We start from the raw sequence: 57,671 nt of genomic DNA, 5'->3' as shown, positions 1-57,671 counted from the left end.
GTGAACTCTTCAAAAATAGTCTTTTCAACAGACCTTGTCACTTCGAGGAACAAGAAATCTCAAGTGATATAAGAAGTGATAAGAGATAAGAGATTGCTCCTATCGTTCGGAATGACAGTTTAACTGAAGATTGATTTCTGTTTACAAAATCACGTTATTTAACGGGATTAGCCTGCCTGCCGACAGGCAGGTTCGATTACGAAATTTGTGCCAAATTTCTATCTCACTAATAATTATCCACATTTAAAATCACACGAATAGGCCTAAAATCTTTCACACTCAAAAAGCTAGTATTAATCTTCATAATCGCTTCTTTAGTACGACCTAAAGATTGTTTTTGCGGAATCTTCACCAAAATATGTTTCAAATACTGATTTCTAATTCTTGCCACAGGCGGAAACTCAGGTCCTAAAACATGCTTATCAAAAACGGTACGTAATGATCTTGCATACCAGTCTGCTCCTACATCAACTTTTTGATAATCTTTATGTTTCAAGGTGATTTTTATCATCCTATATACTGGTGGATATTTAAAAGCATTTCGTTCTGCTAATTGCTCCTCAAACATCTCGAAATAACTATTTGTAGAGACTTGTTGCAATATTTTATGATACGGATTATAAGTCTGGATCAATACCTTACCACGTGCTTCTGTACGTCCTGCTCTACCAGAAACCTGAGCCATCAATTGGTAACTACGTTCATGTGCTCTAAAATCTGGAAAGTTGAGCATATTATCTGCATTCATGATACCAACGAGCTTTACATTTCTAAAATCTAAACCTTTGGTCAACATTTGCGTACCTACCAAAATATCAATTTCACCTTGCTCTAAAGCAGTGATAATCTTTTCATAACCATATTTTCCTCGTGTGGTATCCAAATCCATTCGACCTACTTTATGATCTGGAAATAACAACTTTGCCTCCTGCTCTACTTGTTCAGTTCCAAAACCTTTACTATCGAGTTCTACGCTACCACAAGCATCACAGGCTTTTGGCATGACCGAGTTATAACCACAATAATGACATCGCAATTGGTTTCTATATTGATGAAACGTCAAACTCACATCACAATTAGGACATTGAGGTGCGTGACCACAAGAATTACATTCTATAATTGGAGAAAATCCTCTTCTATTTTGAAATAGGATGACTTGAAAACCTTGCTCCAACGTGTCTTTAATTTCTTCTATCAATCGGTCACTAAAATGACCTTGCATGCGCTTTCGCTTTTGCTTGTCTTTTATATCCACCAACTCAATATCTGGCATCATCACATTATTGTAACGATGGTTAAGTTCTACCAAACCATATTTGCCTTGCTGTACATTATAGTAACTTTCTAAACTTGGTGTCGCAGATCCTAAAAGCGTTTTACTTCGGAAAATATTTGCCAACACAATAGCTGTATCACGAGCATGATATCTAGGTGCTGGATCAAACTGCTTGTAAGACGACTCGTGCTCTTCATCAACGATAATGAGTCCTAGGTTTTTAAAAGGTAATAATACTGAAGAACGTGCTCCCAAAACAATTTGCGCTTTAGGTAAATTATTGAGTACATTATTCCAAACCTCAACACGCTCATGAGCCGAATATTTACTATGAAAAACAGCGACTTGCTCGCCAAAATAATTTTGTAAACGCTCTACTAATTGCGTGGTTAATGCAATTTCTGGAAGCAAATACAACACTTGCTTTTTAGCTTTTAATTGATCTTCTATGAGTTTGACATAAATTTCTGTTTTACCAGACGATGTCACACCATGAAGCAAAGTAATATTCTGATTTTCAAACGTTTTAGACACTTCGCTTAAAGCTTTCTCCTGATGCTCATTGAGTCGCTTTGAGTCTTCATTATCATCACCATCGTATTGAACACGATCCATTTGAATGTGATATTCTTCAAGAATGCCTTTATCTATTAAGGTTTTAATTATTGTAGAAGAAGCATCACTTTCTTCCGATAAATCTGAAACTTTCACAGGTTTCTTTGTTTGAGCAGAAATTGAAAATAACGTCATAATAACGTCTCTTTGTTTTGGTGCTCTGCTTAACTCTTCTAGTAAGTTTTGCAGGCCATTTTCCGAAGAAAACTGCGATGCTATTTTTACGTATCTAACGAGTTTTGGTTTGTACTTTTCATAAATTTCTTCTTGAACAGAAATGGCATTTTTTTCCAATAATCTTTTGATTACTGGCAACACATTTTTCTTATCCAAAATGGACATCATATCCTGAATTTTCAAAGAGGACTGATGATGCAATGCTTCGTAAATTACGAACTCATCATCTTTTAAATCTTCATCATTAATAACAACAGATTCGTTTTTACTCACTACCGTTTCGCTTTCTAAAATAAACGGACTCGGTAAAGCTGCTCGCATGACATCACCAAGCGTGCACATATAATATTTAGAAATCCAATGCCAATGCTGTAATTGTTGCGTCGTTACAATTGGAGTTTCATCTAAAATTTGATGAATGTCTTTAGCTTCATAAACTAGAGGAGCATTATTATGAATTTCTAAGACTAAAGCTGTGTAGATTTTAGACTTTCCGAAGGGAACAGACACACGAATTCCTGGTTGCAGAAACTCAGCTTCTGCCTTTGTTATAGCATAAGTAAAGCTTTTTTCTAGAGGAATTGGCAGTATAACGTTGATGAAATTACCCATTGCTCAAAGGTAATAGGTTTAAATAAAAAAACCATCTTAAATTATAAGATGGTTTTGATTTTAGTTGGTTATAATTTGTTTAATCCTGAATGCTATATTCTAAATTATTAAAAACACCATTGGTAACTGTATAAGTGATACTCACATTATCATCATCTATGGCAATAAAATTAAATTCTCCAGAAATCGTCTGATTCACTTTATCTATTGCTGTTATTTTGACATAAGCATTCCCATCAGACTCTCCTCCATTTTCAAATCCAGCAGTACTTTCACTAAAATATGATCCAGCAACAACTTCATTTTCATTGGTTGCATTGAGTTCATAACCAACAACTACTGAGTCAAAATCTAATCCGCCAAAAACTAAACCAACTGACCTTGGATTCTCTGTACCATTATATTCTGCTCCTGCGAGGCCAATTATGAAATTAAAATCTGTGTTGTACAAATACGCTGATGTTGCACCAGGAATATTGATAGTTGTGAAATTTATTCCGTTCACATTTGCGGTTATATAAGATCCATTTGGATCATTATCATCCAAAATTGAATCATCGCTACCACATGCAAATAATGACGTTAGGACTAGAAGAATTATTAGTTTTTTCATTTTACTTGTCTAAAGATTAGTTATCTATTTTAAATAATTTTTTGAGGGATGAAGTATCAGATTTTTTTTTGGTTTGTTCCTTTTGGGTCGTAGTTTTCTTATTTACAGTTCTTGATGTTCTACCTCTCGTTGTTTGTTGTGCTCTTCTATCTTCTTTTTTAACAGATGTTGCGCTAATTTTACCATCAATCAATTTTGGAATATTAGCAATGGTTCCACCATTATTTTTGTCTGCAATGGCTCGTAAGATTGCGACTTCATAATCCTGAATCCCAAAGTAAGCAAGATCATATAACGCAATGGCTTGCGCATAATTTTTATGCTCTTCATGAATCAAAGCCATTAACAACAATTCATGTCGTCTAGACATTACATTGTCTTTGTTAGGATTAGCTTCATAACAGCTATTAAGATCTGCTTCTGCTTTATCAAAACTACCTAAATTATAATGCAATTGTGCTCGACTAAAATAAGAATATGTGTTTGGAGACATTGCCACAAGCTGATTTTGGGTTTCCAAATCACTGGCTTTTGCTCGTTCTCTCGCAATGAGTTTCTTGCTTAATTTCTCACGTTCTAAATGATCAAAATAGGCTTTGCATGCATAGACTAATTCTGATTGCATGACAACTATCAGATCGCGTCGTGCGACTTGACCTAAAAGGTATTTTTTATTGACATCTTCTTCAACAATTTCAGCATCAATTTGGATGGCATATTTTGGTAAAGTTTCTCTAAAACATGCTTTGTATGCGTTTTCTGTGAGTTTCCGTTTTTGGCTTTCGAGCGTAAGGCAATCACACATATCTGCTCTAAATGCCGACTTGTAGGATTGGCTAGTTGCTACATTTCCGAAGAAAACAATACTAATGACTACTATGGTATTTTTTATATTCATTGTAGAGCTGTTTTAATTTTGATCATCTTCATCATCTTCTTCAGTCCCAGCAAAATACATTTTCACTGTTTTCATACAATATTTCAACGCCTTTTTAGATTTGTTGAGATTAATAGTGGCTTTACCTTTAATCATAATATTATGATTCCCACTTGACATATCATCTGCAACGGTCGGTAACACTTGCCATAAACTATCAATATCTCGTTCTGCACGTTCTAATAATTCGTTTTCAATATCTGCTGGTACCTCAACACCAGCTTGCGTTAAACTATCATACACAAACACTTTATGATACAGCTCAAATGAATTTTTTACAAACTGGTCAACACTTTCAATTTTTGATACTCTTTTGGGTGGTTTTAATCGTTTCTTTTGCGCAAATCCACAAAGAGGAATTAAAAATATTACGACTATTACTACGGAAATATGCTGTTGTAATTTATGTATTGCTTTCATGAGGGTTGGATTAATAACAGTTAATTATGTTATGAATATTGCAGTCTAAACTGCTAATAATTGATGGTTCCGTTCATTGTAAGAATCGTTTCTGTATCGACATTAATTACAGTAGTATCATCAAACACAATTTGCTTTGCTACTTTATCAACACTAAAACCTGTACCACAATCGGTGTTATCTGCTGCAGACGTTGCAGGTGTTGTGCATACATAACTAAACTCTTCTCCATTTTTGAGAATCGTCATAGAAATTGCTTTATTAACTTCTGCATTATCACCAACAGTAAATTGTGCTGCTACAATGACAAAACCATTTAAGAAATCTGTTGGAATTAATTCGCCATTTACAATGGTTGTATTTTCGTCTAGAAGCACAACAGAACTTGATGTACCAGTTGAACTTAATCCATCTGGATCAATATTACCTACTGTTAATGAACTACCAAGACTTGATGTGTCTGGACCAGATAATTGAATAGTGCCAAAATTACCGCTACCTCCAGAATTGGAATCATCGTCACCTGAACAACCCGTTAAAAGCAATGTGATAATTAAGATTTTAAATGCGTTGCGTATCGTTTTCATAGTTTTTTATTTTTACTGAATATTATATTAAGTCATTTGAATATTTAAATAACTCTTTTTTTCTAGTAAAAAACTATAGCAAACTTATTAACGTTGACTTTAAACGTATTAACGTCACTCTTGTAGCCTAATTATGACAAATAATTGCTATTTTTAACCAGCTATTATTTATTAAGCACTTTTATGAAAAGATTACTACCAATCATCTTTTTCATGTTGTCATTTTTTTGTTTTTCTCAAAACAAGGTTATTGATTCTCTTGAAAACGTCATAAACAATTACAAAATAGAAGACACTACGTATGTCAATTTACGTACGTCATTTGTTGCTAAGAAAATGTTCTTAACACCATCAGATACAACTTGGATGGATTACAATCTAAAAACCCTTGAAGTATCTAAACGTCTCAATTATAAAAAAGGGATTGTGTTGGCTAATAATAGTTTAGGGATTATACAACATTATTTTTTATCAGACCCTTTGAATGCTTTAGATTACTATCAAAGTGCCTATAAAGCAATTGAAAATGATCCAAAACTTAAAAAATATGCGGTTGGAGTTCTCACCAATATCGGACTCATTAACTACGAGCAACAAGAATATGACAAAGCATTAAAAACCTTTAAAACATTACTAGATTATCCGCAATACAGAACCAACACTTATTTTAATATTGGAAATATTTATGGACATCAAAAAAAGTTAGATTCATCAATATATTACTACAAAGAAGCCATTGCAGAAGCAAATAAAGATAATAGCGTTTTACACATTGCGAATATTAAAAGTAATCTAGGACTTGTTCAAACAAATGCTGGTTATTTAGAAGACGGATTGGTAAGTACAAACGAAAGTTTAAAGCTAGTAGAAGAACACAAACTTGAAGTCTTGAAAGTTTCTGCTTATGTCAATGCTGCAGAAGTATATTTAGCTAATAACGCTATTGAAAAAGCAGAGTATTATGCAACTAATGCTTTACAGCTCAACGAAGCGCTTAACAATATGGCTACAAAAAACACAGCACTTGCCACTCTAGCTAATGTATATGAGCGAAAAGGCAATTATGAAAAAGCACTAAAAGCGTTTAAAGAACATGTGGTTTTAAAAGACAGTGTGATTAATGCAGACCGAAAACTAGAAATCTCTAGAAAAGAAATTCAATACGAAGCAGATAAAGACCGTGCCATTGCTCAAGTAGAAATTGAACGTCAAAAATCTATTAAAAATGCCTCTATAATTGGAGGAAGCTTATTCATATTAGCATCATTAATTGGTTTTATGTTATACCGAAGAAAGCAAGACGCAGTTGCAAAAACCAAAGAAGCAGAGTTTAATGCCAAGGTATCTGACACAGAGCTTAAGGCGCTACGCTCGCAAATGAATCCGCATTTTATATTTAATTCTTTAAATTCTATAGGTGATTATATTCTGAAAAACGACACACAATCTGCGAGTGATTATTTAGGTAAGTTTGCAAAATTGATGCGTTTAACTCTAGAAAATTCTGAGAAAAGCGAGATTCTTCTTTCCGAAGATATTTCGCTATTAAAAACCTATTTAGACATTGAGTGTAAACGTTTTGAAAACAAGTTTGACTACACTATTGAAGTTGACGACGCTTTAGATCCTGAGAACATTATGATTCCGCCAATGATTTTACAGCCATTTCTTGAAAACAGTATTATTCATGGGTTATCAACCACAACCAAAGGTCATATTGTGATTGCATTTAAAGACATGAATGAGATGATTATTTGTAGTGTTGATGATAATGGTGTTGGACGAGAAAAAACGAGTTCTAATGGTGCTTCGGAAAACAGGAAATCTATGGGAATGGCAATAACAAAAAGTAGAATTGATATTATTAACAAGGTTAAAAACACTAAAGGTGACGTGAAAATTATTGACAAATCACAAGGCACTCGTATTGAAGTAACCCTTCCTCTCCAATTGGCATACTAAATGATAAAAACAATACTTATTGATGATGAGCAACATTGCATCACACGATTACTAGATTTAATTGGGAGACATCCAAACACGTTTAATGTTATAGCGACTTGTACTACTGTTGAAGATGCTCTAGACGTTGTCCCTAAACTACAACCAGATTTGGTGTTTCTAGATATCAAAATACATGAACGCACAGGTTTTGATTTTTTAAGAGAAATCCCTGAAGTTAATTTCAAAGTCATTTTTACAACTGCGTTTGATAATTTTGCAATTAAAGCTTTTAAGTTTAGTGCCTTTGATTATTTACTAAAACCCATTGATAGTGATGATTTTAGTGATTCTATCATTCGTTTAAAAGGTGAATTATCTCAAAGTACGATTGAGAATCAAATTAAAAATTTATTCAATAATTTAAAACCAGAGCAGAATAAAATAATTACAATTCCGTCATTAACGGGTTTTGAAACGCTTAAAGTAGAAGATATTATTCATTTAGAAGCAGATACGAGTATCACTCACATTTATACAAAAGACAAAAAAACGGTAGTTTCTAAACCTATTAAATTTTATGAAGATTTATTAGATGACACTGTCTTTTTTAAAACGCATAAATCACATTTAATAAATCTTAAGCACGTTAAAAAATATTACAAAGGCAAACAGAGTTATGTGGTGATGTCAAATGATGCACAAGTGCCAATTTCCGTTAGAAAAAAAGATGAGTTTTTGAGGCGTTTTGATTAGTAAAACGGTTTAATTATAGTATTTAATCTTGACAAGATTTTTTCAAATGTGATGATGTCTTCTTTGTTTATAAGTCTAAGCGACTTTATGAATAGATTATCATCTTTTAACTCAATTTCGAGACCTTTAAATTCTACTAGAATATCAATTATTCTTTTAATGTGTACAATATGATGAGACTTTTTAAACGTAAAGCACTCATAATTATCAAATTTTAATTCGTCATCATTTCTAATTTTATCAAAAAAGGCTTCTGCTTTAGTTTTCTCTCTGAAATAATAGTGTCCATTTTAGACTCAATTCTCAACCATAACATTAATTGAGGTTGTGTGAGAATATGAGCTACATTAGTTTCTGGAGCAGGAGAAAATATAAAACCATATTCAAAACTGAACAAACTAGAGAATGTCCAATCATCATAATGAGAGAGTATGATTGATTTTTCTAGCACATCAAAATCTTCATTTTCAAAGTGATCACGTTTTAAGTACTGTTTATTTACTCTAAAATGATTTAATGCTCGTTCTACAATTTGCTGTTCTTCATATGGTAATTTACTAATATCTTCTTCTGGAATTTCTCTATGTTCGTTACCATGAGTTAACCAATACCCAGATTCTGCTTGTTCTAAGGTGAGTTTTGTTCCTGTTTCTGGATCTATGATGTATTCTTCTGCAAGGCTTCTTCTTATTTTCTCCTCTTGCTCTATTTCAGATTTAGTTTTCCAATTAAACATCAAATAAAAAACTAATACAACAACAAATACAATTGCAACTAAAAAAATAATTTCGGCAAACATAGATTTAATTTTCTGCTCTAATCCAATATTGTGTACGATAGAAAAAAGCGACATAACCTCGTAATTGGAGTCTGTTTGGATTATCGTCGTCGAGTTTTATTCTGCAATCGTAAACTTTACCGTCTTCGGGATTTGTGACGGTTCCTTTTTTATAAACATCACCAGATTTTTCCATGTCTTTAATAATATTTAATCCTAAAACAGGCTTATTATTATCTTCACCTGGACAAAATTTACAAGGCAAATCTCTTTTCACAGGATCAAATATTTCAATAATTTTTCCGTAGACTTTTCCGTTTTCTTGGTAGATTTCTACAATAGATTTTTTTTCTCCAGTCTCATCATCTACCGTTTTCCATTTTCCGAAGATCGTTTGAGAAATAATACTTTGAGAGATTAAAAGAGCTACAATTATAAGATATTTATGCATCGTCATCATTTCTTTTTAAACGTCTAATTGTTGCGTTTAGTTCATAGCCTAACAATAAAATATTAGAATTAAGCCATAAGTATAACAGTAAAATTAATAATGCTCCAATAGAACCGTAAAGCTTATTGTATTGTGAGAAATTTTCGATATAAATTCCGAAAAAATAAGATGTGAGAATAATAAGCAATGTGGTAAACAAAGCACCAATAGAAAAGAACTTAGATTTTTTACCTGATTTTGTTCCGAAGTAATATAAAACTGCTGTTGCCAAATAAACCATAAAAACAAAGAAGAGATATTTAACAAACACGACCCAAAATAAGTCACTACTTTGTGCAGCATAATCTAAAGTTTCGAACTTCTCATATAGAGGCTGAATGACATATAATTGAAAATACCCAAAAAATGCAACCGTCAAAATCACTAATATGGCGAGAATCAAAGCAACACCTAAAGCATATAAATATTGTTTGAATATATTTCTTGTAAGCTCTTGATGATATGAATTTTCAAACCCTGAAAACACTGAATTCACACCATTAGCCATTAACAAAATAGAAATGATGAAGACAGAAGACAATAATCCGCCACGCTCTGTGTTTTCTATATTTTCAAAAATATTGGCAAAGAAAAAATCTGAGGTTTGAGGTGGTAAAACCGAAGTTAAAAATTCTTGAAACTCTAATTGAAACCCATCTATTGGAATGTAAGGCATTAAGATTAAAACGAATAACAAAAATGGAAATATAGCAGTAAAAAAACTAAAGGCAATAGCACTAGCTCGTGATGTTAATGCACCTTTAAAAATCCCAATAGCGTAGAGCTCCAATAAATCATATAATGATAAACCTACGAGTCCTGGGAGCTTTATTTTTCTTAGTAAATCTACAATGCGATTTACGACAGGAATTTTACTTAATATCTCTTTTAACGATTGTGACATTAAACCGCTTTAAGGCTCAAATCCAAATTATATACCGAATGTGTCAACGCTCCAGACGAAATAAAATCTACACCACACTCTGCGTATTTTCTAATAGTTTTCTCGTTGATACCTCCTGAGGATTCTGTTAAACAATGATCACCAATTAATTTCACAGCCGTTTTTGTGTCTTCATAGTTGAAGTTGTCAATTAAAATACGATACACACCTTCTGTCTTAAGAATTTCTTTGATTTCATCTAAGTTTCTAGCTTCTACAATAATTTTTAAATCGCGATTGGTATCTTTTAAATACTGCTTTGTTTTGTTGATAGCTTTTGTGATTCCACCTGCAAAATCAATATGATTATCTTTTAACATGATCATATCATACAATGCAAATCTATGGTTCTCTCCTCCTCCAATTTTTACTGCCCATTTTTCTAGAGCTCTAATTCCTGGTGTTGTTTTTCGCGTATCTAAAATTTTTGTACCAGTGTCCTCTAATAAATCAACAAACTGCTTAGTTTTAGTTGCAATTGCACTCATACGCTGCATTGCATTTAGAACCAATCGCTCTGCTTTTAAAATGGATTGTGAAGCTCCTTCCACATAAAACACAATATCTCCATATTTTACAGGACTACCATCTTGGATAAGTGTTTCTACTTTCATGTCTTTATCTACGTAAGCAAATACTTGCTTTGCAAATTCTACACCAGCAATAATACCTTCATCTTTTACTAAGAGCTTTCCTTTACCTTGAGCAGTTGCAGGAATACACGCAAGAGAACTGTGATCACCATCACCTACATCTTCTCTAATTGCGTTTGATATAATGAGTTCTATTTCTTTATTAAATTGTTCTTGTGAGATCATGTTTTAGATATTTAATGTAAAAATAGTAATTGCTTCTTAAAAAATTACAAATTCTATCCCGAAGATTCGGAACCAAATTCTAAAAAAGTATAACTTTGAAACATGACAATCAAACTCCTAGCCATAGGCAAAACAGACAACAAAGATTTACAGTCGCTTATTGATGACTATCAAAAGCGTTTGGGCTTTTACATCAAATTTGAATTTGAAATTATTCCTGATTTAAAAAAAGTCAAAAATCTAAGCGAAGATCAGCAAAAGCAAAAAGAAGGTGAACTCATTTTAAACAAGCTTAACACTACAGATGTTTTAATTTTATTGGATGAAAATGGAAAACAATTTGATTCTGTTGGGTTTTCAAATTACCTTCAAAAACATATGAATTCTGGCATCAAACAACTTGTTTTTGTAATTGGAGGACCTTACGGATTTTCACCAGATGTGTACCAAAAAGCAAATGGGAAAATATCATTATCTAAAATGACATTTTCCCATCAAATGATTCGCTTATTTGTGATTGAGCAATTGTATCGAGGTTTTACGATTTTGAGGAATGAACCTTATCATCATCGTTAAATAAAGTGTGTAGTGGTCAGTCTTCAGTTCTTAGTGCTTACTTTTAGGGTTAAAAGTTTTAGTATTCGACACTAAACTGCTAACTAATTAATGTGTTTTATAAACCTCTTTACGTTTTTTAATTTGTCGCTCTAAATCACTTATAGTAGTTCTTACTGCAACTTCGTATTGTGCTTCATCTGAGGTTGCAAAAATCCTAGGTCCTGGAAGACTTAATTCTATATCGCAAATTTTTCCTTTATCGTGACTTTTAGTATCATGTTTAAACCTAACCGTCGCACTTATTAAAAATTCATATCTATTAAAAAGTTTCTCTAATTTTTCTTCGGTAAAAGTGTTTAGGGTTTCACTCTTATCAACGTCTACATATTGAAAATTTACTGTCATAATCGTTCTCATTTTTAAGTTAATTTCTATACTCTAATTTACGAAAATTTGAGCATATTATTTCTTTAAAATTCATAAAGTATTGGTAATTTTTTCTTCGGAAATTTTAACGGTTACTTTTTTACGAGCGTTAAAATTTCAGCATTACCAGAACGACTCATTGTAAATGACAAGGTATCTTTAGTGAGCTTATTAATTTCTACTGCAATTTCCAATTTACCATCGGGTTTTGAGTATAAAATACCATCAGCAATTTTATAAGTTCCACTGGTTTCTTGAGTACTCACGTTTGAGGTATACGTATTATCTTTTTTAAAGCTGAAATAGGCATTATTAGCACATTTATCTTTTGAAGAAGCCACATCAATCCAACTCACACATTCCCATTCACCTACGATATCATCGGCATATTTTAAATCGTTACAAGATGCAAATAACAATACTGATAATACAAATAATACTCTTTTCATAATTTATAATTTATAATTGTTGAGGTTAGTTATTTCCACGAAATAATTCTTTATAAAACTCTAAATAACAAAACCTTGTATGGTTTAATTACACTAATGTATTATATAGAATTTAATAACTGAAGTACGCTTTTTTTAAGAGTTTTAAAAACTTCAGAAGACTGTTGCTTTTTATTGGCAGAATCAAAATAAACCTCCAATAACATTCTGTTATTTTGATCTCTCAATTGGTCTCCAGTAAACTTATAGAAAGCCATAGACCAATCATCCCATAACGTTTCATTGGTTGCTGTTTCAGATAATGTCATAACATTAAAATGTCTATTATCATCTTTTATTTTGGCATACAAATTTGTTATATCAGATTTTTCGCCTTCTATAATTTGGATAAACTGGTTGTCATGATACACAATGCAACCTGTAATATTATTTTCTTTATTAAACCGTTTTGCTTTTAAAAGCATTCGATCAATTTCTGAAATATCTAGGTTATCTTGGGCTTTAGACTGATATATGATTGAATAAGACATTTACAATTGTTTTGAAACTAGGATTTGATGGATAATAACTCTGGATTAGATTTGCATTGAGAAGGCAACACACCATAATGGTTTTTAAATATTTTTGTAAAATAGCTTCTGCTGCTAAATCCGACACTGTAAACCAATTCTGTAACATTTAAATCTGATTCAAAAATTAACTTAGCCGCCTTTTCTAGTCGTTTTTCAGTCACATAAACTGAAACAGTTTTATCATATAAGTATTTAAATCCAGCTTGCAACTTTGTAGAATTTAATCCCGAAATCATCTCCAATCGTCTAAGCGTCAAACTCTCTGTAAGATTATTTTCTACAAAAGTTTCTAATGCACTTATTTTATCAATTTCATATAAACGTAAAGGAGCATCTTTATGATTGTTAGATAAATCCTGAGAATGTCTATCTATTTGAGATGCCATCGCATTGAGAATGGCTGCTTCTTTAAACAAAATATCTTTTGTATCGTTAACACTGTATTTCAAGATATCATTAACGTAGTTCGATGTTCTAAAACATATTCTACCAGAGTACAAGAAGTTTTCTTTAGCATAAACTTTAGATAACACATTAAATGCATTTGATCTTAACTCGCTAAAATCTCCTGAATCAATGTCACCACTCAACGGGATATAAGAAATTATACTAACTTTTAATGGTACATCTTTAGGGAATTTAAGCTCTGTTTTAGTCTTATTACTTCTTTTTGCAATCGTATTTTGTCTAAAATTTATAGGTGTATAATTTGAATTTGAGCTAAATTTATGTTGGATATGTCCTTCGAGACAAAAGATAAAATCAATTATTTGACTAGAATCACCATTAAGGGTTAATTCTAATTCTTCAACCAAAGTAACATCTAATATTAAAACTGAAATATCTTTAGATATCACAGACACAGAAATGACTCCATCTCCAATAGAATTTTTCAAATTCGTATAACCAAATCCTGCTTCTTTGGTGTGTTTATCACCAATGACATTAGATATCTTGTCAAAACTGTCTAACAAATCGTTATAGAATATGCTTAATTTCACCATAGTAAATATCTATTTTCAGTTCGTTTTTATAAGTTTAAAGTTAATGAATATCTTTAATAAATATAATTATTAAAATTAAAACCTAGTTATTACTATTTTTGATCAAAATCACCCTCATGAAACTTGTCTTTGCTACCAATAATATCAACAAACTTAAAGAAGTACAATCATTAATACCTGAGCACATTCAACTCTTAAGTTTAAAAGATATTGGTTGCTTTGAAGACGTGCCAGAAACCCAACTCACTATTAAAGGTAATGCCATCCAAAAAGCAGAATATATAAAACAACACTACGGTTTAGATTGTTTTGCAGATGACACAGGTTTAGAAGTTGAAGCTTTAAATAACGAACCTGGCGTTTTTAGTGCACGTTATGCAGGAGTGCAGAGAAATGCTAATGACAACACAAATAAATTACTCAAAAATCTGGAAAATAAAACGAATAGAAACGCTCAATTTAAAACCGTTGTAGCCTTACATCTCAATAACAAATTAGAAACATTTACAGGAATTTGCAAAGGCGAAATCACCACAACAAAACATGGCACAGGTGGTTTTGGTTACGATCCAATTTTTAAAGCTGAAGGCTACAACAACACCTTTGCTGAAATCTCTTTAGAAGAAAAAAACAAAATTGGTCATCGTGGTAAAGCTGTACGTTTATTGGTTGATTATTTAAATAGTATTTAGGCAAGATATTTGTGACATTATAAAAACTACACACCATTAAATGAAAAATAATATACTTCTTATTGGATTTTTAATTCTAGCTACATCAGGCTTTTCTCAAACGATAGATTCGCTAAGCATCCTAAAAAAATCAGATTGGCAAACGTTACGATGGCTAGAAAGAGATACCGTAGTGCTGCTTCCTAAACCAAAAATTGACACAAACTTTGATGGTTTAACTATTATACAAAGGGATTTAAAAGTTAAACAAAACATATATGGAGAACGTATAAACTTTGACTCTGAAAAAGTCAAATATTCTAACAACATGTCTTGTCCAGTTGGTGAGACAGTAAAAAAGATAAACACTTTTGAACTTGTAAATAACACCATAATTATTGACTATCAAATTATGAAATGGCCATGGCAAAACATGGAATGGAAACGTTACAAAAGAACATTCAAAATCATTAGATGGTCTAGTGACGCAATTGTATTAACGAGATTATAATAACTTGAATTTTACAAAAAAAACAAACGTACTTCGATAGTCTTATAGTAAAGTCTCTTAAAACTCTAATCATGAATCTAGTATCAATAAAAAACAAACTCAATAACGCTTCCATATATCATTCCGAAGTAAATATTCTAAATAAACCGAGTGTTATAGGTTATGAGAAAAAGTTTAAATGGAGTTGGATGGCGACGCAATTAAACACATTTATTATTGCAACAGATTTTGGAGATACAGAAATAACCAAAGCTATAATAGAGCAACACTTAGCAGAAGCTTTCAATTTTACAAAACAAAATTTTACAGGTTGGCCTAGAGGTTTACAGTCTGGTCTAGGAGTTATTTGTATCTTGATTTCAAATAATATCACAGACGAAGCAAAAGACTACTGTATAAAACTAAAATCTGGAAAAAAATGGGCTGGCTTTACGATTCCTGTAGTTTATAATGCTGAAACTAATGAGAGTTTTCAATTTAGTAAGAATCCATTGTGGGGAAGAATTTATTATCCGCATTTTAAAAAACTGATTAACAATTTTAAATAAGCATCACGATACAATAGATCTAATCAAAACTTAAACATAATGAAACAATCATCTATTCTTACAACTTTAATTCTCTTTAGTTTGGTTACATCTCCTCTATTAGCACAACAAGATAAATTTATAGAAGATTATTTAGAACGCTTTGAAAATTCTAGAGCATATTTAATACTTGTGGCAGAAACAATGCCAGAAGATAAGTACAACTTTAAAGCCACACCAGAATCTTTGAGTTTTGCCGAAAACTTAATGCATATTGGTTTTGCTGTAGATTGGCATAGCCAGTCTTTATTAGGCGGACGAGAATCAAGGGTTTGGAAAACAGATACCATTTATAAGGTTGCCAACAAATCTAAAAAAGAAATGATAGCAACAATTAATAAAACATTTGATGAAGCAAAAACACTCATTAAACAATTTGACCCTAAACAATTTGATGACGAATTAGACTATTTTGGTTTGAATAGATCAAAGCGACAAATTTTCTTATTATTAGCAGATCACATCACGCACCACAGAGGGCAAATGCTTGTTTATATGAGACTCAACGGACTTGTTCCGCCTAGATATGTTTTATTTCAATAACCTAAACCGATTCAAAACGAAGCACTTGTTAATAAGTTTATAACATAAAGACCTCAAATTATAGTTATCAAATTAAACTATTTAAAAGTCCATTATTTACCTCTAAATACAAACAGCCTTTGCTAAATTAAAACAAAGGCTGTAAGATTATTTAAAATGACAAATATTAACTATTAGGCATTTTGAGTGTCTTTTATTTCAACAACTTCTAGATCAAAAATTAAATCTTTACCAGCTAGAGGATGATTGCCATCAACAACAATTGTATCATCTTTTACCTCAACTACAAGTAAATTGTTTTCTTGTCCATCTTCTGATTTAGAGACCAATCCCATACCAACCTCAGGCTTCATATCTTGAGGAAGTTTCGACTTTTCAACCTCTATAATCAATTCTTTATTGACGTTTCCGTAAGCCTCTTCTTTAGCAATTGTAATGGTTTTCTTTTCATTTAATTTCATATCGATGACACCTTTTTCAAAACCAGGAATTAATTGTCCTTGTCCTAAGGTAAATTCTAAAGGCTCTCTTCCTTCCGAAGAATCAAAAACTTGTCCGTCCATTAATTTACCAGTGTAATTTACTTTTACCGTGTTATTCTCTTTAACTTGAATCATACTATTTAATACATTTTTTTAAAATACTAAGTGCATAATTTTTACGCAACTTGTATCTTAGTTTAAACTTCCAACTTCTTTAGCTGCCAAAACCAAGCCAAAGCACCAAAAAAACTGACAAAATGCTTTCTAGACTCTAAATTTTACTTCGGAAATTGGAACAAACAAACCCTAGCTCTTTGATAGCAGTAAATCGTAACAGTAATAAATCTTTTTAGAAATCTTCTATTAATAAATACTCCATCTGAACATATGTCAGTTCATCTTAAAAAAACGGTACAATAGTCGCCATGACAAACACTAATGTGGTAAGTTTTTTAACACTAATTAAACTAGCTTCAAAAAGCCATTCATTTAAACTCTATATATAACTCAGTCACTTCAATAAAAAAATCCAGCCTAAGCTAGATTTATGATATCGTTAAAACTAGATATTTCTAGTTACTGCTTCTTAATAACCGAATTCATAGATTTAGTAACAGCTTCAGTAAATTTGGCATCGGCATTTTGTTCAACCATACCAACAAACATTAAGCAAGTCTCTGCATCAACTTCAATACAATAAATCATATTATTTAATGTTACACCTTCTGCTTCACTCGTACCTTTCATATAAAGCGCTGTGACACCATTTATTTCTGTTTCTCCTTTTTCTGAAATTTTAAACTTATCACCAGCATCTTTATTCATTTTTAGTTTTGAATTCTCATAAGTATCTGGTACCATCATAGCCATTACGACAGCTCTTGGGCTTTCAGAAACATAAGTGTTTGTGCTTACTTCCATAAAAAGGGACGTATCAACTTCCATTTCAATTTTTTTACTCATAAGCTCCATAACTCGAGCAAACTTTTCTTGCTCTGCATTGGTAACTTCACCTTCGGCAACTTCTTCTTTAGGTGTTCCTTCTTGTGCATTCAAATTCAAACCTAGAATTAACACTAAAAGTATAAGACATAATTTTTTCATAATATATTGTTTAGATGGACAATGTAATAATTCTGTATCACACAGAAAAATCATTGTCATTTTATTCCTGAATTACAAAAAGTAGACCATTTATTATTGTTGCCAATTTCCGAAGTCAAAAAATGACTTATTATATTATATTTGTAAAACAAAAGCACATAGTCTAAAACGACACGTCTTAATTTCTATACGATAACCAACACAATTGATATAAAAAACAACATGACAAACACTACTAAATTAACAGGAAAAAATGTTCTCATCACAGCTGGAGCTCAAGGCATTGGCGAATCCATCACCAAACATTTTATTGATAGTGGTGCAAATGTTGCTATTCATTATTTTTCTAGTGCTGATACTGCAAATCAATTGACAGAATATGCAACTAATAAAGGTTTAAAAGCAGTTGCAATATCTGGTGATTTAACAAAAGAAGCCGATGCAAATGTATTGGTAGAAAAAACAGTAGAAACACTTGGTGGTTTAGATATTCTTATTAATAATGCTGGTTCTCTTGTGGCACGTAAAATGCTGAATGAAATGGAAGCGGAATTCTGGCATAAAGTAATGGATATTAATTTAACGTCTATGATGTTTGTGACGCGAGCTGCTGCTCCACATTTAGCAAAAAATAACAACAGTAGTATTGTTAATTTAGCTTCTCTTGCTGGACGTAAAGGTGGTCATCCTGGATCGTTAGTATATTCTACTAGTAAAGGTGCAATTCTAACATTTACACGAGCACTTTCAACAGAATTAGGAGCCCAAGGTACACGAGTAAACGCTGTATCACCTGGACTAATTTTAGGAACTTCATTTCATAACACACATACAACAAAAGAATCTGCAGCTGAAACAACGGCTGGTATTCCAATTCAACGTGCTGGAAACGCAGCAGATGTTGCTCGAGCGGTTTTATTTTTAGCTTCAGAATACGACGGATTTATTACTGGTGCAACACTAGACATTAATGGTGGTGTTTATAATATGTAGGTTTTTTTTAAACTTCTACAACTTGACATTCACAAAAAAAAGTCGTAATTCGTTCAACTGCGGTTTTATACCATTTTGAAAACCAACACTGATGAAAAAACTAATAAACCTTATAAAATCACAATTCCCTTTAACTACAAAAGATATTAGTTTACTTAAAAAGAGTTTTATTCCAGTAAATGTACCTGCACAAACTAAACTTTTAGTAGCTGGAAAAATAGAACGCCATATCTACTTTATAAGTACTGGAATTGTAAAAGGTTATCAAAACATTGATGGTAAGTTAGTGATTCAACATTTAGTTCTTGAGCAAGATTTTTTTACATCTTTAGATAGCTTTATGAGTGAAACACCTTCTTTAGATTATTACGAAACTATTACCGATTGCGAACTAGTAAAAATATCTAAACCTGATTTTGATCATTTACAAGAAAACACACTTTTTTGGAAAGATTTTGTAAAAACAGTTACCAATGAACACTTAAACTGTAAGTTGGAACGTGTTAAAGATTTTCAAATCTTGACAGCTAAAGAACGTTACGTAAAGTTTGTAAATCAACATCCAAAGTTGGCACTAAACGTTTCTGTAGACAACATTGCTTCATTTTTAGGCATAGAACCTCAATCATTAAGTAGAATACGCAAACAAATCGTTTCCTAACAAATGTTATTTTTGAATCCTTAAAAGACATCGAAATTTGCTCAAACTTAAATTATAAAAGATGAGCAGCGAAATTTCATTAGTAACAGGAGGAAACGGACATTTAGGAAACAACCTTGTTAGACTATTACTTTCTAAAAATCAAAAGGTAAGAACAACAGTAAGAAACATTAAAAACCAAGAACCTTTTAAAGGAATAAATTGTGAAGTTGTAGAAGCAGATATTACCGAAATAAAATCTTTAAAAAAAGCATTTCAAGGCGTTACAAACTTATACGCAGTAGCAGCAAATTTTAGTATGTGGGCGAAAAATCCTAAAACTGAAATTTATGACAATAACATGCAAGGAACTCAAAATGTGTTCGATATTGCAAAAGAATGTGGCATAAAAAATATTGTATATGTAAGTTCTGTAGCCAGTTTAGATTTTACAAAACTACCCGCTAATGTAGATAATGGATATAATAAGGATAGAAGGAATTGGTATTACAACTCTAAAAATGATTCGGATAAATTAGCTTTAGAATTGGGAAAAAAATACGGAATAAGAACCGTTCTAATTCTTCCTTCTGCGATGATTGGTTCAATAGCATTTAAATTAAGTTATTCTAACAATCTTGTATTACAAATTCTAAAAGGCGAAATACCTGTAGACACCAATGTAACCTTAAATTGGGTAGATGTCAAAGATGTTGCTTTAGGCACATATAACGCAATGAAAAAAGGCAGAAATGCAGAACGTTATATTTTATCAAACGAGAAACATACCACTCTCCAAGAAAGCGTAAAGATAGCATCTGAATTATATCCTGAATTAAAACTAAAAACGCCTAAAAAAGTTCCAAAATGTTTATTGTATTCTGTTGCTGGACTAATGGAATTTAGCAGTAAAATTAGTGGAAACGAACCTCTACTACAAAGACATTATTTAGATATGTTTTACAACTTAAAACAGGATTACGATATTAGTAAATCAAAACAGGAATTAGATTTCAACCCTAAATCATCAAAAAAAGCATTAGAAGAAGCTTTAGAATATCTGAAAAGTGATTGGGGAAAGAAAAAAAGATATAGAACACCGTGTATAATTAATTGCTAGTTATAGCCTACTACTCATATTCATGTGTTATATTTTATCTGTGTTTTATTTACTGAATTAGTCACTCAAACACGCAACTAAACATACACAAAACCATTTGACAAACACCCATAAAAACCACCCTTCCAAAACATATTCTCCTAATTATAATTTACTTTCAAATAAAAGCGTACCTTTGCACCTTGAAAATTTCCGAAGAGTCGGAAAGTTAAATTCCTCAGAGTGAGGATGTGTTACCTGGAAGTTTAAGTGTTTAGTATGTCGATTCGCTTCTTTTGTAACACTAAAGAACATAATCGAATACAAAACAAAAAGAATGAGCACATTCCAAGAACTCGGTCTTAATGAAGACCTATTACACGCTATTACCGATTTAGGATTTGAAAATCCTAGTGATGTACAAGCAAAAGCAATCCCAATTTTATTAGAAGATGATACTGATCTTGTTGCCTTAGCGCAAACAGGTACTGGTAAAACTGCAGCATTTGGTTTCCCGATGTTACATAAAATTGATGTTAATAGTCGTACAACTCAAGGTTTAATCTTATCGCCTACTCGTGAGTTATGTTTACAAATTACTAACGAGATGAAACTCTACGGTAAGTATTGTAAAGGATTAAACGTTACTGCTATTTATGGTGGAGCAAGCATCCAAGATCAAGCAAGATCTGTAAAACGAGGTGCACAAATTATTGTGGCAACTCCTGGTCGTATGAAAGATATGATTAGTAGAAACATGGTAGACATTTCTAATATTGAATATGCAGTTTTAGATGAAGCTGATGAAATGTTAAACATGGGATTCTATGAAGATATTACAGATATCTTATCACATACTCCTAAAGATAAAAGTACATGGTTGTTTTCTGCAACGATGCCAAAAGAGGTATCTAGAATTGCAAAAGACTTTATGCATGATCCAATAGAAATTACTGTTGGAAATAAAAATGAAAGTACAAGTCAGGTCTCTCACGAATACTATTTAGTGAACGCTAGAGATCGTTACCAAGCTTTAAAGCGTTTGGCAGATGCTAATCCAGATATCTTCTCTGTGATTTTCTGTCGTACAAAACGTGATACTCAAAAAGTAGCCGAAAACTTAGTCGAAGATGGTTACAGTGCTGGAGCTTTACATGGTGATTTAAGTCAGAACCAACGTGATTTGGTGATGAAATCTTTCAGAAACAAACAAATACAAATGTTGGTTGCTACAGATGTAGCTGCTCGTGGTATTGATGTCGATGATATTACTCACGTCATCAATTACCAATTACCTGATGAACCAGAAATTTACACACACCGTTCTGGACGTACAGGACGTGCTGGTAAAACTGGTATTTCTATGGTGATTGTTTCTAAGAGTGAAGTACGTAAGATTAAAGGAATTGAGCGTATCATCAAGAAAGAATTTGAGAAAAAAGAAATTCCTGACGGAATGGAAATTTGCGAAGTGCAACTAATGTCGCTCGCAAATAAAATCCATAATACAGATGTGAATGACGAGATTGATAAACATTTATCAAGCATTAACGAATTATTTGCAGATACCGATAAAGATGAATTGATTAAAAAATTCTTTTCTGTAGAATTCACTCGTTTTTATGATTATTATTCAAAATCTAAAAAATTGAATACACCAAGTTCTTCATCTAGAGATTCTGAAAGAGATTCTGGAAGAGGAGATTCTGGTGGACGAGGTTATGGAGGAAGTGCCAATGAAACACGTTACTTCATTAATGTGGGTAGAAAAGATGGATACGATTGGATGAAACTAAAAGATTTCTTGAAAGAAGTTTTAGAGTTAGGTCGTGACGATGTCTTTAAAGTTGATGTAAAAGAGAGTTTCTCTTTCTTTAATACTGAAAAAGAAAGTCAGGAGAAAGTATTGGCATTCTTTACAGATTTTAAACACGACGGACGATTTGTTAACGTAGAAGTTAGTGAAGACAAAGGACGAAGTGGAGGCGGACGCTCTGGTGGCGGAAGACGTGATGGAGGTGGTAGAGGCAGACGCTCTGATAGCCCAAGAGGAGAAAGACGTTCTGGTGGAAGACGAAGTGATTCTGGTTCTGGTAACAGAAGCGACAGACGTTCATCTGGAGGATCTGGAAGACGTAGTGATTCTGGCTCTAGCAATAGAAGTGATAGACGTTCTAGTGAAGGAGCATCTGCAAACAGAAGTGAGAGACGACCTTCTGGAGGAGACTCTAGACGCTCTGAAAGTTCTTCTTCAGGAGCTGATAGACCAAGACGTTCTAGACGTAGAGATTAGATATAAATTGACACATATAAAAAAGCCTCAAAACTAAGTTTTGAGGCTTTTGCTATTTATTTAAATAAATCCAGGATGAATGTGTTTGGTCATTATTATAAATGAAACTTAAAAAGTATGTACCTACCGGAAGTAACGAACCATTATTACTTTGTCCATTCCATTCATTAGTATAATTCTCTTTTGTATATACTAAAGTTCCATAGCGATTATATATTTTTAATGATGAAACATTCGCATTTACTAAATCCAAATTATCATTTAAGCCATCTTCATTTGGAGAAATACCTTGAGGAACAAAAATTGAATCTTGATTATCTTCAGAAAAAAAAGATTGAATAAAACTCGGTAAGCCTCCTAAGCAAACTCCTTCTCCTAAATCAATAGATTCAATATTATAATTTGCGCCATTACCAAGAATATTAGGTGTTTCAATGACATCAAGAAATGATATTGAAAAATTACTAGCGTATATTTTTCCATCTATTGCTAATTGCAGGGCAGAAACAATCTTATTCCCTTCATAAATAATGGTATCAGAATTCAATACATTAGTTTGAGTATCTTGAGTTAAATCAAACTGATGTACTTTACTTTGGTTTAATTCAAAATTTAAATCAGATACGTATAAAATGTTGCTGTCTGGAGAAAATTCTACACCATAAGCACCAGACCCTAAATCTGTTATAGGATTAAAAATGCCACCTATAACCAATGCATTAGAAACAATCCCAGTACTATTATCAAAATCAAAAATTTCAACTCCGTTAGTTGATTGGTATTTGGCAAGAGCTAAACGTTTATCATTTGGAGATATTTTTAAATACCCTATGGATGTATCGTTATTTCCTTCATGAATACTGCCCACAGATGAGATTACTGGGCTCAAATTAACCCCTAAGTTAGTGATTGAAAATGAAAGAAAATTATTAGAATTCCATTCATGTGCAACTACCCAATAACCAACATCATTACCTTGCTTACAAGCCGATATTTTTTCAGAAACTACATTATTTGAAAGCTGAATATTCTTATTAGCAGTTACACCTCCATTACCATTATTTAAAGTCATGTCAACCTCAGAGTATCGCAAACCATCAATAGTTGCTTGGGCAGCTACAGTGAAAATATAATATAGATCTGTGTTTTCAGGATTTGGAACCACAACAGCCGATTGTGTAGCTGAGAAGTTCCCCAATAAATCAGTGCCATTTAGCATAACATTATGGTTCTTGTCCCAAACCGTGATACCATCAGTATAAAATAATAAATCTCCGGCAACATCAGCAATTGTTGCACAGCCTTCAAGAGTATTCATTTGACTATCAGTTAGAACCTCAACAGTGTTATCAGTGAACTTAATTCCTGCATTTTCACCAAAGTACCAGATAGATGATTCTCCTTGAGCATTACTAAAATTTACAAATAAGAATAAAATGAAAAATTTTCTAGTCATAGCTATTTTTGAATTTAAATATATGATACTAATTGAAGATGCAATATTATCAAATTGGTTGCGTTGCTTTTTCTTTTTTTAACATCTTAATGAAACATAATAAACCTTCTTGTTAATATTTAGTCAAATTTACGACCACTACCACAGTGGTATGCAATTTGTTTATTACTTTTATCATATCAAATAATGACATGAAACACATCATAACCCTTTTTTTATTTATTTCTATAACTAGTTTTGGCTTTGCCCAAGACTCAGAAACTACTGTTAAAGGAACTATTATAGACTTAACTACAGATACACCAATTGATCGTGTAAACATTGTTAACCTTAACCAAGTGATTGGTACCTCTTCAAATGAGGAAGGTAATTTTGAAATTAAAGCACAACTTAATGATACCTTACATTTATCGTACTTAGGCTACAAGTCTATTAAAGTAAGAGTAACTAATGATTGGTTGAAATTTGGAGACACTAAAATAGGCATGGTAGAGTCTGCTTTAGCTTTAGAAGAAGTTGTTGTCAACCAATTAAAATTAACTGGTTATTTAGAAATTGATGTCAAGCAAGTCCCAATTGTATCAAATCATAGATATAGTATTTCTGGTTTAAATAGTGGTTATGAAGCTGGAAACAGAAGACCTAATGCAGTAAGTAAAGTTTTAGGTGCTATTTTTAATCCTGCAGATTTTTTACATAATATCTTCGGAAAAAAGCCTAACGAATTACGTAAGCTTAAAAAAATGAAAGAAGATGACGAGATTAGAAATCTTCTTGCATCTCGTTTTGATAGAGAAATGTTGACTGTTTTATTACAAGTTGATAAATTTGATTTGGATGAAATTGTGAACCAATGTAACTATTCAGCAGCTTTTATAAATTCTGCAAACGATCTTCAAATGTTGGATGCTATTAGCGAATGTTATGAAGAATACAAGATTCTAAATAGAAATAAATCTGGTCGTTTCTAAGACTAAACGTATCTTTATTTGTTTGAGTGTAACGCTACTCTATTTCCTTCTGTATCTATAAAAACTCCCATACAACCATGTTCTGGTGAGATTTCGGTTTTTGATTGTATCACGTTTCCTCCTGCAGCTTCTACTCTACTAATTTCATTGGCAACATCATCACAATTAAAATAGACTAAAGTTCCTTCTTGGCTTGGCACATAACTGTCTTGCTTAATTAAAGTCCCTGCTGCTCCTGGTTTATTCTCCTCAAATGGAAACCAACCCATAAGTGTACCTCCAAAATCTTGAATATCAATTTTAATTTCAAAAACGGCTTCATAAAACGCTTTTGCTCTATCCATATCATTTACAGGAATCTCAAACCAACTTACCATATTATGCTTCATAATTTTAGTATTTATTATTAAATGCAAACATGCCTTTTAAAAATACAACATTATTTAGACTCATAAAAACGTTCAATCACTTGCTCATAACTCTTTATCGTTTTCTTACACCAATCTAAACGTTTTTCTAGTTGTTCCTCTTCGGAAAGTTGCCAAACCACATCACTCGCCTTTAATTTGGCAGTCACATCCTGAAGAATAATTGCAGCAGATACTGAAATATTTAAACTTTCAGTAAAACCAACCATGGGTATTTTTAAAAAGCAATCTGCTTCATTGATGACTTCTTGAGATAAACCCTCAGTTTCTCTTCCGAAGAAAAAACACGATTTTTTGGTGACATCAAATTCTGATAAAACATTATCATTTTCGTGTGGTGTGGTTGCAACAATTTGATACCCTTGATGTTTTAGATCTTTGAGCGCCTTTTTAACTGAATGATACCGATTTAAATCGACCCACTTCTGTGCTCCCATTGCAATCTCACGATCTATATCTTTAGAGTTTTGCTCTTCAATAATATGCAACTCTTGTATGCCAAACACATCACAACTACGCATCACAGCACTCGTATTGTGCAATTGATATACATCTTCGGTAGCTACCGTAAAATGTTTAGTGCGTTGCGATAATATTTTAGCGAACCGTTCTTTGCGATGTGCTGTGAGATAACTTTCAAGATGTTCTAATAAATTAATATCAATCATTAAAAATATTTATATTTATGAAAATAAATAATCTATATGACACTAAAAAACCTACCATTTCTTTTTTTATTATTTGGGATCGTTAATCTAAATATATATGCGCAAGATAATCTAAACAAAAAATTAAAAGACACGATATCTTTTAGTGAAGACAACTCCCAAAAAGTAATAGAGTTTGGCCAAATGATAGAAACCATTATTCATGAAAGTGATGGAGATTCTTTTATTACTAAACTAAATAAAGACAAATTCTTTGATCGTGTACTTAGTGATTATTCTAAATTAGATCGTGAAGACAGTTATATCAAAGGCTTTTTAATAGGAATGAACAATGCACTAAAGTCTTTCCCAAATGAAATTATTTCAGATGTTGAAAATGGTGCGTATTATGATTTCATCAACTATCGTTATGATACCGAATCTCAAACCTATTATGCCTTGTTTAGATTGTATTCTTCGGAAACAGGAATGAATTATCATGATTATAGACTTGTTAAAAATGATGGAGAGATCCAATTCTCAGATATGTATATTTATTTGACTGGAGAACATTTTACCAGTACTATTGGAAGACTTATGCAGTATACAGTGCCTAAAAATTCTGTCGTAGAAAGTCAAATAAAAAATCCAGAAACTAAAGATCTTTATAAAGCTTTTATTTACAATAAAAACGGTAATTATGAGAAGGCTTATAAAATTATGGATGGCTTCAAATCTGAACTTTCTAAAGAAAAATTCCTGCTCATATTTAAAACACTAATTGCTGCGCAAATAGATGAATCAAAGTATTTAGAATCATTAGAAGACTTGATAAATACATTTCCTGACGATCAAACAATAGCGCTTAACAAAGTAGATTATTACATTTATAAAGAAGAATATTATGAAGCAATCCAAGTTGTAAACCAGCTCCAAAATGAAACCGAAGATGATTTTTTAAATTTTTTCAAAGCCGGTATTGCATTTGAAGATAAAAATTATGATTTAGCACTCAACTTATATACTTATACAATTGATAATTATCCAGATTTTTTTGAAGGTCAATCTGGCTACTTATGTACTTTAGTGATGATGAAAAATTACGAAGGTTCTACCAAATATTTAGATAGGTTACTCACAGAAGGTTTCGAAAAAGAAGATCTTATAGAATACATTGAAGAAGAAGATGAATTTGGTGAGAATATGTTTGATGGATATTCTAAATCTAAACACTTCGCCGACTGGAAAAAAACGAAATAAATGAAACACCTAGTTGTATTAACTGGAGCAGGAATTAGTGCCGAAAGCGGAATAAAAACTTTTAGGGATGCTGATGGTCTTTGGGAAGGTCATGATGTTATGGAAGTCGCAACTCCTCAAGGTTTTGCTAATAACCCAGAACTTGTTTTAGATTTTTATAATCAGAGACGTCAACAATTACACGACGTAAAACCGAATAAAGCACATTTAGATTTAGCAGCATTAGAAAATGATTTTGATGTTACCATTATCACACAAAATGTAGATGATTTACATGAACGTGCAGGCAGTAGTAATGTCATTCATTTACATGGCGAATTACTAAAAGTGAAAAGCACAAAAAACGAACAGGATATAATATCCTGGACAGGCGATTTAAATTTAGGTGACGTTTGCGAAAAAGGTCATCAACTACGACCACATATTGTTTGGTTTGGTGAAGATGTACCAATGATTGACAAATCTATAGATATTTGCCAAACAGCAGATATTCTATTAATTATTGGCACATCAATGCAAGTCTATCCTGCTGCAGGTTTAATGAACTATGTACCAAGTGAAATACCTGTTTATTTTATTGATCCAAAACCTGCAATTGGAAGTACAGATCGCATTACAGTAATTACAGATACTGCAACTAATGGCATGACTTCTTTCATAGAATTATTAAAATAAGTTGCACTATTAACAACACAATAAAAAAAGTTAATCTAATCATCATTTGATAGTTTAAAAAAGTCATTTACTGGTTTTCCAAATACTTCGGAAAGTTTAAGTGCCAAAACCGTCGATGGCACATATCTATTAGCTTCAATGGAATTTATCGTTTGACGTGACACTCCAATTTTTTCTGCTAAATCCCCTTGCGTTAAACTTAAAATGGCACGTTCTACTTTTATTGTATTTTCCATTATCTGTAACGTTTTAAGTTGTGATAAAACATAAGTTGAATCATTAACATGAATAACAGCACTTGAAAATCACCTAAATCTTTAAACGCTTCTCCTCCAGAGTGAACAATATTAGAAACTCCAAACTCTACATAAGGCATTACTAAAGCATAAATAACTCCAACAACAAAAGCAATAGCATACGATTGTGCTCTTAAACTTATAGTCATTTCATCTTCAATTTTATCTTTAGATATTGACATAATTAGCATACCAACTAACATTGTTTTTTGAAGCAACTGTTTTAACCATTCGGTTTCACCTTCCATTGCAAAAGCTCTAACAAACATTCCAGCTATTGAAAGCAAAACAATAGCAATACCTATAGACATAAAACGATGTGACAATCTAAAATTAATAAACTTACTAAACTGTTTACGCTCACAATTAATAATTTTTTCAGAATTCATTATTGACAAGTATATTTTATATTAAGTAAAATTATTTTTACTTTATGACAAATATACTTTACATTTTTAAATATCACAAATTTATTTCAACTATTCCTTTTCAAGTTAAAATAAGGTTCAGAATTAATAAGAAAAAAAGAGAAATAGAATTTTAACTAAAGATCTCTAATAACGCAGGTTCTAAATGATGGTATTCAAAGTTAAAACCAGACTTTTCAATTTTTGAGCCGCAAACACGCTGACTTTCAAACAACAAAATATGCATCTCTCCTAAAACGAGTTTCATTGCAAATTCTGGAATATTTGGCAGTATAAGTGGTTTATGAAGTATTTTAGCAACTGTTTTGGTAAGCTCTGTGTTAGAAACAGGATTTGGAGCCACTCCATTATAAACACCTTCCAAATTATTTGTAACTGCAAACACAAACAAACGTGCTAAATCTTTAACATGAATCCAAGATTGCCATTGATCTCCACTTCCAAATGGTGCACCTGCTCCAAAACGAATTGGCTTAGCCATTTCTGGTAATGCACCTCCATTTTTTGAAAGCACCAAGCCAATTCTAATTTTAGCAACTTTTATTCCAATAGTTGAAAATTGATTAACTGCTGCTTCCCATTGTTTTACAACTTGCCCTAAAAAAGAATCAGATTTTTCTTTATCTTCCTCATCATAGTATTTTGTTAAAGAATCTGGATATATCCCAATTGCACTAGCAGATACAATTTGTTTTATAGGAAAATCATGAGATGTAATCGTATCAAATAATAACTGAGCTGTTTGAGTTCTACTAGTAATTATTTCTTTTTTATAGCTTTCTGTCCAGCGTTTAGAAATGGTTGCTCCAACTAGATTAATAACAGATGATACTCCTTCAAAACAAGATGCATCTATTTCATTTGCATCAGGATTCCAGTAAAATCCCTTATAATTTTCTTGAGAATTAAGTTTATTTTTTGACGTAGTGAGGTAATGAACATTGATGTTTTGTTCATGTAAAACCTTTACAATTTCTTTACCAATTAAACCTGTTGCACCTGTAATTAAGACTGTTTTCATAGTCTAACAAAGTTAATGAATCCTTCTGCTAGTTTTTAGAAGTTTAGTAAGGGTTTAACGTTTGACAGCTCTCAGCATATGACGTTTTCCTGGAGGACCTTCTAGACGTTCTACTACAAAACCTAAAGCGATTAAAGTGCGACGAACTTTACCAATGGCAGCATAGGTTGTGAGCACTCCATTTGGTTTTAGCGCTTTGTACATAATTTTAAAAATGTCTTCGGTCCAGAGCTCTGGTTGTACTCGTGCACCAAAAGCATCAAAATAAATAACATCGAATTTGTTTTCTGCTGAAATATCTTTAAAAAACTGCTGTTGCTTTTTAAGTTTAAATGCTTCGGAAATTTTATGCTCTTCTTCCCAAGAGCAACTATGAAGTTGGTTTAATTTATCTGAAGGCACTTTCAACTCAACAGCATAGTTTAGTTGTTCTAATTCTTCCGAAGAAATAGGATAAGCTTCTACGCCAACATAATTGACTTTTAGGTTTAATTCCTCTGCCTTTAATTGAGTAAGTAATGCATTCAAACCTGTACCAAAACCAATTTCTAATATGGAAATTTCAGATGTTTGTTGTGCTAACATTTCCGAAGAAAAAAAAAGCAAACCATGTTTTATATACACATGATTTGCTTCTTGTATGGCACCATGAACAGAATGGTATTGCTCATTCCAATCTTCTATTTGAATGGTCTTTGAGCCATCTGCTGTGGTAATTATTTTTCGTTGCACATTATTTATTTAATCAATAATTTTTTGATTTTTGGGATTGGTCCTGTGCATTCTGTTTTGTGACATGATAAACACATATTGATGGAGTTATTGTAACGATCTTCTACAGACATTAGCGTGTCTTGAGAAAAAATATCTCGTTGTGCTTCAATAAATTTAGCTGAATAGTGCTTAAAATTTTCATTTCGCAACTTAGTCTCTGACAACACTGCCGAATGAATATCTAAGAACTCTTCTGGAAATTCACCAGTTAATTCTTTTCCAGCTTCAATATCTGCTTTTAACTGCATGTTATAGGCATACATGCCTTTCATGAGTGATGACATTTCAGATGGTTGGTATACATCATACGTTTTGGAACCATCTGTTATGATGACTTTGCTTTCAACTTTTTCCGAAGAATTACAGCTAAAAAATAAAAACGCGACCAAGCATCCAAATAAAACTTTCATTAGTCTTCTTTTAAAAGTACACCATCTGCTTCAAAAGACAATGTTTTTTTAGGTTCAGTGATTTTTGCAATTTCCTCTGCAGTTGCTCCTCCATCTTCTGCATAATGACGTTGCTCATCAACAGGCACTTCATTCACATAAGCTTTACCATTAATAATCACATCTTTTCCTGAGATATCTTTAGGCATAAAAAAACCATAGTCTTTAAATTTCACCATCACTTGTTCTCCATTTGGCAAGTCTAATTTCATCCAGCAACCTTTTGCTTGACAAACCTCATCAACCTTAGCCATCATTTTTGCGTCAATTGTATCTCCAACTTTCATATTTGAATAATGAACAGCCATTCGTTCTGCTGTGAGCGCATCTGATGCTATAATCTTTTTACCAAATGATACATATTTGACATCTTGAAGTTCTGTTTGTGCTTCAGTTTCTGCTGTTGCAAGATCACTATCAACTTTTTTCTCTTCTTTACATGATACCAATAAAAGAACTGTAAATACTACTGTTAAAATATGTTTCATTTTAATTTATTTATTTTTAATTTTAAGATATCAAAGTTACGGATTTTTTTAGAAAATTTAATTTAAAAAAAATCATGCTAAATGTGTACTTTTGCAAAACAAAATAACACAACAAAATGTCAAATAAATATACTAGTAATTTACACATAGAGAAAGCTAAAACATCTAAGATTAAAGATGTTGACTTTGATAATTTAAACTTTGGAAGAACATTTACAGACCACATGTTTATTTGTGATTATGTAAATGGTGAATGGCAACAGCCTAAAATCATACCTTATCAAGCGATGTCAATGGATCCTTCTGCTCGTGTATTTCATTATGGTCAAGCAGTTTTTGAAGGTATGAAAGCTTATAAAGATTACGATGGAGGTGTCTTTTTATTTAGACCAAAAGAAAATTTCAATCGTATTAATAAATCATGTGCGAGATTGGCAATGCCTGAGTTTCCTGAGAATTACTTTTTTGAAGGTTTAACAACACTCTTAAATTTAGATAAAGAATGGATTCAACCTGGTGTTGGTAATTCTTTATATATAAGACCTTTTGCGATTGCTATAGATTCTGCAATTGCTGCTGCACCTTCAGACAGTTACAGATTTATGATTATTTGTTCTCCAGCAAAAGCGTATTATAAAGGTACTGTAAAAGTTCTCATTGCTGAAGAGTTTAGTCGCTCTGCAAATGGAGGCGTTGGCTTTGCTAAAGCTGCTGGTAATTATGCTGCACAATTTTACCCAACAAGTTTAGCACAGAAAAAAGGATACCAACAAGTCATTTGGACAGATGCTGATACGCATACCTTTTTAGAAGAAGCAGGTACAATGAATGTGTTTTTCAGAATTAATGATACATTGATTACTGCACCAATTAGTGATCGTATTTTAGATGGTGTTACGCGTAAGAGTTTAATTCAGTTAGCAAAAGACAATAATATTAATTGTGAAGTTAGACCTATTAAAGTTACTGAAATTGTAGAAGCTTCAAAAAACGGAACGCTTAAAGAAATATTTGGAGCAGGAACTGCAGCTGTAATTAGTCCTATAGAAGGTTTTGAATACAAAGACACCTATTATGAATTGCCAGAAATTGGAGACCACTCCTACTCTAGTATTCTAAAAAATAAAATGTTGAGTATTCAACATAATCTCGCAGACGATAAAAACGGTTGGAGATACGAAATAAAGTAAAAACATAAAAAAGAGCCAATTGGCTCTTTTTTTTTATGATTCTAATATCGATTTGATATGAGGTTTAAAATAGTTTGGTCCTTTTAGAACTTTACCATCTTCTCTATAAATAGGCTCGCCATCCTCTCCCAGTTTACTCATATTACTACGTTGAATTTCGTCAAAAACTTCTTCAATTTTGTGTTGTAAACCGTGTTCAATAATTGTTCCGCAGAGGATATAAAGCATATCGCCTAAGGCATCAGCAACTTCAACCAAATCGTTATCATTTGCTGCTTCTAAATATTCTTCATTTTCTTCACGCATTAATTTATAACGCAACATGTTTTTATCAATCCCTAAATCTGCTTTAGGTGTTTCGCGATGACCAATTTTAAATGCTGTATGGAATGCTTTTACTGCTTCTATTTTTTTCTTCATTAAAATATATTTTCATTTCCGTTAAAACGGAAATTTTGTTGTTTAGTTTCGTAATTTCGCATAAAAATAATGATATGTTTAGTAATGGTCAATTGATTTTCGGAGTTTTATTCGCATTGGTTTTTGCTGTAATCATATTTTTTGCTTACAAAAAAGACTTTAAACTTCATAGAAAGTATTACAGAGGCAGTGTTTGGGTGTTGATTGCTTTTATTGGTTTTATCCTCATGATTGCTGCTATTAAGTTCATTTTTGTTTAATTACTTTACCTTTTCTTTTCTTCGGAAATTCTAACTATTTGACAGAGTTTTCTATAATCTGTTAAAATTTTATGTAACTTATTCATTCAATATACCTTGTATTAGGTATGTTTTGATGTGTTCCTGCTTTGCATCTTTGTAATGTTAACTAATTAAACCAACCCGTTATGAAGTCAAAAATTTTAAAACTAAGTTGTTTTGCAATATTACTATTTACATTTTTTGGATGTAATGATTGTAGTGAATGTGAGAAAGAAAATAAAGATTTAAAAGAAAAATTAGAGATATGTATTTCTAATCAAGAAAATAGTAAGTCTAATGATAATAGTTTAGCAAAATCATCATTAAAAAAGTATCAAGTTAAAGGTGGATTTTCAACTAAAGCAAATACAATTGATGTTTGTATTCCAGTGACAGATAGAAATTTGAGTGTAGCTGAACCACCTGTAGACATATCTTCTTCAAAGTGTAATGCTATTTTAATAAGAGTTGATAACAACAGTGAAGGGTGCACTTCTCAGCAACTACCATATCATTTTATAAATGAAAAAATCTTAATAAGTAAAATCAATTCATTAAATACAAATAGATTAAAAGAGGATAATAAACTTATCGTAATTGTAATTAAGTGCTCTGATCTAGAATTTCCAGATTTTATAAGCTCCTACAAAAACAGTATTGTTAATTTAAATGGTGATTACACAAGTTTGAATACCATTTTAACTAATGGATGTATAAAGATAAAAGATATTACAAAACCTAACGAAGATGGAGGCGATATCATTGTAGGTGGTTAAAAAATCTAAATATTTAATTTTATTTCTCTTGTCCATCTATAGTTATGGACAAGAGCATAATAATGCATCATTCTCTCAATTAGACTCCTTATTTAATGATGAAGATTATCGCTCAATAATTTCACTAAACGACTCTAAAAAATTAATTTTTAACGATGTTGAAATTCAAGGTCACGCGAATTATATTATTGGAAAATCTTATGAAAATTTAAATAAGGAAGATTCTGCACTCGTTTATTATCAAAACGCTTTAAAATTATTTAAAAAAATAAAAGCAAATGAGAATGTGACTAAAACGAACTTAGAAATCTATTTGCTATTAGATAGTCAAAATAACATTCAAGTTGATAAAAACAAATATCTTCAAGAAGTTCTAGATTATGCAAAAGTCACAAATTCTAAAAAATGGTTAGCTCCATATTACACCAATGTTGGTATAAATCATTCTAAAAAAGGCAACATTGATTCTGCCAAGATTTACTACAATAAAACATTATTAATAGCTAAAGAAATTGATAGCTCTAGTATGACTATAAATACTTACCTCAATTTAGGTTCGCTATATTCCAGTAAGATAAAAAATCAAGATTCTGCAATTTATCAATATAATGAAGCTTTACGTTATTACTTCTTAGATACTCTGAACTATAAAAATTTTAATATTGAGTTTAATTTATATAATAACTTAGGGAATGCATATAGGAGAAAAAAAGAGTTTAATACTGCTTTAAAATATTACAGTAAAGCAGAAGAATTAGAATTACCAAAATTTAATAGAAAAAGCAAAAAAATATTGTACTCAAATATAGACGCTACATACTATTACATGGGAGAATGGGAAAGCGCTTATGACTATTTATACAAGTACGATTCCATAAAAAATATAATAAACCTAAAGGAACAAAACTCTAGTATTGCTGACATTGAAGAAAGGTATGAAAATGAGCAACTAAAAGTAAAAAACCTCAGCAGCGAAGCCAAAAGAAAACAGAGTCAAAATATAGCAATAGGTTTAGGCGGAAGTCTTGTTTTAGGATTTATAATAGCCTTCCTCCTCTTCAAAAACACAAAACGCAAACAAGTTCTAGCCGAACGTGATAAAGAACTAGAAACCCAAAAATTAGCTACTGTTCTCAAGGATCAAGAGCTTAATGCTATAGATGCCATGATTGAAGGTCAAGAAAAAGAACGACAGCGAATTGCTAACGATTTACATGATGATTTAGGCGGATTGATGGCAACGGTAAAATTGCACTTTAATGCCTTAAAAGAGAAACAAACTCCAGAACTGTATTCAAAAACCAATGACCTTATCGATGAAGCTTATAATAAAGTAAGAACTGTTGCACACGCAAAAAACTCTGGTGTTATTGCTAAACAAGGACTTTTAAAAGCTATAAATGAAATGGCTTTTAAAATTTCAGCATTAAATAAAATTACGATTGACGTAATAGATCATGGATTAGAAAACAGATTAGAAAATAGTTTAGAACTAACCATTTTCAGAATAATACAAGAACTAATAACAAATGTCATTAAACATGCCAATGCCACAGAAGTTACCATTCATATCACAAACCATGAAGACAGTTTGAATATTATGGTTGAAGATAACGGAAAAGGGTTTAATCCTAGCCAAGTCACCAAAACAAATAAAGGCATGGGAATAAGTAGTATAGATAAACGTGTAGAACATCTCAATGGTACTATGACCATAGAATCTAATAAAAATCAAGGTACAACGATAATAATAGATATACCAATATGATACGATTAGCTATAGCAGAAGACCATCAATCACTTATTGATGGCATAAAATTATTGCTAGAATATGAAGACGACATCACTATTGTTGGTACAGCAAATGATGGTGAAGAATTACTAGACATTGTAGAAAAAAAACATCCAACAGTAATTCTAACAGATATTAGAATGCCTAAAATGAATGGTATTGAAGCGACTAAACGCATCATAAAATTAAATCCGAAAATTAAAGTCTTAGCATTTTCTATGTTTGATCAAACAGATGCTATTCAACAAATGCTAGATGCTGGAGCAACTGGATACATCCTAAAAAACTCATCACTTGCTGAAGTTTTAAGTGCTATTAGAACTGTATCAAATGGAGAAACTTATTTTGATGCCAATATAAATACCAATGTTATTAATACAGAAAACTCAACTAAAACCAAAGGCATACTGACTAAACGACAAATAGAAATCCTAGAACTTATTGGATTGGGAAAAACCTCACGCGAAATTGCCGATGACCTTTTTATAGGAGTTCATACTGTAGATACGCATCGTAAAAATATGGCTCGTATTTTAGGTTTGAGTGGAAAAGGCGAACTGATGCGCTATGCTTTAGAGAAGAAGTATAAGTTTTAGATTTACCTAATATTGGGTATTTTATTGCTTAACTATTTATATAATATTTGAGATATTAATCAATACCATAAATTATCATGAGACAACTTATTTTTGTATTTATCGCTCTCCTATCTATAGAATGTAACGCTCAATTTAAAAACTATAAAATTGAAGGAAATAAAGTAAAAGTTGTGAAAATGTATTCAGATATCACAACGCTTGAAATCAAACAAAAGGTTTTAACCTCAAAAGTTAACATATTTGAAACTAAAGACTTAACAACTTTTTTAGTTGATAAAGTTGCTAAAATACCAGATTACATAACTCAATACTTAAAAAAAAGAAAGAAAAAATTTTCTGCTACATATGATGCTAGAAATGCGCTTCAACAATCTTCAGATACCTATGAAATAGAATCATTAGTATTTAAAAGAAATGTCTTTCTTAAAAATAAATCTAAAGCAACTAATGCTATGACTTTAGAATTAGTTCCTGAATTCGTACAAAACAAAAAATTCATAGTTTTCAAAATTTCTAAATTAGATTTTAACTATTCTAAGGCTATAGTAAAACCTAAAGCACCATTTTTAAATCTTCTTATTGAGATTAAAGCTTTTTATGCTAAAGCTGGAGACAACAATACTATCACTAAAACAGAAATAGCATCTTCGTCACTTATCGTTCCAGTAGATTTAAGAGAATCTTCTCAAGATGAAAATTTAAAACTAATCAAAAATCAATTTTCTGATGTTTTTCTACCAAACGGAATTACAGAAATTAGTGTAAAAGTAACTGAGATAAATCCGTATAAATTAAAACTAGAAGAATTAGAAACTTTTATTAGTGATAATAATGAAGATTTTTCTGGTCTATTTGAGGAATTATCAAAAATTCTGAAAAACTGAAAGATAAAAAATCACATCAAAATTACACAAATTGAGTATTTTCTCATTGGATTAGGTGCTGTATATTTGAAACACTGTTAATTAAAAATCAGATCATTATGAAACGAGTATTACTATTATTAAGTTTTTGTTGTACAATTAGTATGACTGCCCAAATCTCGGACTATATTACAGATATTGTAAATCCTGTAGGTATAGCAAAAAATGAAACAACAATGTTTGTTGGAGCAATTGGATCTCAACAAATTTTTAAAATCGATATGACGGCTACAAATCCTGTAGCAGAAGAATATTTAAACAATATTAGTTTTCCAACAAAATTTTTACTCAATGGCAACGATTTATATTTTACGTCAAGTAATTCAACAATTTCAAAAGTAGATATCACTAGTCCTAATCCTACAATAATACCTATTGCTAATATATCTTCAGCATTTGGTATTGCTATTAAAGATAACTTCATGTATGTAAGTGTAAGAGCCTTTGATAATAGTGGAATTGTTCGTTTTGATTACACACAAACAAATCCTACTATTGAGACACTAATAACGGGTTTAAGTAGTTTTGTAAATGATATTGACATCCATGGTAATGATTTATATATGGCTCGAGGTAACAATGGTGTTTCAAAAATTGATATTACTCAAACTAACCCAACTCTAATTGATGTAATTGCTGCTCCTGGTGTATTAGAGGTTAAAATAGATGGTGATGATTTATACTATTGTAGCAACTATTTAAATAAATTAGATCTCATAGATGAAAATGCTACTCCAGAATTACTAATCTCACCAGTTACTACAATATGGGATATTTTAATAGATGGTAATGATATTTTCTTGGCTCAGCAAACAGATCATAAAATATCAAAACTAAATACAACATTTGTTGACCCAGTTTTAAGTCCAGATTATGCTGCCTTGGTTAGTTTTTATAATGACACAGATGGTAACAATTGGACCTCTTCAATCAACTGGCTAGACACTACAAAATCGCTTTATTCATGGGAAGGTGTCCTTACAAATGAAAATAACAAAGTCATTGGTCTTAATTTGTATAACAACAACCTATCTGGAACATTACCAACTAACATAGACGATTTTGATCAATTACAAACTTTAAGTTTAGATTCTAATTTGTTAACTGGAGATTTACCAGCAAATTTATACAACCTATATAACTTGGAAAAGTTAACGCTTTCAGTAAATAATTTTACAGGAACTATTGCATCAGATATTAGTAATTTATCTAACCTAACCGATCTTAACCTATATTCTAATAATTTTGAAGGCGTACTTCCAAGTAGTTTTAGTAATCTAACTAACCTAACAAGTATATTTCTTGACAATAATAAATTTGAAGGAACCTTACCTTTTAACGCTGCTAACGCAACTATATTTGTGACTTATAACAATTTTGACTTTAGTGACTTAGAACCGTTTATACAAGCAAATAATTATGTTAACTTTTACTATTCTCCTCAATATACACCAGATACACCAGAAACCATTGAGATAGGAACAGAACAAGATATCACACTTACAATACAAGATGAAAATATAAATAGAACAACTCAAAACACAGCCATGAACAATGAATATCAATGGTTTAAAGATGATGTTACAATTCCTGGAGCTATATCTAATTCATTAACCTTATTAAATACACAAGAAAGCGATAGTGGTATTTATCATTGTGAAATTACTAATACTATCGTAGCAGATTTAGTTATTGAAAGACCAGATATAGTATTAACTGTAGATAGCTCATTATCTATTCAAAACCAAGCTATTTATGAAATTAAGACCTACCCTAATCCGGTTACAAATTGGTTAACTCTAGATTTCGGAATACAAGATAATGTTGCAGTATCACTAATAGATGTTAATGGCAAAATAGTACTAGAGCAAACCTTCAATACAACTTTAACAACAATAGATTTAAGTAGTTTATCAAGCGGACTCTATATTTTAAATCTTTCTTCGGAAGAAAAGCAAATCACAAAAAAAATCATTAAACAGTAAATGTTAGTTAGATGTTTATTAACTATAGTTGGATTTGCTATTAATTCATAGGGAGTATTTATTTTTAACAACCATCTATTTTAAAAATCCCCTCTATTGGGGATTTTTTTGAACAAAGTGCTTTCATACATTGTACATCTATTAATTCAATAAAACTTATACTTATGAAATCAATTAAAAATGTATGTATTATTGCTTTTATCATAATTACAACTTTTGCATGTAGTAGTGATGACGACAGTTCTGGTGATACAACTGGAGACAATCAAACAAAGATTATAGGATCTTGGCGTTATACATCTGGCACAACAAATGGTGAAGCAGACACGCTTAGCGACTGCGATCTTATGGATACTGCAACATTTACTACTAGTCAAGTAACATTCGCTTATTTTGAAGGCGTTAACTGTGAAGACACAGGGTCTGAAACCATTAATTATACCATCAACGGTAATAATATTTCATTATCCTTAAATAACGAAACTTATACTTCGGAAATTTTAACGCTTAACAATACAACGCTTACTCTAAAAGATTCTGATGGTGGTGACGTTTATACAGATACATATACTAAACTATAATTTATGAAATCAAAAAACACAAATTTCGCTTGGCTGTGTTGCATATTGCTCATCTTTTCACAACCTTTATTTGCACAAGATGACGACGACTCTACAAAAAGTATTAAACCACTAAGAATAGGTGTCAAAATTGGTGTACCAAACATTATTACTGCAAATGCAGAGTATGTAACACCTCTTTTAGGTAATAGAGTTGCTTTGGCAGTAGATTGGATGTCTTTATCTAAAACCGTAGACGAAACATCCATTAATTACAATAATTTTGAGATAGGTACAAATATCTATTTCAACAAAAAAGGCAAAGGATTATATGGTGGTTTATCATATTTTTCATTTGATGGAGAAGGTACTTTTACAGAAACAGAATTTGATAATGGTTCTGTTGAAGACGGAACAGGAAAAATTGAGTTTAACACAATAAACCTAAAGTTAGGAGCAAAACTTGGACGCACATTCTACTTTAGAATTGAAGTAGGATATGGCTTTGGTGATATCCCAGAGTTTATTGTAGTCACAAATAATGATGGCTCCCAAACCACTTCTGAAGACATCCCAGAAATCCCTGGAATTGAGACTTCAGGTATTCCTAATTTTAACTTCGGAATTGGGTTTAGTTTTTTATAAACCAAACGATGATACGATATAAAAACACCCTTTTTGGGGATTTTTTTATTCAATTTATAGTGTTTAATGATGACAAACCTCAAATTCAACGATGATTGATAAATAACAACCATGATTATCATTTATTCTATACTAACGTTAATCGCTATTAATCTAATCTTATTGAAGTTTAGTGTCAATAAAAAAAGGATGTAATTCTCATTACATCCTTTTTATTTAACTATTTGTGAAGTTTTTAATTTTCCGTAGGAAGAAAACCATAATCCTTACTATATCTCATCATTTGTCCTTCAAATGTATTTGGTTGCTTTACTTTTACTTTAGTAATCTCACCTTTATCATTTTTCTCTGCAACAAGAACTGGATTTACAAAACCACTATATGGTGCAGATGTAAATTGCTTATTACGTTCTAAAACTTCAGCATGAATGGCTTGGTCTACTTTTACTCCATAACCTTCAACTAAATCTTCAACAGCTTTATAATCACCTTCAGATTTGATACGTTGTGTTTCTCTTAATAATTGACCAAATAACTCATGTAATTTTTCGTAGTCATTAATATTGAAATACGTTTTTCCATCTCTAGTTACCTTCTCAATTACATTGTCTGCTTTTCCTTTTTCAAAAGCCCAAGCCGAAACCCATTGTCTATTCACCATGTGTGCTTCTTCAACATCATCACCTAGGTTTAATCTAATTAATTGAGTCATTAATCCGTTTCTAATGTAACCATCATAAGCAGCTTTTCCAACAGATTTCCAGTCGTCAACCAATCCTAACTCTTGTAATTTAGGGTTATATAAATAGTACAATCCAACTAAATCTGCACGACCTTCTTCTAAAGTAGAGGCGTATTTTTTAAGTGTTTCTTTTGTTTCTCCAACACCTGGATTTAATTGTCCAGAGGCATGACCAATAACTTCATGTAACGCTGTATGTAACTTATCTGCTATTTGACCATACTTTTCTTCAAGTTCATATTCTTCATCATCATGAACAAACTCTTTTAAACGTCCTGTACTACCAGCATTATTATATGCATTAATAATGTTTCCTAAAGACACAGATTTACTTCCTACAGCTGCACGAATCCAGTTTGCATTTGGCAAGTTAACACCAATTGGTGTACTTGGTGAAGCATCTCCTGCTTCTCCTGCTACGTTTACAACTTTGTATGTAACACCCACAACACTATCTTTTTTATGCGCATCCATTAAAGGAGAATTATCTTCAAACCACTGTGCGTTTTCAGATAAAACAGACATCTTCTCAGACATGTCAAAATCTTTGATTTGTACAATACCTTCATAAGAACCTCTATAACCTGCTGGATCGTTATACACTTCAATAAAACTATTGATGTAATCGATATTTCCATCCGTTGCAGCTGTCCAAGCTACGTTATAATCATCCCAAGTTTGTAAGTCTCCAGTTTTATAATATTGAATTAATAAACCAAGTGCATCGCCTTGTGCTTTATTTTCTGCAACACCTTTTGCAAGCTCTAGCCATTTTACGATTTCATCAATTGCGCTTCCGTATAATCCGCCAGATTTATAAACACGTTCTGTTAACACTCCATCAACTTTTACCAATTGTGAGTTTAAACCATATGATAATGGTTTCTCTGGGTTAGGAGATACTTTCTTTTTATAGAAATTTTCTACATCAGCACTTGTTACATCTGGTCCATAAAAGTTAACAGCAGACAATAATACATTATCAACATCTTTAGTTAGATTCACTTTCTTAGCATCCTTATCATTAAAAATAACATCAAACGCTTCGCCTTCTAAAGTTTTATTTGTTTTAGCGAGTAAATCTTTAAGATATTCTGAAGAAAATTCAGGCTTAATTTTATCATTTGAATAATGATGATGAATACCATTAGAAAACCAAACACGTTTTAAATAGACTTCAAAAGCTTTCCAATCATCAGCATTTTTATCTCCATCATAATTAGCGTAGACACTTTCTAAAGCTTTTCTAATCTTTAAATTATGTCTGTAATTCATGTTCCACATTATATCACGTCCAGATAATCCAGCTTGTGTTAAATAGTACACTAATTTTTGTTCTTTTAAAGTCAAATTCTCCCATCCTGGAATTTGGTAACGTAATACTTTAATGTCTGCAAATTGCTCAACATTATAGTCAAAATCTTTATTAATTTCTACTTTTTCAGATGCTGTTGTTGTATCCTTTTTATCTTCTCCACATGAGAACATAAAAGCAGTAATAATAGTTAGTACTAATATTTGTTTTAATTTCATTTTAAAAATTTTAATTGTTGACTCACAAATGTAAACATTTATAATCATGAACTAAAATTGATTATCTTTGATTACCTAATTAATTTAACATCAAAATTACTAATGAAAGCATTTAAATATATTCTCTTTTTATTACTCATTCTCTTTATAGGTTTTGCAATTTATGTTGCTGTTCAACCCAATGACTATACGTTTAATAGAAGCAAAGTTATTGACGCTCCAGTACCTGTAGTTTATGATGTGGTTAACGATTTTAAAGAATGGCCACGTTTTTCTCCTTGGATAGAACAAGATAAAGATGCTGTACTTACTTTTAATGAAAAAACGTCTGGAGTTGGCGCTGGTTATAGTTGGGAAGGTGAAATTTTGGGCATTGGTAATGCAAAAACAGTGGATGTACTCAATAACAAAAAGATCAAACAAGAAATTGAATTTGTAAAACCATTTGAATCCATATCAAATATAAACTGGACTTTTGAGCAAGTAGAAAAAGGCACAAAAGTAACTTGGAGTATGGAAGGCAAACAAGATTTTATGACAAAACTGTATGTGGCTTTTGCAGGATCTATAGAAAAAAACACAGGACCAGATTTTGAAAGAGGCCTTTTCAAACTAGACAGCATTGTACAAGCAGATATGAGTAAATACAGTATAAATGTAGAAGGCATTACACAACATAGTGGTGGCTTTTATTTATACAATACGAGCTCTTGTAAGATGGAAGATTTCAAACAAAAAATGGACGAAATGTTACCTAAAGTTGGAGCTTATGCTATTGCAAATAATATCACAATGGCAGGCAAACCTTTTGTCATTTATCATAAATGGGATACCGAAAACAATACAGTCATGTTTTCATGTTGTATTCCAACAACCTCTAAAATTGAGACCACAAATCCAAATATTTTAACAGGTCAACTAGAACCTTTTAAAGCTGTAAAAACAGTTCTTAGAGGAGATTATTCAAATTCTGAAGAAGCTTGGAACAAAGCCATGGCTTATATAAAAGATAATAATCTTAAAGAACCTATAACCGGTCCTGTTTTAGAAATCTATGTAACAGATCCTAAATCAACTCCTAATCCTGCAAATTGGATTACTGAAATTTATTTAGCAGTAGAATAGATGAAGCAATTACTTTTAGTGTTTTTAGGTGGAGGTTTTGGAAGCATGCTCAGGTTTGCTTTTGGAAAATTTCTCAATAATTCTCAAAACGGAATTCCCTACGGAACATTCGCTGCAAACGTCATAGGTAGTTTATTAATAGGGCTCATTTTAGGCTTAGCTGCAAAAAATGACACACTTTCATCTAACCAAACATTGCTTTTGGCCACAGGATTTTGTGGAGGCTTTACCACCTTTTCTACCTTTGCTTATGAAAATCATGTGCTTTTAAAATCAGGCGATTTTATGAGCTTTGCTATTTATACTATAGCGAGTTTTGTGTTGGGTTTTCTAGCGGTTTTCTTCGGAATGTATTTGGCTAAATGAAATAAATTTTCAGTCGCAGTCGCAGTTTTCAGTTGTTTACTCTTGTGATGAAATTGTAGTTGAAAAATAACAGCACTTTTTATTACATAATATTTCCGAAGTAAAAAAACTCAGTTTATAGTCTTGAATATTTACAACTCCACAACAAACAACTTTACAACTTTTCAAATTATGGGAACGAGTGAATACTAATCATGAAATTTCTTCACTCCTGCTCTAACCTCTAAATCCAAATAATTTTCTCTTGGTACTATTGGACAAGAATACTTTTCATTATAAGCACAATAAGGATTATAAGCTGAGTTGAAGTCTATTTCAATGGTATCACCTTCAGGTAAATTCATGTCTATATAACGTCCACCACCATAACTCTCTTCGCCATTGGTGTTATCTAAAAAAGGTAGAAATAAGTAATCTTTATATTTTTCTTCTTTAATTAAACCTTGATTTTGGTAAATATTAAGCTCGTACGGTTTTCCATTAATTTCAAATGAAACGATACCATATTTCACATATTCTGGTAAACGACTTGTTGTCGTTTTCATTTTAAACACATCTTCATTTGGTGTTCTTTTAAAAACTGCTTGTACAACAAAAGTAGAATCAAACTTAAAAAAATCTAAACCTTTAAATGTTTTTAAGTCTTTCGCTTTTAATGGCGATTTTGATGCGTCTTTGTATTCTGAATTGATCTCTCTTTGAAACTCAGTTTCCCCAGCAACAGGAACTTTATCTTGTGCACAACTTAAAGCTGTTACTAATAGTAGTAATAAAAATATATGTCTCATTTATAATCGTTTTCGACTTCAAAAATACGATTTGATTTTTGATAGGAAAAGAAATGAGTAACCAATTGAAAAGTAGTATCCTTTTTTCAATATTCAAACTTGACATATATATTGAGTTGACACAATTAAAACAATGTCAAAAACTACTAAATTTTTACATTTCCGAAGACAACTTCTAATGTTTCAAATTAAAATAATCCATCACAGCATGGTAATCATTTAGATCTACACCATCATTTTCTAGCTGAACTTTTAGACTCTCAGCTCCTAATCGACCTATTGTTGTACTATTAGATTCTGCAATAACAACCTTGAGTGTTGTTAAATTACCAGCTCCAATTGTTGCAGGTGTATTTGTTCCAGCAACCGAAAAATACAACCAGAATCTCTCTAGAGCAATCTCTGTACTTATATCAACAAAATTACTACCAAATCCAGAATCAAGATATCCTGTAGTAGGTACTGGAATATATGTTCCATCTAGTGTTTTCACATAGCCAACAATTAAATCATTATCAATAACATCTTGAGTAAATTGCGGAACATCAACAGCAAAATTTCCTCCAGCTTTTGTTGAAATATCAAATAAATACGTCGCCACATTTGCATTTCCATCCATACCATCTGCTCCATCTATTCCGTCTGTTCCATCTTCTCCATTACAAGCTGTCATGGCAATTGCTAAAAATGAAACGATAATGAATTTTGAAATAAAATTTAAGTTTTTCATAATAAGAATATTTTGGTTACTTGTTTTAAAAACTAATAATTAGTTTAAACCTATTACATAGATTTAATCTAAAATAATAAAAACTTACTCGAAGACTTTCAGTTTTGTACAGTTGGCATATTATCCTGTATAATTGGAAACACTTCAATTTAATTAACTGAAAACCAGAAGCTAAAAACAAACATAAAGTATACAATGAACTTTATAATTTCGGATTAGATAATAGTTTAATTACACTTTCTATACTAAAAAACAGCTTATCAAAATAGAACTCAAAAGTTTACAAATAGATTAATTTTCAAAAAGAAAATGCACTCAAAACAAAGAAGAAAATTGTTTATTAAAAAAAAAGTTATAGATTTACTTCACTAAATAATTAGAAAAAATGCAAAACAACGTCATTTCATACAAACAAAGACAGACCTCTTATACTAGGAGTCAGACTTACTATATGTTATGATAATATAATTATTTAACCAACCAATCATAAAAAGTCTGACCTAACCGTCAGACTTTTTACATTTAATAAAGTTTATAATTCAAAAATATATGCATTGAATGAAGCCAACTAATGCTGATGTAATTCTCGATTTCTTGATTCGTCGCATTTTAAAGTAAAAGAATAAACAACCAAAAATGATAAAGCTATTTAACAACTATAAAGACACTTTTAGAGGACTCTCTAGAGAAGTTTGGTGGCTTGCGCTCATCACTCTAATAAATAGAGCTGGCACAATGGTGATTCCATTTTTGTCATTATACCTCAAAGATGATTTGAATTTCAGTATGAGTGATGTTGGATGGATTATGAGTGCCTTTGGATTAGGATCGGTTGCTGGCTCGTGGCTTGGTGGTAAATTAACAGACAAAATTGGCTACTATAAAGTTATGGTGAGAAGCTTACTCTCAACGGGTTTTCTATTTATCGCCTTGCAATTTTTAAATTCATTTACCTCTATTTGCATTGGTATATTCCTAGTTATGCTTGTTGCAGATACGTTTAGACCTGCAATGTTTGTGGCTTTAAGCGCATACAGTAAACCCGAAAATAAGATACGATCACTAACGCTCATTCGTTTAGCAATTAACCTTGGGTTCTCTGCTGGACCAGCTATTGGTGGACTCATCATCACTGGACTTAGTTATTCTGGTTTATTTTGGGTTGATGGGATTACTTGCATCATTGCGACTTTCGTGATGATAAAAGTATTGCATCCTAAAAAAGCGAAGATCCTGGATACTATTGTGAATGACAACCCAGATTCTGCATATAATGACAAAGCGTTTTTAATATTTTTAGTAGCCATGGTTTTATTTGGGATTGTCTTTTTACAATATTTCTCAACCATTACTATTTACTATAAAGAGGTGCACACGCTCACCGAATTTGAAATAGGACTGCTCCTAGGTGGCAACGGGTTTTTAATTTTCATTTTTGAAATGCCTCTCATCAAATGGCTAGAAAGCTCTAAATATTCAAAACTAACACTTATGTTTTTTGGTGCAGTACTCACTGGTTTTAGTATTTTAGTTTTAAATTTATCGACTTGGTCTGGTGTTTTAATTATAGGAATGTTGCTAATGACCGTTGGTGAAATGATTGCATTTCCGTTTTCAAATTCTTTTGCTATAGATCGTGCTAAAAAAGGAAATCAAGGTGAATATATGGCATTATATTCGATGTCATTTTCTATTGCTCACATTTTTGGACACAATGCTGGAATGCAAATGACAGCACAACTTGGTTATGATAATACTTGGTATATTGTCACAGGCATTGCATTTGTATGCGCACTAATTTTGTTTATATTAAATAACAGACTCAAATCAAAAAATACCACAAATCCTTTAAGCGTAATTAAATCATGATAAAACTAGATGTATTAATAATTGGAGCTGGACCTATTGGGATTGCCTGCGCTTTAGAATGTAAGAAACACAATTGGAATTATCGTGTCATAGAAAAAGGCGCACTCACCAATTCGTTATTTAATTACCCATTGAATATGACTTTTTTTTCTACTTCGGAAAAATTAGAAATTGACGACATTCCCTTTATCAGTAATAATTCTAAGCCTACAAGAAATGAAGCTTTAGAATATTACCGTAGAGTAACAACATCAAATCAATTAAACATCAATTTATATGAGCAGATTATTTCCGTAGAAAAAGAGGACAATCATTTTAAAGTCAAATCAGATAAAACCGAATATTCAGCAAAAAAAGTAATCATCTCAACGGGTTTTTATGACATTCCAAATTTGTTAAATGTGCCTGGAGAAAGCTTGCCAAAAGTGATGCATTATTATAAAGAAGCACATCCTTTTACGTTGCAAAATATCGCTGTGATTGGAGCAAGCAATTCCTCTGTAGATGCAGCATTAGAAATCTATCGCAAAGGCGGAAATGTGACAATGATTATTAGAGGAGAACAGGTTGGAGAACGCGTAAAATATTGGGTACGTCCAGATATTATAAATCGTATTGAAGAAGGCAGTATCAAAGCTTATTTTAATAGTGAAATAAAAGAAATTTTAACCGATAAAGTAATTATCAATACTCCAGATGGTGTTGAAACTATTGCAAACGATTACGTCATTGCTTTGACTGGTTATCGTCCAAATTTTAAGTTTCTCGAGAAAGCAGGTGTTCAATTTTCCGAAGATGAAAAATTCATCCCAAAATATAATTCTGAAACTATGGAATCTAATGTTAACGGTCTCTATCTCGCTGGTGTGATTTGTGGCGGAACGGAAACTCATAAATGGTTTATTGAAAATTCTAGAATTCATGCAAAAATGATTGCAAAACATATTGAAAAAGCACTTTAATTATGAATCTTAATCAAATAACTATACATTCTTTAGATGTTGAAAAAGCGACAGCATTTTATAAAACTTTAGGGCTACATTTAATTGTAGATGCACTACCAAGATATGTGCGATTTGAATGTCCTGACGGAAATGCAACGTTCTCAATCCATAAGGTCGACACCTTACCAACAGGTGAAGGTATCTCAATTTATTTTGAAGACGACAACCTCGACGAATTAGTAAAAAAGCTTCAAGAAAAAGGGATAAAATTCTCTTCCTTACCCGAAGATAAACCTTGGTTGTGGCGAGAAGCGCATCTTTATGACTTAGACCAAAATCATATCATTCTCTTTTCCGCAGGAAAAAATAGAAAAAATCCACCTTGGCGAATTTAAATAACACTATTTTAAAACCGTAAACTCTATCTTAGAAGCATTAAAGACTTGATGTGTTTGCGTCTTAAAATCACTCTCTTTCGCTTTATAAATGTTAGGCACAAAGGTTTGCGGATTCAAATCAATCAACGGAAACCAAGTACTTTGAACTTGCACCTGCAACTTGTGACCTTTTTTAAACGTATGATGCACATCTTGTAATTTTATATTGACATCTGTTGGTTGGTTTGGCACAAACGGTTCTGGGTTTTCAAAACTATTTCTAAAACGTCCACGCATCACTTCACTACGCACCATTAAATGATAATTGCTCATAGACAAATGGTCTTGCATACCTTCTTCTTGCTCCTCTGTATCTGCAGGATGAACGTCAATAATTTTCACAATCCAATCGGCATCTGTTCCTGTAGTTGACACATTTAGCTGCGCTAAAATATCTCCAGCTAAGGTTAAATCGTCTTCTAAAATTTCGGTTTCAAAAATGAGAACATCAGGACGACGTGCAGCAAAACGTTGGTCGTCTGTCATGTATTTACGTGGTGTAAAAACGGTTTTAATATCTTCGGAATAAGGTACAGGTCGTTTTAAATCACTTACAAATGTCTCACTAGAAGTTCCTTTTTTGGAAGTTGTCAACTCTTGACTTGCATTCAAATACATGTCTAATTTCTCTGTAGCTTTTGGAGGCCAACTATCAAAACTGCTCCATTCTTTTTTCCCTGTATCATAAACATAAGCTTCTGGTAATCCAGAATTTTTATCGCCTTTACCTTTCAAGAAATGATTAAAGAATTTTGTTTCTACATCTCGTTGAAATTTTAACGAAATAGAATCTCCAAAGTAATAGTTACCTACATAATTCTTTACATCTGTTCTAGCCCAACGTCCATGATCCCATGGTCCAAAAACCATAGTATTGTAATTATCTGGATTATGCTTTTCTATCGTTTTATACGTTTCAAACGGTCCATATAAATCTTCTGCATCAAATAAACCACCAACAATCATAGTCGCTACACTAGGTTTTATAGTTTTCAAATTTTGGATTAAGCCTTTAGGTTTCCAAACCGAATCATAATTTGGATGATCTACAATTTCTTTCCAAAAGACATCGTCTATTCTATCAGATTGTGATACAGATTTATCATCTGGTGTATCATATTGAAAATATTTGTTCAAATTACTCAAAGGTCCAGCATCAAGAAAAAACTGATACTGATCTTGAGTTTTCATCTCTGGAAACTTGTACCAAGCAGAATCTGTTGGTTGATCTTTTGTGGTTCCAAATAGCGAAACAGCTCTAAAATAACTCAATAAAAACGCACCATTATGATGAAAATCATCAAAAAAGAAATCGCCAATACACGCTTGAGGTGATGCTGCTTTCAAAGCTGGATGCGCATCTATTGTAGAATATGTAGCGTAAAAACCTGGATATGAAATTCCCCAAGTACCAACATTACCGTTATTATTTTCAACGTTATTTACCAACCAATCAATTGTATCATACGTATCAGACGATTCGTCAATTTGAGAATCATCAGTTTTATTTGGGATGTATGCACGCATATTGTCATACACACCTTCGCTCATCCAACGACCACGAACATCTTGGTACACAACAATGTTTCCCTCTTTCATTAAATGATTATTTGGTCCAATCTTAGTTTTAAACTCACCTTCTCCATAAGGTCTAGAACTGTATGGTGTTCTCATCATTAAAATTGGGTAAGTTTGACTAGTATCTTTTGGAGAATAAATGGTCGTATGTAATTTAATTCCGTCACGCATTTCAATAGAGACTTCTTTCTTGTTATAATTGTCTTTTACATAAGTGTCTTCTACTTTTTCGTCTTCGGAAATTTGCTGGTCTTTATTTGTTTTTGAACATGAAGTAAAGACAATAGAGAGGATTAAAATGAGTCTAAAAAGAATTTTCATAGATAGTTTTTCTAATATTTGAATGACTAAATTTACAAAAACTAATAGCTATTTTATGAAATTGAAATACATACCTTTTATTTTTATAGTACTGTTGATATTCTTGGGTTGTAAAAATCAGAACAACAAAGAATTAGAGCAGCACATTTCCGAAGAAAAAATTAAACAGGAAAAATACGTTCCGGTTATAGAGCCTAATCGTTACAATGTTGCTTTTTTAATCATGGATGGTGTTTTCAACACTGAGTTAACTGCTCCTTTTGATATTTTTCAACACACCATTTTTAGAGATAGTATCAAGCCTATGAATGTCTTTACAGTTGCCAATACTGATAATGCCATTGTTACTTTTGAAGGGATGAGAATACTGCCAGATTTCAACTATTTAAAAGACGAGTTACCAAAAATTGATATTCTAGTTGTTCCAAGTGCAGAGCATCATTTGGATTCAGATTTAGAGGATAAAGCCATGATTGATTTTGTAAAACGTGTGGACAAAAACGCTCAATTTATAACGTCTCATTGTGATGGTGCTTTTGTTTTGGCACAAGCTGGACTGCTATACAATAAGGTGTCAACAACGTTTCCAAGTGATATTGATACGATGAGAGAACGTTTCCCAAATCTAGATATTAGAAAAGAGGTGTTGTTTGTACACGACGGAAAATATATCACCTCAGCTGGAGGTGCAAAATCGTTTGAAGCTGCTTTGTATCTCTGCGAATTTCTCTACGGAAAAGAGATTGCTCAAAGTCTGGCTGGCGGATTAGTTATTGATTGGGAATTAGAAGACGTTCCGCATTTAATTATAGAAAAATAAAATCAAGCTCCAGTAAACTGCTACTATAACTGAACACTATTTCAAAGGTTTCACTTCGTTATGTTTTATAACACGAGATAAAACGATTTGTGTTTTAGTTTCACCATAAACAATCAATTGGTCGATAAATAATTCGAGATGTTTTTGATTTTTTAAAACAACTTCCATAACAATGTTTTCATTACCAGTAATTCGATAACAATTAATCACCTCATCATAGGTTTTAACTTTCTCTAAAAAAGGTTTCAACATTCCCATAAAAGCACGTAATGTAATTAATGCTTTTATTTGATAACCAACTTCAAAAGGAGACACAAGTGCATTGTAGCTTTCTATAACTCCTGCATCTTCCATTTTTTTTATGCGCTCTGAAACAGCTGGTGAACTAATACCAACTTGACGTCCAATTTCGGCATTAGATTGTCTTGCATTTACCTGCAAACACTTTAAAATCTTCCAACTTAAATTATCTATATTCATTTTAAAGTAAAATTAAAATATACGTTAATAATTAAATCAAATATACGATTATACTTTAATATCAAAAGTGTAATATCAAAACTTGTCACTAAATTTGATACCATTGCTATTAAAAAAATGAATTATAATATCCCATCTCATTTATCTGAACTGCCTATATATCAAAAGGCTATGGATATTCTCGTGTTATCACGAAATATCTCTACATACCTTAACCAAGATTTATCATACTTAAGACCTGACGGATCTGAGGATTCTAATATTTACTTTTCGGGAGATATTATTCAGCAGTCAGAATCTTTAGCTCCAGAAATTGAAAAGGCTCAGGCAGAACTTTGTTCAGTTAGAAAACATAAACATTTAGATTCTCTTGAACGATTAATTCATCGCTTACATCTTAACTGTAATCGCTTACAGCATTGCAATAGTAATGGCAAAGATTATTTACCAATTCTTCAAAATGAATTAAAAAAGTTTAAGCGCTTACAACGTCACTGGATGATGACTTTATAAATTAAATCAATATTAGTGTTAAGCGTATTAGCTAAACCTATCTGACGTAGAATTTTCGACAACAATATAACTTTCTGCCAAATAATATTTCTCAGATTTAACAATGTTAAGTAACCAATCTAAATGGTTTTTTGACTTTCTTCTAAAAGAATAAGGTAGTGTCGTTTCCATGATATTGAGGTTTTTATATGTATTTAAAATTACCTCTACACACTTAAATACAGATTAATTCTAATTTATATTAGACTAATCGTAGCATAAATCCTTCGATTCGTAAAAAAATGTAATAATTGACGATGAAATTTGGTAGTAAATCTCCTAAAACAACATAAATATTTTAAAATCAATCATTTAAAAACTAATTAATCTTCAAGTGATTTAATTATAGCTAAATGTTGGATAGGAAAATTGCATGAATTAGCAATAAAGCAAAGTGAATTGGCTTCTTTATGAAGATCCAAAGCTTTTTCTAACAATTCTTTATTGGAAATTGTAATGACTGGATTAAGCGTAACAGACACAAAAGCACCACTTCCATCGGGTTTTAATTCTAATGTTCCAGTGGCTTCGTCTTCGTAATCTATGAGTTCAATCCCGTTTTGAGCACATACATAAAAGTAAGACATCATGTGACAAGACGATAATGCGGATAATAATAAATCTTCAGGATTATGTTTTGTTTTATCACCTTTAAAAGTTTTAGCTGCGGAAATCGTCAAAGGTGATTTATCATCTATAAAAACCTGATGTGTTTTTCCATTAACAGAAACATCTAATGCATCTTTAGAAGACCATTTTGCTCGAACTTTAAAGTTTATTTTTGGCATATAAAAACTGAATACTTTTTATTTAATTGTGATTGCAAACTTTACAGTCTGCCTTTTCTTTTAATTCACCAACCAAATAACCATCGTCGTTAACCTTAAAATCGCAACACTGTATAAAACCTTGAGCTATGAGTTTTCTACCACGCTGTATTTGAGATTTCACTGTAGGTAATGGTAAATTTAATTGCTGAGAAACTAATGTTTGTTTCATTCCTTTTATATCGCTTAAAAATAATGGATCTCTATACTTTTTTGGTAAACTCTTAATAATACCATGTAAACAATCTACTTTGGTATGCTCTAATTTTTGGTCTTCAAAAATAAAATCTTCATCTGTCATTTCATATTGAATATTACGCTGTCTAAAGTAATCTAGAACCGTATATCTTGCAATAGAAAATAACCATGACTTTACTTTATCGTCATTTTTAAGTGTACTTAATTTGGTATGAACTTTAATAAACGTTTCCTGCAATAAATCATCAGTAACAGATACATCCTTAACTTTACTCAAGATAAAGTATTTTATATCATCTGCATAAAGCTTCCAAATGTCTTTTGTTGTAGTCATATTATCGAAAAATGTAATAATGTCTATTCCAGTATAAAGTTACCAAAACAGACATTATTATTATAGAATTTAATCATAACTTAACAGTTACAACTACTACATGTACAGTTCTCACACGTACAGTTTTTACAATTTCCATCTAAACAACCTTGACAGTCGCAAGTACAATCTCTATTTTTCATAATATAAGTCTTTAACGTTTATATAGTAGACGAGACAATTTTGAAAAAGATGCATTTTAAAGTAAAAACTTTTAAAATAAATAAATTGTTAATGACAATTAGTGATACGTTTTACACTAAAACAGTGCAATCACCAAACAAGCTCAGTTTTATTTTTGAGGTTTATGTCTTACCTGATTATAAAAAACAAATCCCGAATTACTTCGGGATTTTTTTATCATGTTAGTTCTTTATCGAAAATTTCGAAATAATTTCAGAAACGATAGAAATTAAAAATTCAATGTTAATTCCAAAACAAGTTCATTTAAAACATTTCTTAATAAAATGCTTCGATTACGCTCAGTATAAACAATTGAAACAATTCCGATATAAAATCGAATTGATTCTATGAGATCCCAAAACAAGTTTGGGATAAGCGATTCACACCAGTTTTGCCAAAAGCAAAACTTGGTTCTCTGCTTACATGTTTCGTCTATACTGACCTCCTACTTCAAATAAGGCAGATGTGATTTCTCCTAAAGAACATACTTTACAAACATCCATTAAAGCTTCAAAAATATTTTCATTATTGATGGCTTTGTGCTGTAAATCTTTCAATAATTGCTCTGTGTCATTTGCTTTATGCAAATTCTCTAAAGTTTTAATTTGAAATTGCTTTTCTTCTTCGGTTGCACGAATCACTTCTGCAGGTAAAACTGTTGGAGATCCTGTACTACTTAAAAAAGTATTTACACCTATAATTGGAAATTCACCATTATGCTTCAACGTTTCATAATACAAACTCTCTTCTTGAATTTTGCTACGTTGGTACATCGTTTCCATAGCACCTAAAACGCCACCTCTTTCAGTTATTCTGTCAAATTCTAACAAAACAGCTTCTTCAACTAAATCGGTTAACTCTTCTATAATAAACGATCCTTGAATTGGGTTTTCATTTTTATTCAACCCTAGTTCTTTATTGATAATCAACTGAATTGCCATGGCACGACGAACCGATTCTTCTGTAGGCGTTGTAATCGCTTCATCATATGCATTTGTATGTAATGAGTTACAATTATCGTAAATCGCGTATAAAGCTTGAAGCGTAGTACGAATGTCATTAAAGTCGATTTCCTGAGCATGTAAACTACGACCTGAGGTTTGAATATGATATTTCAGCATCTGTGCTCTAGAATTAGCACCATACTTGTTTTTCAAAGCTTTAGACCAAATTTTTCTTGCTACACGACCAATCACAGCGTATTCTGGATCAATTCCATTTGAGAAAAAGAAGGATAAGTTTGGACCAAATTTATTGATGTCCATTCCTCTTGATAAATAGTATTCTACGTATGTGAATCCGTTAGATAATGTAAATGCTAATTGCGAAATTGGATTTGCTCCAGCTTCAGCAATATGATATCCAGAAATAGATACACTATAGAAATTACGAACATTATTCTCAATGAAATATTCTTGAACATCACCCATTAATCGGAGTGCGAATTCCGTAGAAAAAATACACGTGTTTTGAGCCTGATCTTCTTTTAATATATCTGCTTGAACCGTTCCTCTAACTTGAGCTATTGTTTTAGTTTTGATGTCTAAATACACATCTGCTGGTAATACTTGATCTCCAGTGACTCCTAGAAGCATTAATCCTAAACCATTGTTACCTTCAGGCAAATCGCCATTGTATGATGGACGTTCTTTACCTTTATAGATTTTAGCAATTTTTGCTTCTACCTCTTTTTCTAATCCGTTTTCTTTGATGTAGATTTCACATTGTTGATCAATGGCAGCATTCATAAAAAATCCTAATAACATTGGAGCTGGACCATTAATGGTCATGCTTACAGAGGTCATTACATTGGCTAAATCAAAACCAGAATATAATTTTTTTGCATCATCCAAACAACAAATTGACACACCTGCATTACCAATTTTTCCGTAGATATCTGGTCTGATGTCTGGATCATTTCCGTAGAGCGTCACACTATCAAAAGCAGTAGATAAACGCTTAGCTGGCAATCCCATACTCACGTAGTGAAAACGACGATTGGTACGTTCTGGGCCACCTTCACCTGCAAACATACGTGCTGGATCTTCACCTGTTCTTTTAAATGGATATAATCCTGAAGTAAAAGGAAATTCTCCTGGTACATTTTCTTGCAACGTCCAACGTAAAATATCTCCCCAAGCTTGATACTTAGGCAACGCTACTTTTGGAATTTGTGTATGTGATAGCGACTCTGTATGTGTTTCAATTTTTATTTCCTTGTCACGAACCTTAAATGTATAAATTGGGTTTTTATACTTATTGACCTTCTCATCCCAACCAGTTATGACTTCCCAATTGTAAGGATCTAGATTTAGTTTTACGCGATCAAATTCTGCAATAAGGAATTTTGTAAAATCTGTATTGTCATCCTGAACTTGTTTCAGGATCTCATCATTAATTCCTGCTTTATCCAATTCTGGAGTACTTCCAACAACCGATTCTAAGGTTTTATAAATTCCGTAAAGTCTTTGAGCGACTTCAACTTGTTCGTTAGCTGTTTTGTCATATGCACGATTATTCTCTGCAATTTCAGACAAGTAACGTGTTCTTGCTGGAGGAATCACAAAAATCTTTTCGCTCATTTCGTCGGAAATTTGAAACGTCGAGTTTAAGTCCGTATCCGTTTTTTCAACCAACTTATCCATGATAGCTTTGTAAAGCGTGTTCATTCCTGGATCATTAAATTGAGATGCGATGGTACCGAAAACTGGCAAATCATCTTGGTGAACATCCCAAAGATGATTGTTACGCATGTATTGTTTTTTCACATCACGAAGCGCATCTAGAGAACCTCGTTTATCAAATTTGTTGATGGCAACTAAATCGGCAAAATCAAGCATATCGAT

63 protein-coding genes (1 of these 63 only partly in view) are annotated in these 57,671 nt (G+C 31.8%); 29 read left to right on the top strand and 34 right to left on the bottom strand.

What is annotated here, in order from left to right; all coding sequences use genetic code 11:
• Positions 1 to 226: 226 nt before the first annotated feature.
• The 5 genes from priA to WNY78_RS17055 all read right to left on the bottom strand — a co-directional run bounded on the left by priA (position 227) and on the right by WNY78_RS17055 (position 5,237).
• Entirely contained in the window at positions 227 to 2,680 is a 2,454-nt protein-coding gene (priA, locus tag WNY78_RS17075; RefSeq protein WP_342874434.1) for a primosomal protein N', read from the bottom strand.
• A 79-nt stretch (positions 2,681 to 2,759) separates the two neighbouring features.
• Entirely contained in the window at positions 2,760 to 3,293 is a 534-nt protein-coding gene (locus WNY78_RS17070) for a DUF6252 family protein (protein WP_342874433.1), read from the bottom strand.
• Positions 3,294 to 3,309: 16 nt separating this feature from the next.
• Entirely contained in the window at positions 3,310 to 4,191 is an 882-nt protein-coding gene (locus WNY78_RS17065) for a hypothetical protein (RefSeq protein ID WP_342874432.1), read from the bottom strand.
• A gap of 12 nt (positions 4,192 to 4,203) precedes the next feature.
• Positions 4,204 to 4,650: a hypothetical protein gene (locus WNY78_RS17060; RefSeq protein ID WP_342874431.1), complete on the bottom strand. Its 447-nt coding sequence runs from the start codon at positions 4,648 to 4,650 to the stop codon at positions 4,204 to 4,206.
• A gap of 53 nt (positions 4,651 to 4,703) precedes the next feature.
• Complete coding sequence (locus WNY78_RS17055; protein WP_342874430.1) at positions 4,704 to 5,237, bottom strand: hypothetical protein; 534 nt, start codon at positions 5,235 to 5,237, stop codon at positions 4,704 to 4,706.
• A gap of 183 nt (positions 5,238 to 5,420) precedes the next feature.
• Between WNY78_RS17055 and WNY78_RS17050 the strand changes: the two genes are divergently transcribed.
• Positions 5,421 to 7,199: a histidine kinase gene (locus WNY78_RS17050; RefSeq protein ID WP_342874429.1), complete on the top strand. Its 1,779-nt coding sequence runs from the start codon at positions 5,421 to 5,423 to the stop codon at positions 7,197 to 7,199.
• Positions 7,200 to 7,934 carry a LytTR family DNA-binding domain-containing protein gene (locus WNY78_RS17045; protein ID WP_342874428.1) on the top strand — a complete coding sequence of 245 codons (735 nt, stop codon included), beginning with the start codon at positions 7,200 to 7,202 and terminating at the stop codon, positions 7,932 to 7,934. It abuts the gene before it with no gap.
• 214 nt (positions 7,935 to 8,148) lie between these two features.
• Here WNY78_RS17045 and WNY78_RS17040 read toward each other — a convergent pair whose 3' ends face one another.
• The 4 genes from WNY78_RS17040 to nadC are packed head-to-tail and all read right to left on the bottom strand — an operon-like array spanning position 8,149 to position 10,963.
• Positions 8,149 to 8,733 (bottom strand): hypothetical protein, encoded by a 585-nt coding sequence (locus tag WNY78_RS17040; RefSeq protein WP_342874427.1) that lies wholly within the window; start codon positions 8,731 to 8,733, stop codon positions 8,149 to 8,151.
• Between the two features lie 4 nt (positions 8,734 to 8,737).
• Complete coding sequence (locus WNY78_RS17035) at positions 8,738 to 9,163, bottom strand: DUF2147 domain-containing protein (RefSeq protein WP_342874426.1); 426 nt, start codon at positions 9,161 to 9,163, stop codon at positions 8,738 to 8,740.
• Complete coding sequence (locus WNY78_RS17030) at positions 9,156 to 10,106, bottom strand: YihY/virulence factor BrkB family protein (protein ID WP_342874425.1); 951 nt, start codon at positions 10,104 to 10,106, stop codon at positions 9,156 to 9,158. The genes WNY78_RS17035 and WNY78_RS17030 overlap by 8 nt, the downstream gene beginning before the upstream one ends.
• Positions 10,106 to 10,963 (bottom strand): carboxylating nicotinate-nucleotide diphosphorylase, encoded by an 858-nt coding sequence (gene nadC, locus WNY78_RS17025; RefSeq protein ID WP_342874424.1) that lies wholly within the window; start codon positions 10,961 to 10,963, stop codon positions 10,106 to 10,108. Before nadC ends, WNY78_RS17030 begins: the two co-directional genes overlap by 1 nt.
• A gap of 102 nt (positions 10,964 to 11,065) precedes the next feature.
• On the opposite strand from nadC, the gene rlmH reads away from it, so the two are divergent.
• Positions 11,066 to 11,539, top strand: a complete 474-nt coding sequence (gene rlmH / locus WNY78_RS17020; RefSeq protein ID WP_342874423.1) for a 23S rRNA (pseudouridine(1915)-N(3))-methyltransferase RlmH — start codon at positions 11,066 to 11,068, stop codon at positions 11,537 to 11,539.
• Positions 11,540 to 11,626: 87 nt separating this feature from the next.
• Here rlmH and WNY78_RS17015 read toward each other — a convergent pair whose 3' ends face one another.
• The 4 genes from WNY78_RS17015 to WNY78_RS17000 all read right to left on the bottom strand — a co-directional run bounded on the left by WNY78_RS17015 (position 11,627) and on the right by WNY78_RS17000 (position 13,972).
• Positions 11,627 to 11,926 carry an HPF/RaiA family ribosome-associated protein gene (locus tag WNY78_RS17015; protein WP_342874422.1) on the bottom strand — a complete coding sequence of 100 codons (300 nt, stop codon included), beginning with the start codon at positions 11,924 to 11,926 and terminating at the stop codon, positions 11,627 to 11,629.
• Between the two features lie 113 nt (positions 11,927 to 12,039).
• A complete protein-coding gene (locus WNY78_RS17010) occupies positions 12,040 to 12,396 on the bottom strand; it encodes a lipocalin family protein (protein WP_342874421.1) in 357 nt (118 codons plus the stop codon).
• A 101-nt stretch (positions 12,397 to 12,497) separates the two neighbouring features.
• A complete protein-coding gene (locus WNY78_RS17005) occupies positions 12,498 to 12,926 on the bottom strand; it encodes a BLUF domain-containing protein (RefSeq protein ID WP_342874420.1) in 429 nt (142 codons plus the stop codon).
• Between the two features lie 17 nt (positions 12,927 to 12,943).
• Positions 12,944 to 13,972 carry an AraC family transcriptional regulator gene (locus WNY78_RS17000; RefSeq protein WP_342874419.1) on the bottom strand — a complete coding sequence of 343 codons (1,029 nt, stop codon included), beginning with the start codon at positions 13,970 to 13,972 and terminating at the stop codon, positions 12,944 to 12,946.
• 116 nt (positions 13,973 to 14,088) lie between these two features.
• On the opposite strand from WNY78_RS17000, the gene WNY78_RS16995 reads away from it, so the two are divergent.
• The 4 genes from WNY78_RS16995 (at position 14,089) to WNY78_RS16980 (ending at position 16,284) form a co-directional block, all read left to right on the top strand.
• Positions 14,089 to 14,664 (top strand): non-canonical purine NTP diphosphatase, encoded by a 576-nt coding sequence (locus tag WNY78_RS16995; protein WP_342874418.1) that lies wholly within the window; start codon positions 14,089 to 14,091, stop codon positions 14,662 to 14,664.
• 40 nt (positions 14,665 to 14,704) lie between these two features.
• Entirely contained in the window at positions 14,705 to 15,154 is a 450-nt protein-coding gene (locus WNY78_RS16990) for a hypothetical protein (RefSeq protein ID WP_342874417.1), read from the top strand.
• 71 nt (positions 15,155 to 15,225) lie between these two features.
• Positions 15,226 to 15,702 carry a hypothetical protein gene (locus WNY78_RS16985; protein ID WP_342874416.1) on the top strand — a complete coding sequence of 159 codons (477 nt, stop codon included), beginning with the start codon at positions 15,226 to 15,228 and terminating at the stop codon, positions 15,700 to 15,702.
• A 39-nt stretch (positions 15,703 to 15,741) separates the two neighbouring features.
• Positions 15,742 to 16,284 (top strand): DinB family protein, encoded by a 543-nt coding sequence (locus tag WNY78_RS16980; RefSeq protein WP_342874415.1) that lies wholly within the window; start codon positions 15,742 to 15,744, stop codon positions 16,282 to 16,284.
• A 173-nt stretch (positions 16,285 to 16,457) separates the two neighbouring features.
• On the opposite strand, the gene WNY78_RS16975 is transcribed toward WNY78_RS16980, so the two are convergent.
• Positions 16,458 to 16,901, bottom strand: coding sequence for a peptidylprolyl isomerase (locus tag WNY78_RS16975; RefSeq protein WP_342874414.1), 444 nt, complete (start codon positions 16,899 to 16,901; stop codon positions 16,458 to 16,460).
• Between the two features lie 441 nt (positions 16,902 to 17,342).
• Positions 17,343 to 17,870: a hypothetical protein gene (locus tag WNY78_RS16970; protein ID WP_342874413.1), complete on the bottom strand. Its 528-nt coding sequence runs from the start codon at positions 17,868 to 17,870 to the stop codon at positions 17,343 to 17,345.
• 222 nt (positions 17,871 to 18,092) lie between these two features.
• Here WNY78_RS16970 and WNY78_RS16965 point away from each other — a divergent pair, with 222 nt between their 5' ends.
• The 4 genes from WNY78_RS16965 to WNY78_RS16950 all read left to right on the top strand — a co-directional run bounded on the left by WNY78_RS16965 (position 18,093) and on the right by WNY78_RS16950 (position 22,895).
• Positions 18,093 to 18,863, top strand: a complete 771-nt coding sequence (locus tag WNY78_RS16965; protein ID WP_342874412.1) for an SDR family oxidoreductase — start codon at positions 18,093 to 18,095, stop codon at positions 18,861 to 18,863.
• Between the two features lie 91 nt (positions 18,864 to 18,954).
• Positions 18,955 to 19,524 carry a Crp/Fnr family transcriptional regulator gene (locus tag WNY78_RS16960; protein ID WP_342874411.1) on the top strand — a complete coding sequence of 190 codons (570 nt, stop codon included), beginning with the start codon at positions 18,955 to 18,957 and terminating at the stop codon, positions 19,522 to 19,524.
• 61 nt (positions 19,525 to 19,585) lie between these two features.
• Positions 19,586 to 20,623, top strand: coding sequence for an NAD-dependent epimerase/dehydratase family protein (locus WNY78_RS16955; RefSeq protein ID WP_342874410.1), 1,038 nt, complete (start codon positions 19,586 to 19,588; stop codon positions 20,621 to 20,623).
• A gap of 316 nt (positions 20,624 to 20,939) precedes the next feature.
• Positions 20,940 to 22,895, top strand: coding sequence for a DEAD/DEAH box helicase (locus tag WNY78_RS16950; protein ID WP_342874409.1), 1,956 nt, complete (start codon positions 20,940 to 20,942; stop codon positions 22,893 to 22,895).
• A 52-nt stretch (positions 22,896 to 22,947) separates the two neighbouring features.
• Here the strand turns inward: WNY78_RS16950 and WNY78_RS16945 are convergent, their stop codons facing one another.
• A complete protein-coding gene (locus WNY78_RS16945) occupies positions 22,948 to 24,351 on the bottom strand; it encodes a gliding motility-associated C-terminal domain-containing protein (protein WP_342874408.1) in 1,404 nt (467 codons plus the stop codon).
• A gap of 191 nt (positions 24,352 to 24,542) precedes the next feature.
• On the opposite strand from WNY78_RS16945, the gene WNY78_RS16940 reads away from it, so the two are divergent.
• Positions 24,543 to 25,322 carry a carboxypeptidase-like regulatory domain-containing protein gene (locus tag WNY78_RS16940; protein WP_342874407.1) on the top strand — a complete coding sequence of 260 codons (780 nt, stop codon included), beginning with the start codon at positions 24,543 to 24,545 and terminating at the stop codon, positions 25,320 to 25,322.
• A 14-nt stretch (positions 25,323 to 25,336) separates the two neighbouring features.
• On the opposite strand, the gene WNY78_RS16935 is transcribed toward WNY78_RS16940, so the two are convergent.
• On the bottom strand, positions 25,337 to 25,711 hold the full coding sequence (locus WNY78_RS16935) for a VOC family protein (protein ID WP_342874406.1): 375 nt from the start codon (positions 25,709 to 25,711) through the stop codon (positions 25,337 to 25,339).
• A 50-nt stretch (positions 25,712 to 25,761) separates the two neighbouring features.
• Complete coding sequence (locus WNY78_RS16930) at positions 25,762 to 26,418, bottom strand: RNA methyltransferase (RefSeq protein WP_342874405.1); 657 nt, start codon at positions 26,416 to 26,418, stop codon at positions 25,762 to 25,764.
• Between the two features lie 36 nt (positions 26,419 to 26,454).
• Here WNY78_RS16930 and WNY78_RS16925 point away from each other — a divergent pair, with 36 nt between their 5' ends.
• Both WNY78_RS16925 and WNY78_RS16920 read left to right on the top strand, forming a co-directional pair.
• A complete protein-coding gene (locus WNY78_RS16925; RefSeq protein ID WP_342874404.1) occupies positions 26,455 to 27,657 on the top strand; it encodes a hypothetical protein in 1,203 nt (400 codons plus the stop codon).
• Positions 27,658 to 28,332 (top strand): NAD-dependent deacylase, encoded by a 675-nt coding sequence (locus WNY78_RS16920; RefSeq protein ID WP_342874403.1) that lies wholly within the window; start codon positions 27,658 to 27,660, stop codon positions 28,330 to 28,332. It begins immediately after the preceding gene.
• Between the two features lie 35 nt (positions 28,333 to 28,367).
• Here WNY78_RS16920 and WNY78_RS16915 read toward each other — a convergent pair whose 3' ends face one another.
• The 6 genes from WNY78_RS16915 to WNY78_RS16890 all read right to left on the bottom strand — a co-directional run bounded on the left by WNY78_RS16915 (position 28,368) and on the right by WNY78_RS16890 (position 31,788).
• Positions 28,368 to 28,568 carry a helix-turn-helix transcriptional regulator gene (locus WNY78_RS16915; RefSeq protein WP_342874402.1) on the bottom strand — a complete coding sequence of 67 codons (201 nt, stop codon included), beginning with the start codon at positions 28,566 to 28,568 and terminating at the stop codon, positions 28,368 to 28,370.
• On the bottom strand, positions 28,568 to 29,017 hold the full coding sequence (locus WNY78_RS16910) for a hypothetical protein (protein WP_342874401.1): 450 nt from the start codon (positions 29,015 to 29,017) through the stop codon (positions 28,568 to 28,570). The genes WNY78_RS16915 and WNY78_RS16910 overlap by 1 nt, the downstream gene beginning before the upstream one ends.
• A 151-nt stretch (positions 29,018 to 29,168) precedes the next feature.
• Complete coding sequence (locus WNY78_RS16905; protein ID WP_342874400.1) at positions 29,169 to 30,077, bottom strand: TIGR01777 family oxidoreductase; 909 nt, start codon at positions 30,075 to 30,077, stop codon at positions 29,169 to 29,171.
• A 54-nt stretch (positions 30,078 to 30,131) separates the two neighbouring features.
• Complete coding sequence (gene mnmD, locus WNY78_RS16900) at positions 30,132 to 30,809, bottom strand: tRNA (5-methylaminomethyl-2-thiouridine)(34)-methyltransferase MnmD (RefSeq protein ID WP_342874399.1); 678 nt, start codon at positions 30,807 to 30,809, stop codon at positions 30,132 to 30,134.
• Positions 30,810 to 30,814: 5 nt separating this feature from the next.
• Positions 30,815 to 31,261 (bottom strand): hypothetical protein, encoded by a 447-nt coding sequence (locus WNY78_RS16895; protein WP_342874398.1) that lies wholly within the window; start codon positions 31,259 to 31,261, stop codon positions 30,815 to 30,817.
• Positions 31,261 to 31,788, bottom strand: coding sequence for a DUF4920 domain-containing protein (locus WNY78_RS16890; RefSeq protein WP_342874397.1), 528 nt, complete (start codon positions 31,786 to 31,788; stop codon positions 31,261 to 31,263). Before WNY78_RS16890 ends, WNY78_RS16895 begins: the two co-directional genes overlap by 1 nt.
• 116 nt (positions 31,789 to 31,904) lie before the next feature.
• Here WNY78_RS16890 and WNY78_RS16885 point away from each other — a divergent pair, with 116 nt between their 5' ends.
• The gene (locus WNY78_RS16885; protein ID WP_342874396.1) at positions 31,905 to 32,978 is read left to right on the top strand and encodes a branched-chain amino acid aminotransferase; all 1,074 of its coding nucleotides are present in this window, start codon (positions 31,905 to 31,907) and stop codon (positions 32,976 to 32,978) included.
• Positions 32,979 to 33,011: 33 nt separating this feature from the next.
• On the opposite strand, the gene WNY78_RS16880 is transcribed toward WNY78_RS16885, so the two are convergent.
• A complete protein-coding gene (locus WNY78_RS16880) occupies positions 33,012 to 33,398 on the bottom strand; it encodes a nucleoside triphosphate pyrophosphohydrolase family protein (RefSeq protein ID WP_342874395.1) in 387 nt (128 codons plus the stop codon).
• Between the two features lie 427 nt (positions 33,399 to 33,825).
• On the opposite strand from WNY78_RS16880, the gene WNY78_RS16875 reads away from it, so the two are divergent.
• The 7 genes from WNY78_RS16875 to WNY78_RS16845 all read left to right on the top strand — a co-directional run bounded on the left by WNY78_RS16875 (position 33,826) and on the right by WNY78_RS16845 (position 40,959).
• The gene (locus WNY78_RS16875; RefSeq protein ID WP_342874394.1) at positions 33,826 to 34,455 is read left to right on the top strand and encodes a hypothetical protein; all 630 of its coding nucleotides are present in this window, start codon (positions 33,826 to 33,828) and stop codon (positions 34,453 to 34,455) included.
• A 28-nt stretch (positions 34,456 to 34,483) separates the two neighbouring features.
• Positions 34,484 to 36,223 carry an ATP-binding protein gene (locus WNY78_RS16870; protein ID WP_342874393.1) on the top strand — a complete coding sequence of 580 codons (1,740 nt, stop codon included), beginning with the start codon at positions 34,484 to 34,486 and terminating at the stop codon, positions 36,221 to 36,223.
• Positions 36,220 to 36,843 carry a response regulator transcription factor gene (locus WNY78_RS16865; protein WP_342874392.1) on the top strand — a complete coding sequence of 208 codons (624 nt, stop codon included), beginning with the start codon at positions 36,220 to 36,222 and terminating at the stop codon, positions 36,841 to 36,843. Before WNY78_RS16870 ends, WNY78_RS16865 begins: the two co-directional genes overlap by 4 nt.
• Before the next feature lie 77 nt (positions 36,844 to 36,920).
• Positions 36,921 to 37,730 carry a hypothetical protein gene (locus WNY78_RS16860; RefSeq protein ID WP_342874391.1) on the top strand — a complete coding sequence of 270 codons (810 nt, stop codon included), beginning with the start codon at positions 36,921 to 36,923 and terminating at the stop codon, positions 37,728 to 37,730.
• 98 nt (positions 37,731 to 37,828) lie between these two features.
• A complete protein-coding gene (locus WNY78_RS16855; RefSeq protein ID WP_342874390.1) occupies positions 37,829 to 39,754 on the top strand; it encodes a T9SS type A sorting domain-containing protein in 1,926 nt (641 codons plus the stop codon).
• 164 nt (positions 39,755 to 39,918) lie between these two features.
• Entirely contained in the window at positions 39,919 to 40,335 is a 417-nt protein-coding gene (locus WNY78_RS16850; protein WP_342874389.1) for a lipocalin family protein, read from the top strand.
• Positions 40,336 to 40,338: 3 nt separating this feature from the next.
• Positions 40,339 to 40,959: a hypothetical protein gene (locus tag WNY78_RS16845; RefSeq protein WP_342874388.1), complete on the top strand. Its 621-nt coding sequence runs from the start codon at positions 40,339 to 40,341 to the stop codon at positions 40,957 to 40,959.
• Positions 40,960 to 41,194: 235 nt separating this feature from the next.
• Here the strand turns inward: WNY78_RS16845 and WNY78_RS16840 are convergent, their stop codons facing one another.
• Positions 41,195 to 43,234 (bottom strand): dihydrofolate reductase, encoded by a 2,040-nt coding sequence (locus WNY78_RS16840; RefSeq protein WP_342874387.1) that lies wholly within the window; start codon positions 43,232 to 43,234, stop codon positions 41,195 to 41,197.
• Positions 43,235 to 43,336: 102 nt separating this feature from the next.
• Here WNY78_RS16840 and WNY78_RS16835 point away from each other — a divergent pair, with 102 nt between their 5' ends.
• Together WNY78_RS16835 and crcB are read left to right on the top strand one after the other, a co-directional pair.
• Positions 43,337 to 44,359 (top strand): SRPBCC family protein, encoded by a 1,023-nt coding sequence (locus WNY78_RS16835; protein WP_342874386.1) that lies wholly within the window; start codon positions 43,337 to 43,339, stop codon positions 44,357 to 44,359.
• Complete coding sequence (gene crcB / locus WNY78_RS16830) at positions 44,360 to 44,725, top strand: fluoride efflux transporter CrcB (RefSeq protein WP_342874385.1); 366 nt, start codon at positions 44,360 to 44,362, stop codon at positions 44,723 to 44,725. It begins immediately after the preceding gene.
• Positions 44,726 to 44,913: 188 nt separating this feature from the next.
• On the opposite strand, the gene WNY78_RS16825 is transcribed toward crcB, so the two are convergent.
• Both WNY78_RS16825 and WNY78_RS16820 read right to left on the bottom strand, forming a co-directional pair.
• Complete coding sequence (locus WNY78_RS16825) at positions 44,914 to 45,513, bottom strand: DUF1684 domain-containing protein (protein ID WP_342874384.1); 600 nt, start codon at positions 45,511 to 45,513, stop codon at positions 44,914 to 44,916.
• Positions 45,514 to 45,688: 175 nt separating this feature from the next.
• A complete protein-coding gene (locus tag WNY78_RS16820) occupies positions 45,689 to 46,243 on the bottom strand; it encodes a hypothetical protein (RefSeq protein WP_342874383.1) in 555 nt (184 codons plus the stop codon).
• A 636-nt stretch (positions 46,244 to 46,879) separates the two neighbouring features.
• Here WNY78_RS16820 and WNY78_RS16815 point away from each other — a divergent pair.
• Genes WNY78_RS16815 through WNY78_RS16805 form a run of 3 tightly spaced genes read left to right on the top strand, consistent with a single transcriptional unit; the run spans position 46,880 to position 49,451 of the window.
• A complete protein-coding gene (locus WNY78_RS16815) occupies positions 46,880 to 48,112 on the top strand; it encodes an MFS transporter (RefSeq protein WP_342874382.1) in 1,233 nt (410 codons plus the stop codon).
• Positions 48,109 to 49,074: a YpdA family putative bacillithiol disulfide reductase gene (locus WNY78_RS16810; protein WP_342874381.1), complete on the top strand. Its 966-nt coding sequence runs from the start codon at positions 48,109 to 48,111 to the stop codon at positions 49,072 to 49,074. The genes WNY78_RS16815 and WNY78_RS16810 overlap by 4 nt, the downstream gene beginning before the upstream one ends.
• A gap of 2 nt (positions 49,075 to 49,076) precedes the next feature.
• Positions 49,077 to 49,451, top strand: coding sequence for a VOC family protein (locus WNY78_RS16805; protein WP_342874380.1), 375 nt, complete (start codon positions 49,077 to 49,079; stop codon positions 49,449 to 49,451).
• Positions 49,452 to 49,457: 6 nt separating this feature from the next.
• On the opposite strand, the gene WNY78_RS16800 is transcribed toward WNY78_RS16805, so the two are convergent.
• Entirely contained in the window at positions 49,458 to 51,392 is a 1,935-nt protein-coding gene (locus WNY78_RS16800) for a CocE/NonD family hydrolase (protein WP_342874379.1), read from the bottom strand.
• Between the two features lie 55 nt (positions 51,393 to 51,447).
• Between WNY78_RS16800 and WNY78_RS16795 the strand changes: the two genes are divergently transcribed.
• On the top strand, positions 51,448 to 52,212 hold the full coding sequence (locus tag WNY78_RS16795; protein WP_342874378.1) for a DJ-1/PfpI family protein: 765 nt from the start codon (positions 51,448 to 51,450) through the stop codon (positions 52,210 to 52,212).
• Between the two features lie 36 nt (positions 52,213 to 52,248).
• On the opposite strand, the gene WNY78_RS16790 is transcribed toward WNY78_RS16795, so the two are convergent.
• Positions 52,249 to 52,692, bottom strand: coding sequence for an Lrp/AsnC family transcriptional regulator (locus WNY78_RS16790; RefSeq protein WP_342874377.1), 444 nt, complete (start codon positions 52,690 to 52,692; stop codon positions 52,249 to 52,251).
• A gap of 171 nt (positions 52,693 to 52,863) precedes the next feature.
• Here WNY78_RS16790 and WNY78_RS16785 point away from each other — a divergent pair, with 171 nt between their 5' ends.
• The gene (locus tag WNY78_RS16785) at positions 52,864 to 53,205 is read left to right on the top strand and encodes a hypothetical protein (protein ID WP_342874376.1); all 342 of its coding nucleotides are present in this window, start codon (positions 52,864 to 52,866) and stop codon (positions 53,203 to 53,205) included.
• Positions 53,206 to 53,232: 27 nt separating this feature from the next.
• Here the strand turns inward: WNY78_RS16785 and WNY78_RS16780 are convergent, their stop codons facing one another.
• From WNY78_RS16780 to WNY78_RS16765, 4 genes are all read right to left on the bottom strand, one after another.
• On the bottom strand, positions 53,233 to 53,376 hold the full coding sequence (locus WNY78_RS16780) for a hypothetical protein (protein ID WP_342874375.1): 144 nt from the start codon (positions 53,374 to 53,376) through the stop codon (positions 53,233 to 53,235).
• Positions 53,377 to 53,567: 191 nt separating this feature from the next.
• Entirely contained in the window at positions 53,568 to 54,032 is a 465-nt protein-coding gene (locus WNY78_RS16775) for an OsmC family protein (protein ID WP_342874374.1), read from the bottom strand.
• Positions 54,033 to 54,054: 22 nt separating this feature from the next.
• Positions 54,055 to 54,603, bottom strand: a complete 549-nt coding sequence (locus WNY78_RS16770) for a sigma-70 family RNA polymerase sigma factor (RefSeq protein WP_342874373.1) — start codon at positions 54,601 to 54,603, stop codon at positions 54,055 to 54,057.
• A gap of 641 nt (positions 54,604 to 55,244) precedes the next feature.
• Positions 55,245 to 57,671, bottom strand: the 3' portion of a protein-coding gene (locus WNY78_RS16765) for a methylmalonyl-CoA mutase family protein (protein WP_342874372.1). Its footprint extends 990 nt past the window's final position; 2,427 of the gene's 3,417 nt are visible here — the last part of the coding sequence; its start codon lies off the right edge, out of view — the gene reads right to left on this strand; its stop codon occupies positions 55,245 to 55,247.

Origin of the sequence: Psychroserpens sp. AS72 (genome assembly GCF_038900375.1) — a bacterium.
Lineage (GTDB): Bacteria > Bacteroidota > Bacteroidia > Flavobacteriales > Flavobacteriaceae > Psychroserpens.
Note: the sequence above shows the minus strand (reverse complement) of the source record. Positions and strands in the feature narration are given on the sequence as shown.

Coding starts and splice junctions, on each gene's coding strand:
- priA (WP_342874434.1), bottom strand. CDS start 2,680: ATGGGTAATTTCATCAACGTTATACTGCCAATTCCTCTAGAAAAAAGC.
- WNY78_RS17070 (WP_342874433.1), bottom strand. CDS start 3,293: ATGAAAAAACTAATAATTCTTCTAGTCCTAACGTCATTATTTGCATGT.
- WNY78_RS17065 (WP_342874432.1), bottom strand. CDS start 4,191: ATGAATATAAAAAATACCATAGTAGTCATTAGTATTGTTTTCTTCGGA.
- WNY78_RS17060 (WP_342874431.1), bottom strand. CDS start 4,650: ATGAAAGCAATACATAAATTACAACAGCATATTTCCGTAGTAATAGTC.
- WNY78_RS17055 (WP_342874430.1), bottom strand. CDS start 5,237: ATGAAAACGATACGCAACGCATTTAAAATCTTAATTATCACATTGCTT.
- WNY78_RS17050 (WP_342874429.1), top strand. CDS start 5,421: ATGAAAAGATTACTACCAATCATCTTTTTCATGTTGTCATTTTTTTGT.
- WNY78_RS17045 (WP_342874428.1), top strand. CDS start 7,200: ATGATAAAAACAATACTTATTGATGATGAGCAACATTGCATCACACGA.
- WNY78_RS17040 (WP_342874427.1), bottom strand. CDS start 8,733: ATGTTTGCCGAAATTATTTTTTTAGTTGCAATTGTATTTGTTGTTGTA.
- WNY78_RS17035 (WP_342874426.1), bottom strand. CDS start 9,163: ATGCATAAATATCTTATAATTGTAGCTCTTTTAATCTCTCAAAGTATT.
- WNY78_RS17030 (WP_342874425.1), bottom strand. CDS start 10,106: ATGTCACAATCGTTAAAAGAGATATTAAGTAAAATTCCTGTCGTAAAT.
- nadC (WP_342874424.1), bottom strand. CDS start 10,963: ATGATCTCACAAGAACAATTTAATAAAGAAATAGAACTCATTATATCA.
- rlmH (WP_342874423.1), top strand. CDS start 11,066: ATGACAATCAAACTCCTAGCCATAGGCAAAACAGACAACAAAGATTTA.
- WNY78_RS17015 (WP_342874422.1), bottom strand. CDS start 11,926: ATGACAGTAAATTTTCAATATGTAGACGTTGATAAGAGTGAAACCCTA.
- WNY78_RS17010 (WP_342874421.1), bottom strand. CDS start 12,396: ATGAAAAGAGTATTATTTGTATTATCAGTATTGTTATTTGCATCTTGT.
- WNY78_RS17005 (WP_342874420.1), bottom strand. CDS start 12,926: ATGTCTTATTCAATCATATATCAGTCTAAAGCCCAAGATAACCTAGAT.
- WNY78_RS17000 (WP_342874419.1), bottom strand. CDS start 13,972: ATGGTGAAATTAAGCATATTCTATAACGATTTGTTAGACAGTTTTGAC.
- WNY78_RS16995 (WP_342874418.1), top strand. CDS start 14,089: ATGAAACTTGTCTTTGCTACCAATAATATCAACAAACTTAAAGAAGTA.
- WNY78_RS16990 (WP_342874417.1), top strand. CDS start 14,705: ATGAAAAATAATATACTTCTTATTGGATTTTTAATTCTAGCTACATCA.
- WNY78_RS16985 (WP_342874416.1), top strand. CDS start 15,226: ATGAATCTAGTATCAATAAAAAACAAACTCAATAACGCTTCCATATAT.
- WNY78_RS16980 (WP_342874415.1), top strand. CDS start 15,742: ATGAAACAATCATCTATTCTTACAACTTTAATTCTCTTTAGTTTGGTT.
- WNY78_RS16975 (WP_342874414.1), bottom strand. CDS start 16,901: ATGATTCAAGTTAAAGAGAATAACACGGTAAAAGTAAATTACACTGGT.
- WNY78_RS16970 (WP_342874413.1), bottom strand. CDS start 17,870: ATGAAAAAATTATGTCTTATACTTTTAGTGTTAATTCTAGGTTTGAAT.
- WNY78_RS16965 (WP_342874412.1), top strand. CDS start 18,093: ATGACAAACACTACTAAATTAACAGGAAAAAATGTTCTCATCACAGCT.
- WNY78_RS16960 (WP_342874411.1), top strand. CDS start 18,955: ATGAAAAAACTAATAAACCTTATAAAATCACAATTCCCTTTAACTACA.
- WNY78_RS16955 (WP_342874410.1), top strand. CDS start 19,586: ATGAGCAGCGAAATTTCATTAGTAACAGGAGGAAACGGACATTTAGGA.
- WNY78_RS16950 (WP_342874409.1), top strand. CDS start 20,940: ATGAGCACATTCCAAGAACTCGGTCTTAATGAAGACCTATTACACGCT.
- WNY78_RS16945 (WP_342874408.1), bottom strand. CDS start 24,351: ATGACTAGAAAATTTTTCATTTTATTCTTATTTGTAAATTTTAGTAAT.
- WNY78_RS16940 (WP_342874407.1), top strand. CDS start 24,543: ATGAAACACATCATAACCCTTTTTTTATTTATTTCTATAACTAGTTTT.
- WNY78_RS16935 (WP_342874406.1), bottom strand. CDS start 25,711: ATGAAGCATAATATGGTAAGTTGGTTTGAGATTCCTGTAAATGATATG.
- WNY78_RS16930 (WP_342874405.1), bottom strand. CDS start 26,418: ATGATTGATATTAATTTATTAGAACATCTTGAAAGTTATCTCACAGCA.
- WNY78_RS16925 (WP_342874404.1), top strand. CDS start 26,455: ATGACACTAAAAAACCTACCATTTCTTTTTTTATTATTTGGGATCGTT.
- WNY78_RS16920 (WP_342874403.1), top strand. CDS start 27,658: ATGAAACACCTAGTTGTATTAACTGGAGCAGGAATTAGTGCCGAAAGC.
- WNY78_RS16915 (WP_342874402.1), bottom strand. CDS start 28,568: ATGGAAAATACAATAAAAGTAGAACGTGCCATTTTAAGTTTAACGCAA.
- WNY78_RS16910 (WP_342874401.1), bottom strand. CDS start 29,017: ATGAATTCTGAAAAAATTATTAATTGTGAGCGTAAACAGTTTAGTAAG.
- WNY78_RS16905 (WP_342874400.1), bottom strand. CDS start 30,077: ATGAAAACAGTCTTAATTACAGGTGCAACAGGTTTAATTGGTAAAGAA.
- WNY78_RS16895 (WP_342874398.1), bottom strand. CDS start 31,261: ATGAAAGTTTTATTTGGATGCTTGGTCGCGTTTTTATTTTTTAGCTGT.
- WNY78_RS16890 (WP_342874397.1), bottom strand. CDS start 31,788: ATGAAACATATTTTAACAGTAGTATTTACAGTTCTTTTATTGGTATCA.
- WNY78_RS16885 (WP_342874396.1), top strand. CDS start 31,905: ATGTCAAATAAATATACTAGTAATTTACACATAGAGAAAGCTAAAACA.
- WNY78_RS16880 (WP_342874395.1), bottom strand. CDS start 33,398: ATGAAGAAAAAAATAGAAGCAGTAAAAGCATTCCATACAGCATTTAAA.
- WNY78_RS16875 (WP_342874394.1), top strand. CDS start 33,826: ATGAAGTCAAAAATTTTAAAACTAAGTTGTTTTGCAATATTACTATTT.
- WNY78_RS16865 (WP_342874392.1), top strand. CDS start 36,220: ATGATACGATTAGCTATAGCAGAAGACCATCAATCACTTATTGATGGC.
- WNY78_RS16860 (WP_342874391.1), top strand. CDS start 36,921: ATGAGACAACTTATTTTTGTATTTATCGCTCTCCTATCTATAGAATGT.
- WNY78_RS16855 (WP_342874390.1), top strand. CDS start 37,829: ATGAAACGAGTATTACTATTATTAAGTTTTTGTTGTACAATTAGTATG.
- WNY78_RS16850 (WP_342874389.1), top strand. CDS start 39,919: ATGAAATCAATTAAAAATGTATGTATTATTGCTTTTATCATAATTACA.
- WNY78_RS16845 (WP_342874388.1), top strand. CDS start 40,339: ATGAAATCAAAAAACACAAATTTCGCTTGGCTGTGTTGCATATTGCTC.
- WNY78_RS16840 (WP_342874387.1), bottom strand. CDS start 43,234: ATGAAATTAAAACAAATATTAGTACTAACTATTATTACTGCTTTTATG.
- WNY78_RS16835 (WP_342874386.1), top strand. CDS start 43,337: ATGAAAGCATTTAAATATATTCTCTTTTTATTACTCATTCTCTTTATA.
- crcB (WP_342874385.1), top strand. CDS start 44,360: ATGAAGCAATTACTTTTAGTGTTTTTAGGTGGAGGTTTTGGAAGCATG.
- WNY78_RS16825 (WP_342874384.1), bottom strand. CDS start 45,513: ATGAGACATATATTTTTATTACTACTATTAGTAACAGCTTTAAGTTGT.
- WNY78_RS16820 (WP_342874383.1), bottom strand. CDS start 46,243: ATGAAAAACTTAAATTTTATTTCAAAATTCATTATCGTTTCATTTTTA.
- WNY78_RS16815 (WP_342874382.1), top strand. CDS start 46,880: ATGATAAAGCTATTTAACAACTATAAAGACACTTTTAGAGGACTCTCT.
- WNY78_RS16810 (WP_342874381.1), top strand. CDS start 48,109: ATGATAAAACTAGATGTATTAATAATTGGAGCTGGACCTATTGGGATT.
- WNY78_RS16805 (WP_342874380.1), top strand. CDS start 49,077: ATGAATCTTAATCAAATAACTATACATTCTTTAGATGTTGAAAAAGCG.
- WNY78_RS16800 (WP_342874379.1), bottom strand. CDS start 51,392: ATGAAAATTCTTTTTAGACTCATTTTAATCCTCTCTATTGTCTTTACT.
- WNY78_RS16795 (WP_342874378.1), top strand. CDS start 51,448: ATGAAATTGAAATACATACCTTTTATTTTTATAGTACTGTTGATATTC.
- WNY78_RS16790 (WP_342874377.1), bottom strand. CDS start 52,692: ATGAATATAGATAATTTAAGTTGGAAGATTTTAAAGTGTTTGCAGGTA.
- WNY78_RS16785 (WP_342874376.1), top strand. CDS start 52,864: ATGGATATTCTCGTGTTATCACGAAATATCTCTACATACCTTAACCAA.
- WNY78_RS16780 (WP_342874375.1), bottom strand. CDS start 53,376: ATGGAAACGACACTACCTTATTCTTTTAGAAGAAAGTCAAAAAACCAT.
- WNY78_RS16775 (WP_342874374.1), bottom strand. CDS start 54,032: ATGCCAAAAATAAACTTTAAAGTTCGAGCAAAATGGTCTTCTAAAGAT.
- WNY78_RS16770 (WP_342874373.1), bottom strand. CDS start 54,603: ATGACTACAACAAAAGACATTTGGAAGCTTTATGCAGATGATATAAAA.